This window comes from Kangiella sp. (genome assembly GCF_048265365.1).
Classification (GTDB): domain Bacteria; phylum Pseudomonadota; class Gammaproteobacteria; order Enterobacterales; family Kangiellaceae; genus Kangiella.
The window spans coordinates 346,030-403,700 of sequence record NZ_JBLXBT010000002.1 but is presented as its reverse complement, the minus strand read 5'-3'; the positions used below and the strand labels follow the sequence as shown (position 1 = coordinate 403,700).

The 57,671-nt window shown below is 43.3% G+C and carries 41 protein-coding genes and 1 pseudogene (2 of these 42 only partly in view); 25 read left to right on the top strand and 17 right to left on the bottom strand.

The window, feature by feature from the left end; all coding sequences use genetic code 11:
• Both astD and astA read right to left on the bottom strand, forming a co-directional pair.
• Nucleotides 1-1,195: the 5' portion of a succinylglutamate-semialdehyde dehydrogenase gene (astD, locus tag ACN0VI_RS11020; protein ID WP_417446834.1), read on the bottom strand. Its footprint begins 281 nt before the window's first position; 1,195 of the gene's 1,476 nt are visible here — the first part of the coding sequence; it begins with the start codon at nucleotides 1,193-1,195; the stop codon falls past the left edge of the window.
• 23 nt (nucleotides 1,196-1,218) lie between these two features.
• Nucleotides 1,219-2,241: an arginine N-succinyltransferase gene (gene astA / locus ACN0VI_RS11015; protein ID WP_331891762.1), complete on the bottom strand. Its 1,023-nt coding sequence runs from the start codon at nucleotides 2,239-2,241 to the stop codon at nucleotides 1,219-1,221.
• A 293-nt stretch (nucleotides 2,242-2,534) separates the two neighbouring features.
• Between astA and ACN0VI_RS11010 the strand changes: the two genes are divergently transcribed.
• Entirely contained in the window at nucleotides 2,535-3,755 is a 1,221-nt protein-coding gene (locus ACN0VI_RS11010) for an aspartate aminotransferase family protein (protein ID WP_417446833.1), read from the top strand.
• 100 nt (nucleotides 3,756-3,855) lie between these two features.
• Here ACN0VI_RS11010 and ACN0VI_RS11005 read toward each other — a convergent pair whose 3' ends face one another.
• On the bottom strand, nucleotides 3,856-4,383 hold the full coding sequence (locus ACN0VI_RS11005) for a hypothetical protein (protein WP_417446832.1): 528 nt from the start codon (nucleotides 4,381-4,383) through the stop codon (nucleotides 3,856-3,858).
• A gap of 252 nt (nucleotides 4,384-4,635) precedes the next feature.
• Here ACN0VI_RS11005 and ACN0VI_RS11000 point away from each other — a divergent pair, with 252 nt between their 5' ends.
• Complete coding sequence (locus ACN0VI_RS11000; protein ID WP_417446831.1) at nucleotides 4,636-5,310, top strand: OmpW/AlkL family protein; 675 nt, start codon at nucleotides 4,636-4,638, stop codon at nucleotides 5,308-5,310.
• Between the two features lie 56 nt (nucleotides 5,311-5,366).
• Here the strand turns inward: ACN0VI_RS11000 and ACN0VI_RS10995 are convergent, their stop codons facing one another.
• A complete protein-coding gene (locus ACN0VI_RS10995) occupies nucleotides 5,367-5,732 on the bottom strand; it encodes a hypothetical protein (protein WP_417446830.1) in 366 nt (121 codons plus the stop codon).
• Between the two features lie 84 nt (nucleotides 5,733-5,816).
• Complete coding sequence (locus ACN0VI_RS10990) at nucleotides 5,817-5,960, bottom strand: hypothetical protein (RefSeq protein WP_331891767.1); 144 nt, start codon at nucleotides 5,958-5,960, stop codon at nucleotides 5,817-5,819.
• A 480-nt stretch (nucleotides 5,961-6,440) separates the two neighbouring features.
• On the opposite strand from ACN0VI_RS10990, the gene ACN0VI_RS10985 reads away from it, so the two are divergent.
• Nucleotides 6,441-6,872: a hypothetical protein gene (locus ACN0VI_RS10985; RefSeq protein ID WP_417446829.1), complete on the top strand. Its 432-nt coding sequence runs from the start codon at nucleotides 6,441-6,443 to the stop codon at nucleotides 6,870-6,872.
• 57 nt (nucleotides 6,873-6,929) lie between these two features.
• Here ACN0VI_RS10985 and ACN0VI_RS10980 read toward each other — a convergent pair whose 3' ends face one another.
• Entirely contained in the window at nucleotides 6,930-10,898 is a 3,969-nt protein-coding gene (locus ACN0VI_RS10980) for an ATP-binding protein (RefSeq protein ID WP_417446828.1), read from the bottom strand.
• Nucleotides 10,899-10,934: 36 nt separating this feature from the next.
• A complete protein-coding gene (locus ACN0VI_RS10975; RefSeq protein ID WP_417446827.1) occupies nucleotides 10,935-11,558 on the bottom strand; it encodes an arylesterase in 624 nt (207 codons plus the stop codon).
• A 60-nt stretch (nucleotides 11,559-11,618) separates the two neighbouring features.
• Between ACN0VI_RS10975 and ACN0VI_RS10970 the strand changes: the two genes are divergently transcribed.
• The 5 genes from ACN0VI_RS10970 (at nucleotide 11,619) to rlmKL (ending at nucleotide 21,003) form a co-directional block, all read left to right on the top strand.
• Nucleotides 11,619-12,353, top strand: coding sequence for an ABC transporter ATP-binding protein (locus ACN0VI_RS10970; RefSeq protein WP_417446826.1), 735 nt, complete (start codon nucleotides 11,619-11,621; stop codon nucleotides 12,351-12,353).
• Nucleotides 12,353-14,851 carry an ABC transporter permease gene (locus tag ACN0VI_RS10965; protein ID WP_417446825.1) on the top strand — a complete coding sequence of 833 codons (2,499 nt, stop codon included), beginning with the start codon at nucleotides 12,353-12,355 and terminating at the stop codon, nucleotides 14,849-14,851. Before ACN0VI_RS10970 ends, ACN0VI_RS10965 begins: the two co-directional genes overlap by 1 nt.
• 164 nt (nucleotides 14,852-15,015) lie before the next feature.
• Nucleotides 15,016-17,646 carry a type I DNA topoisomerase gene (topA, locus tag ACN0VI_RS10960; RefSeq protein WP_417446824.1) on the top strand — a complete coding sequence of 877 codons (2,631 nt, stop codon included), beginning with the start codon at nucleotides 15,016-15,018 and terminating at the stop codon, nucleotides 17,644-17,646.
• A 101-nt stretch (nucleotides 17,647-17,747) separates the two neighbouring features.
• The gene (locus ACN0VI_RS10955) at nucleotides 17,748-18,773 is read left to right on the top strand and encodes a quinone-dependent dihydroorotate dehydrogenase (RefSeq protein ID WP_417446823.1); all 1,026 of its coding nucleotides are present in this window, start codon (nucleotides 17,748-17,750) and stop codon (nucleotides 18,771-18,773) included.
• A 73-nt stretch (nucleotides 18,774-18,846) separates the two neighbouring features.
• Nucleotides 18,847-21,003, top strand: a complete 2,157-nt coding sequence (gene rlmKL, locus ACN0VI_RS10950) for a bifunctional 23S rRNA (guanine(2069)-N(7))-methyltransferase RlmK/23S rRNA (guanine(2445)-N(2))-methyltransferase RlmL (RefSeq protein ID WP_417446822.1) — start codon at nucleotides 18,847-18,849, stop codon at nucleotides 21,001-21,003.
• Between the two features lie 78 nt (nucleotides 21,004-21,081).
• Here rlmKL and ACN0VI_RS10945 read toward each other — a convergent pair whose 3' ends face one another.
• Nucleotides 21,082-21,783, bottom strand: coding sequence for a hypothetical protein (locus tag ACN0VI_RS10945; RefSeq protein ID WP_331891780.1), 702 nt, complete (start codon nucleotides 21,781-21,783; stop codon nucleotides 21,082-21,084).
• 133 nt (nucleotides 21,784-21,916) lie between these two features.
• Between ACN0VI_RS10945 and ACN0VI_RS10940 the strand changes: the two genes are divergently transcribed.
• The 6 genes and pseudogenes from ACN0VI_RS10940 (at nucleotide 21,917) to rimI (ending at nucleotide 28,002) form a co-directional block, all read left to right on the top strand.
• Complete coding sequence (locus tag ACN0VI_RS10940) at nucleotides 21,917-22,183, top strand: glutaredoxin family protein (protein WP_331891781.1); 267 nt, start codon at nucleotides 21,917-21,919, stop codon at nucleotides 22,181-22,183.
• A 295-nt stretch (nucleotides 22,184-22,478) separates the two neighbouring features.
• The gene (locus ACN0VI_RS10935; protein ID WP_417446821.1) at nucleotides 22,479-23,108 is read left to right on the top strand and encodes a TetR/AcrR family transcriptional regulator; all 630 of its coding nucleotides are present in this window, start codon (nucleotides 22,479-22,481) and stop codon (nucleotides 23,106-23,108) included.
• A 32-nt stretch (nucleotides 23,109-23,140) separates the two neighbouring features.
• Nucleotides 23,141-25,609 carry an acyl-CoA dehydrogenase gene (locus tag ACN0VI_RS10930; protein ID WP_417447049.1) on the top strand — a complete coding sequence of 823 codons (2,469 nt, stop codon included), beginning with the start codon at nucleotides 23,141-23,143 and terminating at the stop codon, nucleotides 25,607-25,609.
• A 210-nt stretch (nucleotides 25,610-25,819) separates the two neighbouring features.
• Nucleotides 25,820-26,965, top strand: a pseudogene (locus tag ACN0VI_RS10925) (2-isopropylmalate synthase); the annotation flags it as partial.
• Nucleotides 26,966-26,989: 24 nt separating this feature from the next.
• Entirely contained in the window at nucleotides 26,990-27,490 is a 501-nt protein-coding gene (locus ACN0VI_RS10920; RefSeq protein WP_417446820.1) for a hypothetical protein, read from the top strand.
• 53 nt (nucleotides 27,491-27,543) lie between these two features.
• Nucleotides 27,544-28,002 (top strand): ribosomal protein S18-alanine N-acetyltransferase, encoded by a 459-nt coding sequence (gene rimI, locus ACN0VI_RS10915; RefSeq protein WP_417446819.1) that lies wholly within the window; start codon nucleotides 27,544-27,546, stop codon nucleotides 28,000-28,002.
• Between the two features lie 5 nt (nucleotides 28,003-28,007).
• Here the strand turns inward: rimI and ACN0VI_RS10910 are convergent, their stop codons facing one another.
• On the bottom strand, nucleotides 28,008-31,394 hold the full coding sequence (locus ACN0VI_RS10910; protein WP_417446818.1) for an EAL domain-containing protein: 3,387 nt from the start codon (nucleotides 31,392-31,394) through the stop codon (nucleotides 28,008-28,010).
• A 285-nt stretch (nucleotides 31,395-31,679) separates the two neighbouring features.
• Here ACN0VI_RS10910 and ACN0VI_RS10905 point away from each other — a divergent pair, with 285 nt between their 5' ends.
• The 5 genes from ACN0VI_RS10905 (at nucleotide 31,680) to ACN0VI_RS10885 (ending at nucleotide 40,457) form a co-directional block, all read left to right on the top strand.
• A complete protein-coding gene (locus ACN0VI_RS10905; RefSeq protein ID WP_417446817.1) occupies nucleotides 31,680-32,984 on the top strand; it encodes a mechanosensitive ion channel family protein in 1,305 nt (434 codons plus the stop codon).
• A 90-nt stretch (nucleotides 32,985-33,074) separates the two neighbouring features.
• The gene (gene prfC, locus ACN0VI_RS10900) at nucleotides 33,075-34,664 is read left to right on the top strand and encodes a peptide chain release factor 3 (RefSeq protein ID WP_331891791.1); all 1,590 of its coding nucleotides are present in this window, start codon (nucleotides 33,075-33,077) and stop codon (nucleotides 34,662-34,664) included.
• A gap of 52 nt (nucleotides 34,665-34,716) precedes the next feature.
• Nucleotides 34,717-35,511 carry a TatD family hydrolase gene (locus tag ACN0VI_RS10895; protein WP_417446816.1) on the top strand — a complete coding sequence of 265 codons (795 nt, stop codon included), beginning with the start codon at nucleotides 34,717-34,719 and terminating at the stop codon, nucleotides 35,509-35,511.
• Between the two features lie 155 nt (nucleotides 35,512-35,666).
• A complete protein-coding gene (locus tag ACN0VI_RS10890; RefSeq protein ID WP_331891793.1) occupies nucleotides 35,667-38,564 on the top strand; it encodes a TonB-dependent receptor domain-containing protein in 2,898 nt (965 codons plus the stop codon).
• A gap of 129 nt (nucleotides 38,565-38,693) precedes the next feature.
• Entirely contained in the window at nucleotides 38,694-40,457 is a 1,764-nt protein-coding gene (locus tag ACN0VI_RS10885; protein ID WP_417446815.1) for a GspE/PulE family protein, read from the top strand.
• Between the two features lie 95 nt (nucleotides 40,458-40,552).
• Here ACN0VI_RS10885 and mltF read toward each other — a convergent pair whose 3' ends face one another.
• On the bottom strand, nucleotides 40,553-42,043 hold the full coding sequence (gene mltF / locus ACN0VI_RS10880) for a membrane-bound lytic murein transglycosylase MltF (protein WP_417446814.1): 1,491 nt from the start codon (nucleotides 42,041-42,043) through the stop codon (nucleotides 40,553-40,555).
• Between the two features lie 165 nt (nucleotides 42,044-42,208).
• Between mltF and purL the strand changes: the two genes are divergently transcribed.
• Nucleotides 42,209-46,117 (top strand): phosphoribosylformylglycinamidine synthase, encoded by a 3,909-nt coding sequence (gene purL / locus ACN0VI_RS10875; RefSeq protein WP_417446813.1) that lies wholly within the window; start codon nucleotides 42,209-42,211, stop codon nucleotides 46,115-46,117.
• 168 nt (nucleotides 46,118-46,285) lie between these two features.
• On the opposite strand, the gene ACN0VI_RS10870 is transcribed toward purL, so the two are convergent.
• From ACN0VI_RS10870 to ACN0VI_RS10855, 4 genes are all read right to left on the bottom strand, one after another.
• Nucleotides 46,286-46,471: a hypothetical protein gene (locus tag ACN0VI_RS10870; protein WP_417446812.1), complete on the bottom strand. Its 186-nt coding sequence runs from the start codon at nucleotides 46,469-46,471 to the stop codon at nucleotides 46,286-46,288.
• Nucleotides 46,472-46,602: 131 nt separating this feature from the next.
• On the bottom strand, nucleotides 46,603-47,136 hold the full coding sequence (locus ACN0VI_RS10865; RefSeq protein ID WP_417446811.1) for a hypothetical protein: 534 nt from the start codon (nucleotides 47,134-47,136) through the stop codon (nucleotides 46,603-46,605).
• 100 nt (nucleotides 47,137-47,236) lie between these two features.
• On the bottom strand, nucleotides 47,237-47,599 hold the full coding sequence (locus tag ACN0VI_RS10860; protein WP_417446810.1) for a hypothetical protein: 363 nt from the start codon (nucleotides 47,597-47,599) through the stop codon (nucleotides 47,237-47,239).
• A gap of 58 nt (nucleotides 47,600-47,657) precedes the next feature.
• A complete protein-coding gene (locus tag ACN0VI_RS10855; RefSeq protein ID WP_417446809.1) occupies nucleotides 47,658-47,987 on the bottom strand; it encodes a hypothetical protein in 330 nt (109 codons plus the stop codon).
• 173 nt (nucleotides 47,988-48,160) lie between these two features.
• On the opposite strand from ACN0VI_RS10855, the gene gshA reads away from it, so the two are divergent.
• From gshA to purT, 4 genes are all read left to right on the top strand, one after another.
• Nucleotides 48,161-49,729, top strand: coding sequence for a glutamate--cysteine ligase (gene gshA, locus ACN0VI_RS10850; RefSeq protein ID WP_417446808.1), 1,569 nt, complete (start codon nucleotides 48,161-48,163; stop codon nucleotides 49,727-49,729).
• 28 nt (nucleotides 49,730-49,757) lie between these two features.
• Complete coding sequence (gene putP, locus ACN0VI_RS10845; RefSeq protein WP_331890258.1) at nucleotides 49,758-51,347, top strand: sodium/proline symporter PutP; 1,590 nt, start codon at nucleotides 49,758-49,760, stop codon at nucleotides 51,345-51,347.
• Nucleotides 51,347-51,826, top strand: a complete 480-nt coding sequence (locus ACN0VI_RS10840; RefSeq protein ID WP_417446807.1) for a GNAT family N-acetyltransferase — start codon at nucleotides 51,347-51,349, stop codon at nucleotides 51,824-51,826. Before putP ends, ACN0VI_RS10840 begins: the two co-directional genes overlap by 1 nt.
• A 132-nt stretch (nucleotides 51,827-51,958) precedes the next feature.
• Nucleotides 51,959-53,140 (top strand): formate-dependent phosphoribosylglycinamide formyltransferase, encoded by a 1,182-nt coding sequence (gene purT / locus ACN0VI_RS10835; RefSeq protein ID WP_417446806.1) that lies wholly within the window; start codon nucleotides 51,959-51,961, stop codon nucleotides 53,138-53,140.
• Between the two features lie 103 nt (nucleotides 53,141-53,243).
• Here purT and ACN0VI_RS10830 read toward each other — a convergent pair whose 3' ends face one another.
• Nucleotides 53,244-53,666: an Hsp20/alpha crystallin family protein gene (locus ACN0VI_RS10830; RefSeq protein WP_331890252.1), complete on the bottom strand. Its 423-nt coding sequence runs from the start codon at nucleotides 53,664-53,666 to the stop codon at nucleotides 53,244-53,246.
• 158 nt (nucleotides 53,667-53,824) lie between these two features.
• Here ACN0VI_RS10830 and ACN0VI_RS10825 point away from each other — a divergent pair, with 158 nt between their 5' ends.
• Nucleotides 53,825-54,280 (top strand): universal stress protein, encoded by a 456-nt coding sequence (locus tag ACN0VI_RS10825; RefSeq protein ID WP_331890250.1) that lies wholly within the window; start codon nucleotides 53,825-53,827, stop codon nucleotides 54,278-54,280.
• A 69-nt stretch (nucleotides 54,281-54,349) separates the two neighbouring features.
• Here ACN0VI_RS10825 and ACN0VI_RS10820 read toward each other — a convergent pair whose 3' ends face one another.
• Together ACN0VI_RS10820 and ACN0VI_RS10815 are read right to left on the bottom strand one after the other, a co-directional pair.
• A complete protein-coding gene (locus tag ACN0VI_RS10820; protein WP_417446805.1) occupies nucleotides 54,350-56,842 on the bottom strand; it encodes an efflux RND transporter permease subunit in 2,493 nt (830 codons plus the stop codon).
• A 15-nt stretch (nucleotides 56,843-56,857) separates the two neighbouring features.
• Nucleotides 56,858-57,671 carry the 3' portion of an HlyC/CorC family transporter gene (locus tag ACN0VI_RS10815; RefSeq protein ID WP_331890246.1) on the bottom strand. The gene runs 467 nt beyond the window's last position, so the window shows 814 of its 1,281 coding nt (coding positions 468-1,281); its start codon lies beyond the right edge, outside the window; it ends in the stop codon at nucleotides 56,858-56,860.

The following is a 57,671-nucleotide window of genomic DNA, read 5'->3' as shown; positions in this document are numbered from 1 at the left end:
CAATGGCGCTTTCAAAATTATCATAGCGATAGACTTGTAAGATAGGCCCAAAGAACTCTTCGTCTTCTTGCGGTACGTCAGTGACTTCCAACAGAGCTGGGCTGACAAAACCTGTACCTTCTTTCATGTGCTCCATTTTGACTAATGCTTTGGCACCTTTATCGAGCAGGTTTTGTTGTGCTCGAATTAAATCTTTAGCGGCTTTTTCCGAAACTACTGGGCCCATAAACGGTTTATTTTCATCGTTGTAGTGGCTGACGCGAATATTTTTAACTGCTTCGGTAAGCATTTCGATGAACTGATCGCCTTGCGAAGTTTTCGGAACAAACAGACGACGTGCACATGTACAGCGCTGGCCGGCGGAAATATAAGCCGATTGAATGGTGTGATAAACGGCAGCTTTCAAATCTTTAACATCGCCCAGAATGAGCGGGTTATTGCCGCCCATTTCCAAGGCTAAAACCTTACCTGGCTGGCCACCAGTTTGTTTATGCAGTAGTTCGCCGACTGTTTCGCTACCTGTAAACAAGAGGCCATCAACTTGTGGGTGACTTGCTAGCGCAATACCGGTATTGACCTCGCCTTGCACTAAGTTAATAACGCCTTCAGGTAAGCCAGCTTTTTGCCATAACTTAACGGTTAACTCAGCAACTGCTGGCGTTAACTCGCTTGGCTTAAAGACAATGGTGTTGCCAGCAATCAGCGCTGGAACAATGTGACCATTAGGTAAATGGCCAGGGAAATTATAGGGGCCAAACACCGCTAAAACGCCGTGTGGTTTATGACGAGTTGCGGCAATACCAGCACCCATCTCAGCTTCTTTTACCCCAGTACGCTCATGATAAGCACGAATCGAAATATCAATTTTACCGGCCATGGCACCAGCTTCGGTTAGCGTTTCCCAATAAGGTTTACCAGTTTCTTTAGCAATCAGTTCAGCAAGTTCTTCTTTATGATCTTTAAGTTGCTGCTCAAAATTTTTCATGATGGCGATGCGCTCATCCAATGATTTCTGGCTCCAGTCCCAACCTGCTTTGTGTGCGGCTTCAATCGCTTGGCTCACTTGTTCTTCAGTGGCAGCGTTACCTTGCCAGATGGCCTCGCCACTGGCTGGGTTAATCGAACTAAAGCGGTCGCCTTGACCTGCGAGCCATTGATTATTGATCATTAAATTTGCGTGCGAGACATCTGACATATAAAAACCTGCTAAAAATGTGTTTATCGTTTATTGCGTAAGCTTGCTGCGCGAACGGTGTCGCCTTCTTTGACCTGTAATCGGTCGAGAACCTCTTGACTGACAATGAGTTCATCCGTATCGATTCGAGTTTCAAATACCGTAGTGCGGAATTCTTGCAGACGACGGTTGCTGATCATGATGGCTTCAGTTTCGCCTTCAGGCTTGCCAACGCGGATCGGAACCAGGCGACTGGCGCGATAAGTCTTAATTTGATCTTTGGGTACTTCAATCGTGGGGCCAGCATCGAAAATATCCACATAATTCTGATAGCGGAAGCCTTCACGCTTGAGCATGGCAAGCGCCGGGCTGGTATCAGGATGAACCTTGCCAATCGCTTGTCTGGCATCATCGGACAACATGTCCACATAAATCGGATGTTGTGGCATTAGCTCGGCGATGAACTGATTACTGCCTAAACCACTGATGGCATCTGCTTTGGCAAAATCCATGCTAAAGAAGCGACGACCTAATGATTCCCAGAAAGGTGAGCGGCCCTGATCATCGCTGAAGCCGCGCATCTCGGCAATGACTTTATCGGAAAATCGCTGCGGAAAATCTGCCATGAACAAAAAACGTGATTTCGCCAGCAGACGGCCATTGATACCACCGCGATAGTCAGGAGAAAGGTAGAGGGTGGCAATTTCAGTCGCACCCGTGTAGTCGTTACAGAGCACTAAAATTTTGTGCTTGTTATAAATACCTAGATCATGACTGGTGTTTACTACGGTGCTTAACTTGTAGGTATAAAAGGCTTCGTCCATACCGACCGCTGCTACCAGCGCACAGGTACCAACGACCTTGCCAGTAACCTCATCTTCCAACACAAAGAAATAATACTCTGGCCCAGGCTCAACAATATCGCGGCTAATGGCATCCACTGAGTTCTTAATCTTGTCCTCAATGCGAACCGGGTCATTGGGCAAGGTTGTCAGGCCGGTTCCGGCGCTGGCAGCCAATGCCAAAATATCTTTTAAATCAGTATGTTGAGCTGGTCTGATAACCATGATAGAGAGTCCTGAATTCCTGAAAATGTATCTTTTACTAGCGACACTGAAGCCTAAGCGGTTGATGATAATAGGAAATCTCACCACAGAAAGGAAGTGCCAGTTTGTAATATAAGAGACTTGTACGACCTGTCAGCCCTTTAAAATCAAGCGAAAGTTAAGCTAAACACTAGTACAGGGGTGGAATTTTAGCAGAAAAAAGGACATGATACCGACCTATTTCATTTGACTCATATTCACAGGGAACCAGATTGGCCAACAGACTCTGGCCCTGTCACAAGCTAAGGTGATTTATGTCTGACAATTCTGCACATTCAAATTATACTCGCGCGACCTTTGATGAGGTGATGGTGCCTAACTACAACCCAGCGACTATCATTCCGGAGCGTGGCGATGGTTCGCGTGTCTGGGATCAAGAAGGTAATGATTATGTGGATTTTGCTGGTGGTATTGCGGTAACCGCCTTGGGTCATAATCATCCGGCTTTGGTTAAAGCACTAAAAGATCAGGCCGATAAGATCTGGCATTTGAGTAATGTCTTTACCAACAAACCGGCGTTAGAGCTAGCAGACAAACTGACCAAAGCAACCTTTGCCGATAAAGTCTTTTTTGCCAACTCTGGCGGTGAAGCCAACGAAGCGGCTTTCAAGTTGGTGCGTAAATATGCCAATGACAATTTTGGTCCAGAGAAAAATGAAATCATTTCGTTCAAGCAATCCTTCCATGGCCGTACCCTGTTTACCGTTTGTGTCGGTGGCCAACCGAAATACACTGAAGGTTTTGAGCCATTGCCGGGCGGTATTTCACATGCTGAATACAACAACCTGCAATCGTTAGAAGCGATTATTTCAGACAAAACCTGTGCGGTTGTGATGGAGCCAGTGCAAGGTGAGGGCGGCATCGTTCCGGCCACTGAAGAATTTGTTAAAGGCGTGCGTGCGTTATGCGATAAACACGATGCATTGCTAGTGTTTGATGAAGTGCAAACCGGCGTAGGCCGTACCGGTCATTTATATGCCTACATGGGCATGGGTGTGACTCCAGACATTCTTACTACCGCTAAAGCGATGGGTGGCGGATTCCCAATTGGCGCCATGCTAACGACTAGCAAAATTGCAGCTAGCTTCATGCCTGGAACACACGGCAGCACTTACGGTGGTAACCCATTAGGTTGTGCTGTATCCAATGCGGTATTCGACACCATCAACACACCTGAAATGTTGCAATCAGTACTCGATAAATCAGCAAAAATCGTCGCCCGCCTGGAAGAAATTGGTAAGAAATATGATGTCTTCGCCAGCGTGCGTGGTCGCGGTCTATTACTAGGTGCAGTGCTTAACGAAAAATGGCAAGGTAAAGCTCGTCAATTTATTGAAGCCGGTTGGCAACATGGCGTGATGGTTCTTGTCGCCGGTATGAACGTTGTTCGTTTAGCGCCAGCACTAAACATTACCGACGAAGAAATTGAAGACGGCCTGAATCGCTTTGAAAAAGCCGTTGCCTCAATCGCTTAATTAAATAGCTCCAAAGAAAAGCCCCGCACAGTCGGGGTTTTTTTTGTGAGGTGGGTTTGCAATTCTTTTTTATTTGAGCCTTGCTTCTGGTATGTGTTTTTTAGAGTAATCGAACTCCAGTCTTATCGGCCAGCAAATAAGTATTTTGGATTGTAATCCCTTCATCCTCTTCACTTTTAATAAAGCCTACTAGTCCATGCTTCTGCGAATACAATAACAATATAAAGTTTCCATCAGGCTCATTGTAAGCATCTCTTATAAGAATTTGCTTGCATGCAATTCTCTTCCCTAGGACGCTCACAGCTATTTCATCCAGAACAGTGAAATTTGTGTTTTCATATGTCCACTTATCATTTAAACCTGATGAGCCTTTCGGTTTTGCAAAAAGGAATAGCCCATAAGAGGTACACTCCCATATTTCATCGCTGCAATCGATAAAATTAAATTCTACATGACCCAAGGCAACCTTTTTCGAATCAATATCAAAAACAATATGATCTGACTGAGAATAAAAACGTCCTTCGAAGTATCCTGCATCTACTATATTGGTGTAGGTATGACGCTGCTCATGAGGGTAGGTGCAAGCATTTAATAGAATAGCCGTGATTAGAATTGTTAGCTTTTTCATTTTATAACCCCTGAATCAACTCATGAGTTAGTAATACTATGTTCTTCTTTTAGAATGCTATCAGTAACAGACTGAGTAGTCAGCCTCTATTTAGTTTTCTGCCTATTCAAGTACTGGGCCTACAGTAACTTGATCCCGATCAATAAATAGTAAACTCATGAGTTGCGGGGTTGCAACCATTGATCCAGGTCAAGTTTTTGAATCCTGGGTGGATTATCTTTGTTGCGTCTTAAACAAAGAAGGAAATTCACCATGAAACAACTTATCAAATCAGCAACTGCTGTAGCGGTTGGCGCGGTATTGTCTTTAACAGCTGTTGATGCTTTGGCGCACAAAGAAGGCGATTTTATTTTGCGCGTCGGTGCGGCTCAGGTTAGCCCTAATGATGACAGCTCTAACGTGTTGGGCGCTAATGATGGGGTTACCGTCGATTCAGCTACGGGTTTAGGTTTTAGCGGTACCTGGATGCTGAGCGATAACTGGGGTTTGGAAGTATTAGCAGCATTGCCGTTTACGCACGATATTAATGGATCTGGAGATTTAGCGGGATTGCCAATTGGTGAGACCAAACAGTTACCACCGACTGTTTCGTTCCAGTATTACCCAGAGCTTGGCTCTGACGACTTCAGCCCTTACTTTGGTCTAGGCGTAAACTACACTAAATTCTTCGATGAAAAAGCTTCAGGCGAGTTAAAAACTGCATTGGGTACAGACGACGTTCAGCTTGAGCTTGATGATTCGTTTGGCTTGGCTGGTCAAGTAGGTGCGGATTGGAAAATCAGCGATGACTTCTACTTCAACACAGCGGTTTGGTATGTTGATATTGATACAGAAGCGGCTGTTAAAGTTGATGGCGTAACTGCTACCACTGTAGATGTACAAATTGACCCATGGGTTGTGATGGTGGGCTTCGCCTGGAGATTTTAGGTTCGATAAATGGTGTCACCATAGATTCAATTAGCTATGGTGACACCTTGTTAAACTTATAGGTTAGGCTCCATAGGATCGTATGTATCTATTACACAATTTGGATCATCAGGTCTATCTTTTAAATGCTCTTGAAATTCTGAATGGTATGCTTCTTGACCCGTATTTGACATGACCATACCATCTTGATGCTCCTGCATTACCTGGGTGTAGTATAGCTGAGCACAGCTATAGAAGGCATTTTTTGGCCCAAGGTAAGAGTCTAAGACTTTAAATCCCCACTTATTTACATGGTAGTGATAACACTCACCATAATTAGGTGATGTAAAGTGTCCAGCTTTTGTTGGAACATTAATTGAAAGACCTAGAACGGATACTAGAATGAAGGTAACTTTAGGCAGTTTTAGTTTGTTGCTTATCATTTGTCACTCCTTTGGTTATACAATTAGTTCGTTTATGTGAATCAAACTTTAAGACTAACCTTTAGCTTAGTTTGGTAACGCATCCTAAAGGTCGGGCTCAGTGTGTGTATTGGTATCAATGACACAGTTTGGATCATCTACACGATGGATCAATTCAGAAATGTATGATTGGCTACCGTCCTTGTAACTCACTATGCCAGTGGAATGCTGTTCGTTAAGTTTATTCATGATCTTTTCACTGCTCTCGCAGGTCTCCCATAAATTGATGAACCCTAACCTTGCTGATAAACCTGTAGCACTGTCAATGTGATAACAGGTTTTCCAGCCTATATTGCCTGCTGAGGCTGGGGGGGAGGAAAACAGCAAAGAGAAAAAGGATGTGCATAAAATGATGGCTAAAGCTAAGTATGGTGATTTCAAAATGGAAAGTTCCTTTATTATTTAAAGTTTCAAGAAGATATATTGTAGATAGCAAGTGAGTCAACGACTATATAGTGATTTGTCCTTAATTTAATAGAAGCAGTCCTTATTTCTAAAATCAACAATTTTTACATATAAAACAGTCAGTTAAGATTGTCCTGAAATTGACTGTTTTGGTCCTTTATTCCACACCAAGGACTTTGATAATCCTCTATTGTATTTGGTGTCGCAATACGAAATTACCGTTTGTGACGTAACAACAAAATACTTAATTATGAGGATCTAAAAATGAAATTAAATGTATTGACCCGTATAGCATCAGCTTCAGCACTAACATTAGGCCTGTCTGTTTCAGCAATGGCAAACACATACTCAGTTCAGTCATCATCAAATCTAGGCGATGCTGCTGCTGCGTGTTACATCGACACAACAGGATGGGACGAGGCAAGAGCAGATCGTTGCTTTGGCTCTACTTTCACAATTAACGGTGATTCAACTGCAGTCTTTTCAGTAATTGGTGTCAACCAATCTTCTAGTCAATTCAATGTTGAATATTTAGACAATACTTGTGATTCAATTATGAACACCACTCAAGAAGGAAAAGTATGTCTAAGAGCTATTAGCCCAGGTCAGAAGTTAACACAACGCGTGAGAGTGACTGACAACTATACTGGTCAAAGTGTCGTTTTAGATGCTGTTGCGAATTACAGAGTATTCTAAGTCTTAGAATAAGTAAAAAGGCAGCTTATGTAAGCTGCCTTTTTTAAATCAGAATTATTACTTTTGAAACTCTTTGGGGGTAATACCAAATTTAGCCTTAAAACACTGGCTAAAATAAGACGCAGAGCTAAAACCACATAAGTCAGATATTAAGTTGATCTGCTTACCAGTCAAAAGTAAGTCTTTCGCTTTCTCGAGCCGATAATCTCTGAACAAGTCCATGGGGTTCTTATTCACCAGTCCTTTGACCTTGCGCTGTAACTGTCTTTCACTAACAGCCATTAAGCTAGCAATTTTTTCTCTGGTCGTGGATTCCTCTTTGTAGCAGCTTTCAAAAGTGTCATATAATTTTTTGATAAATTCTTGCTCTCGTTCGTTAAGGCCAGAGTTCATTCTTAACGAGTCCGTACCAACAATCTCTGATGCTTTTTCTTTTAATATATTCCTGATGGATAAAATATTTTTTATTCTCAATAAGAGTTCGTGCTCATTGAATGGTTTGGTCATGTAATCATCAATATCATTATCCCAGCCCTTTATCCGACTGAGCCTGTCTCCTTTGGCTGTGAGCAAAATAATGGGGATGTGAGATGTTCTGCTATCTGAGCGTAATCGGTCTGCAACTTCATAGCCATCAATGCCTGGCATCATAATATCGCACAGCACTAAATCGGGGATAATATCTAATGCTAATTCGACCCCTTGCTGCCCTCTGGGTGACGTATAGCACTTATAGTGTGGTGCAAGTAATGATTGTAGGTAATCGCTGATATCTGGATTATCATCAATAATAAGCAGAGTCTCTCTGTCGTCTGACGGATCGAAAACATTATCTACATCTTGCTGCTTATATATAGCAAGCTCATCGTTTAACAAATAAGAAATTGTCCTTGATTTTAGCTGAGTGTGGTTTTCAGCAGGAAGTTCGGTTACGGGAATCTTGATGTAAAATTTAGAACCAACTCCGGGTTTGCTTTCAACCTGGATGTTGCCTCCATGAGACAAGACTAGTTCTTTCACGATCGATAAACCTATGCCTGTTCCCGAAATATCTGAGGTTTGCTCGAGTCTTACAAATCTATCAAAGATAAGCTCCTGTTGTTCCTGCCCAATCCCAACTCCATCATCAGATACGGCTATAACAGCGTTGCCATCATCTTGGTTCAAAGTTATTTCGATAGCGCCTCCAGGTGGAGTGTACTTTATAGCATTGGAAAGCAAGTTTCCCACTATAACCTCGAGTGAGTCATCTGCTATGAGAGACCGACAAGATGCAAACTCATGGTAATTGATCGTAATGTCTTTCCTTAGAGCAAGTGGTTTAAACATTTCGGCAATGTCATGCAAATGCTTGTTGATATCGATTACCGTTTTATTCGTTGGGCTTTCTTTTTTAAGCTCTGCCAATTTTAGTATCTGTTCAACCATTATGAGCAATCGATTAGCATTGCGTTGAATCATTTGAAGGTTTTTATGGTTCTTTGGTTGTTCAAGTGTGTCTAATTCTTTTTGGATCGGTCCCAGTATCAAAGTGAGAGGTGTTCTAAATTCATGGGAAATGTTAGCAAACAGTTCGTTTTTCTTTTCTAGTAAATTCTCGATTAACGATTTTTGTGCAGCAATTTGACGTGTTCTTTGATTCACTTCTACCTGAAGTTGTTTAGATTGTTTTACCGCTCTTCTGGTGCGCAGGTTTATATAGAATAAGATGATTATAATAAAGCATAGGACATATAAAGTTTTTGCCCACCAAGTTAACCATATTGGAGGGAGAATAGTTATGGGCAAATATAGAATGTTGTCACCAGAGCTCCAGTCGGTATTGTCAGATTTCGCCTTTACTTTAAATTCATAGTTTCCGGGGGAAAGGTCGCTGAAGGTGGTCTGTCTATTATTTGATTCAGTTGTTATCCAGTTTGAATGGGTTCCTTCTAGTTTGTAAGAATATTGTATGTTTTCGGGTGTAACATAGTGAATGCCTGCAAATTCTATACTGAAGTCATTGGCTGAATGGGGCAAGGTAAGGCTCTCAGGTACAACCATTGAAAGAGGACCATATGAATTCGATTCTCCAGTTTGCGTTTCCTTGTCTGCGAATATATTGACCTTAGTAGCAACTACAGAAGGTTCCTTATACTTAATATTAATATCTCTTGGCTTGAAAAAGGTTATGCCTTTGCTACCTCCAAAATAAATATTTCCCATTCCATCTTTAGTTGATGCCCTTATATTAAATGTGTCACCTTGAAGGCCACTTTCTTGAGTATATCGGTTAACCTCTCCAGTACTCAGGTTTAGTCTGTATAGACCATCAAGAGTTGAAGCCCAAAGTATATTCTTATCTGAAAACTCCAATGCCTGGATACTCTTGGTATGATTTGGAGCATCTATATAATGTTCATTTATCAGAGTTTCTTTCTCATATGAAATTTCGTAGATAACCCCACGAGTTGATGCTACAAATATTGAGCTGCCTGATAATTGAATGTCGGTGACTCTTCCTATAGGAATCTGAGAATTTATTTGAATCTTATTGATCTTGCTTCCGTTGTATTTATACAGGCCATCCTGTGCGCCAATATAGGCATTTCCATCTTTAGTTTTAATGCTATTTACAGCCATATTTGAAATAGGGTGGCTGGGGTCAAGTGGGGTAATATTAAGTGTGACTTTATCAACAAGAAATACACCTTCAGTTGTTCCTGCGAGCAACTGATTTTCACCATAAAAATCTAGTGTGTATACGCGAGGATTTGCCTTACCCAGTGTGGATGATCGTTTAACCTCGCCTAGTTGATTAATGTTTACCAAACCGTAAGAAGAAGCTAGCCATATATTGTCATGGCTGTCCTCAAGCGATTCATAAACAGTATACTGGTATAGGCTATCAGCGCTCTCTTTAGGTGGTTTAATCTGATAGCAGGAATTTTTCCTTGGACTGTAGAGGATTACTTGCTCTGTAGATGAGATAAGCATTGCCTCATTTGCAAGGCTATTAACAGACATTATGTTATTAGTTTTTAGGCAGCTTGGTTGTTCTGAATGGTTGCTAATCAACTTAAATTTATTCAAGGTAGGACTTATTTTAGATAACCCATCAAACGTTCCCAGCCATATAACGCCTTCCCTGGATTGAAACATGGTGATTATAACGTCATGCGGTAAGGAGTTAGTGTTTTGCTCGGAGTTTAAGTAATAATCATGCTTATTTGAAAAGAGGTGTAAGCCTTTTTTAAAGATAGATACAAGTATCTTATCTTGAGTGACTATCGCATGAAGAATAACAGAGCCTTTTATCTCATCCGAGATTGTTTCTAGGAGGTTTTCTTTTATATCAAAACGATAGAGGTTTTCATTGGTAGCTATCAGAAATGATTGTTCAGACTCTTTAATTAACTTTCTGATTCTTAATTTTGTATCAGGGAATCTAATTTTTAGTTCTTTTTTGAAAGTGCTATTTAAATCAAAAACCAGAATTCTGGAATCGAATGCCACATAGACTTCTACTCCATTATTAATAATAGAGTTGACCTTGCTTGGCTCTGATTTTTGATATGTAGATAGTGGTTGAGTAGTGGGCTGTGTAACGCTACCTGTTAGCAGGTTGATTGTGTAAAGTCCTTTGTCTGTCCCTAGCCAAATAAGATTATTCGTTCCATCTATAGTTAAAATGTCTTTCGGAGGGGCTTCAGATGGTAATTTGTAGGTTTTAAACTGCCCTTTACTGTAATGAATGAGTCCCGTATCCATTGTGCCTATCCATAGGTCATTAGAGCGATCTACGTACAGGGATTTGATATGGTTGGTAGGTAAAGACAGGATGTTTGTATCGGTTAAGTTATAGCTGGTGAATTTGTACCCGTCAAACTTTGCAAGTCCATTTCCTGTACCCACCCATATAAATCCATTGTTGTCTTGAGTTATAGCCCAAACTTTATTGTCAGGGAGCCCCTCTTCTTGAGTAAAATTGTTAAAGTGGATGTTGGCAATAGCATGGGTGGTCACTGTGCATAAGAACAGTAGCACTAGGATTCTTTTCAGCATGGTGGTGAATATTCATATTTATAGTATATTTTTCAGGCTAGTATACACATTTTCCAAGAGGAACGGTTGTGCTTTGGCATTAGGGTGAATACCGTCTTCCTGCATCAATTGATCATTGCCACCAACCTTTTCCAAGAAGAATGGCACCAGTTTCACCTTTTTTTCATTCGCTAGCTGGGCATAATTGTCAAAGAATGCTTGTGCATATCGTTGGCCATAGTTGGGTGGAATCTGGATTCCTAACAAAAGTACTTCCGCACCTGAGCGTTTGCTGGTGTCGATGAGTTTACCGAGGTTGCGTTTGATGGCGGTAGGTGATGTACCACGCAGTGCATCGTTGCCACCAAGCTCGATGATGACAACCTCTGGAGCATGTTGCTTGAGTAGTGTCGGTAAGCGCAGTAAGCCTTGTGTGGTGGTGTCGCCACTGATGCTGCCGTTGATGACGGTATGGGGATAACCTTCCTGCTTGAGCTTTTGATTCAATAGCTCAACCCAGCCTTGTTCAACGTCAATGTTGTAGCCAGCGCTCAAGCTATCGCCAAGAACTAATATGGTAGGGTTTTCTTGTGCATTGCTGGTGGTTGTGAAGCTAAATGCTGCAACAACTAGAAACAAAATCCACGCCAATTTTTTCTTCATAATGATATGCTTAGTTTAATTTTCTAATGAGTATATTTGACTCAATGGTATCAATTTAAGATGAATATGATGTTAACAACACGCAATTTAACGAAAACAGTCAAACTGCCCGAACAATCTCTGACCATTTTATCGGAGGTAAGTTTAACCGTAAATGAACACGATAGTGTAGCGATTGTTGGAGCTTCCGGTTCTGGTAAGTCAACGTTACTGTCTTTACTGGCTGGCCTTGATACTCCTTCCGAAGGTGAAGTGGAGCTCGCAGGGCATCCGATCCATAAGTTATCCGAAGATGAGCGAGCAGCTGTTCGTGCCCAGTATGTGGGTTTTGTGTTTCAGTCATTTCATTTGCTTCCTGGTTTGACGGCATTGGAAAATGTGATGTTGCCGATTGAGTTGAAGGAAGAAAAAAATCCACAAAATAAAGCGAAAGAACTATTGGTCAAAGTCGGTTTGGCTGAGCGTCTTAACCATTATCCTCATCAATTGTCTGGTGGTGAGCAGCAACGAGTAGCCATTGCGCGTGCTTTTGCTTCCGAGCCGAAAATTCTGTTTGCCGATGAGCCGACGGGAAATCTTGATACTGGCAATGGTGAAAAGATTATTGACTTGATTTTTAATTTAAATCAACAGCTTGGAACCACTTTGGTATTGGTAACTCATGATGATCGTTTGGCTGAACGTTGCCAGCGCCTGGTACGTCTTGAAGCAGGTAAAGTTGTCGAAGATTCAGTTAATCCTGCTCAGGTTATCAAGACCGATACAACGCAAGAAGATAAAGTGGAGACAGCCTGATGCGCGGTATGGCATGGCGTTTATTCCGACGCGACTGGCAGTCGGGTGAGGTTAAGGTTTTATTTTTTGCGCTGATGATTGCAGTGATGGCAATGGTGGCGATTGGTACTATTACCGATCGAACCCATCGCGCCATGGGCGAGCAAAGTAGTGAATTTTTAGGTGCTGATTATACTTTAAGATCGCCGCGTGCTATCGAGCAAAGTTGGCTTGATAAAGGGCGTGAGGGTGGTTTGCAGCTAACAGAGTCTACTGGCTTCTCAACCGTATTGGCCAAGGGTGATGAATTTCAGTTGGTCAGCGTAACCGCGTTAGGTGGCAAATTTCCGCTTAAAGGGGAGTTTGAAATTGCTGACAAGCCTTTTACCCGGGGACAAAATGTGCAGGCTCAACCGGAAGAAGGTTCGGTTTGGGTAGAGCCGCGGGTGCTGGCAGCATTAGGAGCTAAAAAAGGGGATGAGGTCGATTTCGGATCGATTCAACTTACCATCGCAGGCGTCATTGTGGGCGGCCCAGGGCAAGCTAGTGAAATGTTCAATGTCGCACCGAAAGTTTATATTAACGAGGCTGATGTCGAGCGCGCCAATATTATTCAACCGGGCAGCCGAGTTTCTTATACCTTATTTATTGCTGGCGATATTCAGCCGCGCGAAAACTTTATCGATTGGCTCAAGCCGCAGATGAACAAAACTCAGCGCTTGACGGGCGGCAAAGAAGGTACACCTGCGCTACAGGCTTCAATTGAGCGTGCGGAAACTTTCTTGCGTTTGGCTAGCCTGATTTCGGTAGTCTTGGCTGGTGTTGCCATTGCAGTTGCTGCTGGACGTTTTAGCCGTCGACATTATGATTATGCGGCAATTTATCGTTGCTTAGGCATGCAGATAGAACAGGTACATAGACTTTATATTTCGCAATTGCTGATCATGGGTTTGATTGGTTCTGCCATTGGTGTTGCTCTCGGTTTGCTGATCCAGCAAGCCATTATTGTGCAGTTTGCTGACTTCCTGCCGAAGCCGATGGTTCCAATCAATTGGGCACCAGTTATCGCGGGTGGCTTAAGTGGTTTGGTGGTGTTGATAGGTTTTGCTTTACCGGCATTTTTCCAGATTGCGCGAGTATCACCATTACGCGTTTTGCGCAAAGAAATGGTACCGCAACCTGTTTCGAGCTGGCTGATTTATCTGTTAGCTATATTTACCATGGCGCTACTGATGTGGTGGCAAAGTGGTTCCTTAAAATTGGTCGGCATTTTGTTGGGCGTGGCACTGGTTGCCTTTATCGTTATTCGCCTGATGGCCTGGCTTATCTTTAAAGTGGGCATCTGGATCGGCAAGCGAGGCTCGACAGCCGTTCGTTATGGGCTTGGCCAATTAAAACGTTACCCGGCATTTACCATCAGCCAGATAACTGCATTTGGATTAGCTTTTATCATCATGCTGTCGACAGTATTGATTCGCAGTGAGCTGTTAAGTGAATGGCAAAGCCAATTGCCAGATGATGCACCGAATCATTTCCTGATCAATGTGCAGCCGAGTGAAGTACCCAATCTTAAAAATATTCTTGCCGAACAAAATGTTGAAACTGCGGGTATATACCCTATGGTTCGAGGTCGTGTTACAGGCTTGAATGGCAAGCCAATTGAAGAAGCTGTGTCAGAAGAAGCGCAGAATGATGGCTCTCTGCGACGTGAGTTGAATTTGACCTGGGTCGAAGATGTGCCAAAAGCTAATGAGGTGGTCAAAGGTGAATGGTGGGACAACGCAGCACATCAGCCGGATGAGAATGGCGTTTATCAACTATCCATTGATCAAAACCTTGCTGGTCGGCTTGGCGTAGATATCGGTGACGTGTTCGAGTTTTCGATTGGCGGTGTCGATGTTAAAGGCAAAATCACCAGTTTCCGTGAAATCCAGTGGGACTCTTTCCAGCCAAATTTCTTTATGATTTTTGAACCTGGTGCGCTGGATGAAAACATGGCGACCTATATCACCAGTTTTCATTTACCGCTGGACAAGAAGCCTGCTTTAAATACGATTTTGCGTGAAATGCCGACGGTAACCATTATTGAACTGGACGTGATCATGGAACAGGTTCAGACCATTCTTGATCAGGTAACCACAGCCGTTGAGTTTATTATGCTGTTTGTACTGTTGGCTGGCGTCGCGGTTTTATACGCAGTATTGCAGGCAAGCAAAGAAGAACGCGTGTTATCAGCCACCTTATTGAAGACTTTGGGTGCGCAGAAAAAGTTTATTCGCATGACCTTGCTCTCCGAGTTAGCTTTATTGGGAATATTCTCAGGAATTCTTGGTGTGATTGGTGGCGAAGTGTTAGTCTCCGTTCTTTATCAGGAAGCGATGAATATTGAACCGGTATTGCATCCATGGTTCTGGTTATGGGTGCCATTAATTGCTGTGGCATTTATCTGCATTGCAGGCTGGTGGGGCTTGAAGAGTCTGTTAAATCAACCCGCGCATCAGGTGTTAAGGCAATTGTAAAAAAACGAGAGAAAGTCATCTTTTTCGAGTCGTTGTATAAAAAAGTCTAGACAGCGACCATTAAAGATTGTTAATAATAAAAAAGGAAAGGGCAGGGATTATCTCTGCCTTTTGACCAATAAACGCAAACAACTCATTGATTAAAAAAGAGTTTTGGAACTTTTATGGGAAAATCTTTGGTTATAGTGGAGTCGCCAGCAAAGGCGAAAACCATTAACAAATACCTTGGAAAAGACTTTATCGTCAAATCAAGTATCGGTCACATTCGTGATTTGCCCACTGGGTCGCAAAATAAAAAACCAGTGGATGCCAAAGAAAGAGCCCGCAAGGCCGCCGCGACGCGCAAGCTCTCCCCAGAACAAAAAGCTAAACAAAAAGCGCTTAAAGAGAAAACAGCGCTTTTTGCACGTATGGGGATTAATCCTGAACAGGATTGGGAAGCTCGCTATGAAGTATTGCCAGGCAAAGAAAAAGTATTAAATGAATTACTGAAAATCGCCAAAGATGCCGACACTATCTATCTCGCAACGGATTTGGATAGAGAAGGAGAGGCGATTGCCTGGCATTTGCGTGAGTTGTTAGACGGTGACGAAAGCCGCTATAAACGAGTGGTGTTTAACGAGATCACTAAGAAAGCGATTCAGCAAGCATTCTCAAAGCCTGGCGATTTGGACATGAACTATGTCAACGCTCAACAAGCACGTCGTTTCCTCGATCGTGTGGTTGGCTTTATGGTATCTCCACTGTTGTGGCGTAAAATCTCGCGTGGATTATCTGCCGGACGTGTGCAATCAGTTGCGGTTAGACTGTTAGTAGAGCGCGAGCGTGAAATTCGTGCGTTCATTCCCGAGGAATATTGGGATATACATGCCAATACCTTGACCCAATCCAAAAATGATTTGCGATTGCAGGTTAGTAAGTATCAGGGCAAGAGCTTTCGTCCAAACAGCGAGCAGGAAACGAACAAAGCACTCGAAGTACTAAAATCTTCAAGCTACAAAGTGGTTACTCGTGAAGACAAGCCACAAAAAAGCAAAGCGCCAAAACCTTTCATCACCTCAACGCTTCAACAAGCGGCCAGTACAAGGCTCGGCTATGGTGTGAAGAAAACCATGATGATGGCGCAGCGTTTATATGAAGCGGGTTATATTACTTACATGCGTACTGACTCGACTAACTTGAGTGCCGATGCGGTAGAAGCCTGTCGTGATTATATTAAGACCAATATTGGTGCTGAGTATTTACCGAAAGAAGCCAACAGTTACAGCAGTAAGGAAGGCGCGCAAGAAGCGCACGAAGCGATTCGCCCTTCTGATGTGAGTAAAAAGGTGGGTCATCTCAACGGCATGGAAAAAGATGCCGAGCGTTTGTATGACCTGATCTGGCGTCAGTTTGTTGCCTGCCAGATGTTGCCTGCAGAGTTTGATGTGACCAGTTTGAAAGTGCAGGCAGGTGACTATGAGCTAAAAGCTCGCGGTCGTGTGATGCGCTTTGATGGTTGGACTCAAGTGCTGCCGATGCAAAAGAAAAACGCCGAAGATGAAGAATTGCCGAATGTGAAAGAAGGTGAAATGCTTGAGCTGAAGAAGCTTGATCCCAAGCAACATTTCACAAAACCACCAGCGCGATTTTCAGAAGCTGCCCTGGTTAAAGAATTAGAAAAGCGTGGTATCGGTCGTCCTTCTACCTACGCCTCAATTATTTCCACCATTCAAGACCGAGGTTATGTGCGATTAGAGAATCGTCGCTTCTATGCGCAGAAGATTGGCGAGATCGTGACTGACCGTTTGGTTGAAAGCTTTAACGATTTATTAGATTTCTCTTTTACCGCGACCATGGAAAAGCATCTGGATGATATTGCATCCGGTCGCCAGAATTGGAAAGTAACCTTAGATGAATTCTATGAAGACTTTTCTAAACGTCTGAAAAAAGCTGATGAAGAAGAGTCTGATGGCGGCATGCGTCGCAATGAAGCGGTAGAGACCGATATTCAGTGCGAAAAATGTAAAAAGCACCATATGGCTATTCGTAATGCCAGTACCGGTGTCTTCTTAGGCTGTATGGGGTATTCATTACCGCCGAAAGAGCGCTGTAAGAACACAGTCAACCTTATCCCAGGCGAAGAATTTATTGCGGCGGATGAGGAAGAAGAAGCACGTTACTTGCATGACAAGAAGCGTTGTAAAAAATGTAATTCAACCATGGATGACTATCTGGTTGATGAAAGCACCAAGTTGTATATTTGTGGTAACAACCCAGATTGCGATGGTTACGAAATTGAAAAAGGCGAGTTCAAGATTAAGGGTTATGATGGCCCGATTCTTGAGTGCGACAAGTGTGGCAGCGAGATGCAGTTAAAAACGGGGCGCTTCGGAAAATATTTCGATTGTACCAATGACGATTGTAAAAATACTCGTAAACTGCTTAAGAGTGGACAACCTGCACCGCCAAAAGCTGATCCAATACCGATGCCTGATTTGCAGTGTGAAAAAGTGGAAGATCACTATGTGTTACGTGATGGCGCTGCCGGTATTTTCTTGGCAGCAAGCAAGTTCCCACGTAATCGTGAAACCCGTGCACCGGCGGTGGATGAGCTAATTACGGTAAAAGACCAGCTAGATCCCAAGTATAAGTTTTTGGCTGAAGCACCGTTAAAAGATCCTGATGGTAATCGCACTTTTGTTAAATTCAGTCGCAAAACAGGTCAGCAGTATGTGGCTGGTGTCAAAGAAGACGGTAAAGCCAGTGGCTGGACTGCTTTTTATGAAAATGGAAAGTGGGTGCCGCAAAAATAAGGCGTACTAGCCTGGCGCTTTGTTTGTTAAGATACAGCCTGCCATCAATTTGATGGCAGGCTTTTTTGTACCAAACCTTTTAAACCAGTTGGGGCAACTGTATGTACTCATTGCTACGATCAATTTTGTTTATGCTGGATGGCGAGCGTTCACATCACTTGTCATTAAACAGTCTAAAAATGCTCAACAAGTTAAAGCTATCAGGTTTAATGTCTCAACCCCTGATCGATGATCCAGTGGAAGTGATGGGCATTAAGTTCCCAAACCGTGTTGGTCTGGCTGCTGGTCTGGATAAAAATGGTGAATATGTTGATGCCTTAAGTCATTTCGGTTTTGGTTTTATTGAAGTGGGCACCGTGACTCCGCGCCCACAGCCTGGTAATCCTAAGCCTCGATTGTTCCGAATTAAAGACGCAGAAGCCATTATTAACCGCATGGGTTTCAACAATGATGGTGTTGATGCTTTGCTTAACAACATTGCCAAGACTCATTTTAATGGCGTACTGGGTATTAACATTGGTAAGAACTTTGATACGCCTGTCGAAAAAGCGGTAGATGATTATTTGATTGGTATGGAAAAAATTTATCGCCGAGCTGATTATATGGTGGTCAATATCTCTTCTCCGAACACACCAGGTCTTCGTGATTTGCAATTTGGTGACACACTGAAAAGTCTGCTGGATAACCTGAAAAAGAAACAGCAAGCATTACATCAGGAGCATAAGGTATATAAGCCTTTGGCCATTAAAATTGCACCTGACTTATCTTCCAGCGATATTGAGGAGTTGGCGGATACCTTCAAGCAATATGAGCTTGACGGCATTATCGCAACCAACACTACCTTCGACCGCAGCAAGGTTGAGGGTATGAAGCACGCGGAAGAGCAGGGCGGTTTAAGTGGTAAGCCACTGTCGAGCCAATCGACAAAAGTGATTAAACGACTGGTGGAAGCGCTGGATGATTCAATCCCAGTGATTGGCGTGGGTGGTATAACGGATGAGCAAAGTGCGATTGATAAGATTGAAGCCGGCGCTAAGCTGGTGCAGATCTATTCAGGTTTTATCTATCATGGCCCTCAACTGGTTTATGAAGTGGCGAAAGCTTTAAAAGAGCATCAACAGTCCTGATAGCGCAAACTTTCAAAGCAAAGCAAACTAATAGCCGTTATAATGACGGCTATTTCATTTATCGTTCGTGATCATGCAATTTTATGCCAGCTGCCCAAAAGGCGTTGAAGCTCTCCTAATGGATGAGTTGACCTCGCTTGGCGCTACTAATCTTAAAGAACATCCTTCCCATATCGTTTTTGAAGGCGATTTAGAGCTCGCCTATAAAGCCTGCCTCCATTCCCGTTTAGCTAATCGTATTTATCTGTGTCTTCTCGACGAGGAATTTACTTCTGTTGATGATATGTACCAGAAGGTCAACAGCATTGAGTGGAGCTGGCACTTTGACATGCAGCAAACCTTCGTGGTGGATGCTATCGCTCGCAAAAACGACGACATTCGCCATTCAGGCTTTGCCGCGCAAAAAGTGAAAGATGCGGTGGTGGATTATTATCAGGAGCGATTTGAACAACGCCCTTCGGTGGATAAAGACAATCCCGACTATCGCATTCATGCCATTATTAATGGTCGGCAACTGAAAATTGGCATCGACTTAGCTGGGCGCAGTTTGCATCAGCGTGGTTATCGACCTATCTCCGGTCGCGCTCCTATCAAAGAGAACCTTGCCGCTGCATTGTTAATTCGTGCTGGCTGGCCTGAGCTGTCCAAACAGGGCTACAGTTTCCACGATCCAATGTGCGGTACTGGTACTTTATTGGTTGAAGCGGTCATGATTGCCTGCGATATGGCTCCGGGCCTGTTTAACCCAACTTACTCTTTTGAAAACTGGAAACAGCATGATGCAGAATTGTGGCAAACCATCATTGCATCGGCGCGTCGTCAGTTTAATAAGAACAAATTGGCTTTAACCAATCGCTTTGTTGGCTCTGATAGCCACCGTAAGAGCCTTGAGCTTGCGAAAGAGGTGATAACGAACGCTGACTTCGATGAGTTGATTGAACTCAGTGAGCAGGATATTAGACGCCCTAAGCTCGAAGCATTTAAAGAGCCTGGATTATTGCTATCCAATCCTCCATACGCCGAGCGCCTTGGTGAAGAGGAAGATGTTATTCAATTATACCGTGACTTTGGTGACTACATTAAAAGTCATTGTGTTGGTTGGCAGGCTGCTATCATCACCAACGAAGTATCTTTTGCCAAAGCAATGGGCATGCGCTCCCATAAGCAATATAAATTCAAAAATGGTGCCATTGACTGTCAGTTGTACCTGTTTGATGTGCGTGATGAGAATTTTTATAAGCCTTTCGATCCAACGGTTGTAAATCCTGACTGGGATAAAAATCTGTCGGAAGGGGCGGTAATGTTGAAAAACCGCATTATTAAGAATCAGCAACGCCTCAAATCATACCTAAAACAGAATGATGTGACCTGCTATCGACTGTATGACGCTGACATGCCCGAGTATTCGGCTGCCATCGATGTTTATGATGAGATGGTCCATATTCAGGAGTATGCCCCGCCAAAAGATATTCCGCCAAAAGTCGCGCAACGTCGATTGAACGAAATTGTGCGGGTTACATCCGGCCTTTTGCAAATCCCTGAATCGGAAATCGCCTTAAAGCAAAGACAGCGTCAAAAAGGTGATTGGCAATATCAAAAGCAAAGCGACGAAGAGCAGTTTCAGGTAGTTCATGAGCAAGGTTTGCAGTTTTATGTAAACTTAAATCGTTATTTAGATACTGGCCTGTTCCTCGATCACCGCAAAACTCGAAAAATGATCATGGCTGAAGCAAACGGCAAGCGACTCTTGAATTTGTTTGCTTATACTGGCTCTGTCAGCGTTTATGCGGCAAAAGGTGGGGCAAAAACTACCACGGTAGATATGTCCAGAACCTATTTAAACTGGGCGATTAAGAACTTTGGTTTAAATAGTATTCCTATTTATGGTCATGAGTTCGTACAGTCGGATTGTTTGCAGTGGCTTGATGAAGCTCAGGGGCAGAAAACCTATGATTTGATATTTCTTGACCCTCCAACCTTTTCCAACTCCAAAAGGATGGATGCTACTTTTGATGTGCAACGTGATCAGGTTGAGTTAATCAATCAAACGATGAATCTGTTGGATAAAAAGGGCAAGTTGTACTTTTCCAACAACTTTAAGAAGTTTGAGATGGAAAAAGAACTGATGGACAGTTTTGAGATTCAGGAGATCACAGCAAGAACCTTGCCAAGCGATTTTCAAAAGAGCCGAAACCATCACAGATGTTGGTTAATTCAGCATAAAGGTTGATAATAAGCGAATTTTACCAGTATCGAGCAATAAAAAACCCAGCCTAAGCTGGGTTTTTTATTGAATAAGTCCTAAGACTTACTTTTTCTTTTTAGCTACACGCTTTTTAGCAGGAGCCTTTTTCTTGGCTGGTGCTTTCTTCTTAGCAGGAGCTTTCTTCTTAGCAGGGGCCTTTTTCTTGGCGGCGGCTTTCTTCTTGGCTGGTGCTTTTTTCTTAGCAGGAGCCTTCTTCTTAGCTTTGGCTTTAGCTTTAGCAGCGGCAGCTTTAGCTTTAGCAGCAGCTTTCTTCTTAGCGGCGGCAGCTTGCTTTCTAGCTTTAGCAGCAGCGGCTTTAGCTTTAGCAGCAGCTTTCTTCTTGTCAGCAGCGGCTTTCTTCTTAGCTTTAGCAGCGGCTTTCTTGTCAGCAGCGGCTTTCTTCTTAGCTTCTTTAGCAGCCCAGTCTTTCTCAAACTTGGCAACTGCTTTTGCTAAAGCGGCTTCTTTAGCAGCAGTAGCTTTTGCATCAGATAGTTTAGATTTAGCAGTATCGTGAGATTTAACAGCTTGGTTAACAGCTGTTTTGGCTTTACGAACAGCTTCTTTAGCTTTCTTGGCAGTAGCTTTAGCAGCTTTTGAAGATTTGCCTTTAGCTTTTTCAGCAGCAGCCTTAGCTTTATCACCTGCTTTTTTTGCAGCGTCACGAGCTTTCTTTACTGCGGCTGCGGCTTTCTTTTCCGCTGCTTCGAGTTGCTTCAAAGTTGTACCTTTAGAAGCAGTTTTCTTTACTGGTTTTTTAGCCATGGTCATTTCCCCTGTGTTGCGAGATGTTTTGATTAAATTTCAATCAAAGTATACGTAAATAATTTTAGAAAGTTAATAATTAATTATGCTAAAGTTGCAAATAACGAACCTTTTTTAATGTTTTTTAACAAAAATGAATGATAAAGAGCAAAAAATATTTTTTTACACAACTTTTGGTTGTCATTTGTGCGAAAAAGTTGAGGCCATGTTAATTGAAATTTCGAATCAATTTAAGGATAAATTTCATTATCAAATTGTTGCTTTTGACATCATTGATGATGACAAAATATTTGATCAATATCGTTACTCGATTCCTGTTTTGAAGAAAGAAAAAGATGATGTTGAATTAGGTTGGCCATTCGACTATCAACAATTATGCGATTGGCTCGATCTTGATTAACATTTCTATTGATACTTTATAACGCAAAGCCTGTTTTATTTTTTTTTGCCTGAATGAGTCGCTTTTCTTACTCGATAATGATTTAGAACCCGTTTGAATGTTCTTTTGTTATCTTTATTCCTTTTTCTAAGCGCATAGTTACCCATTTCTGATTTGTTTTACAATTCACTTCTTATTGGTTTGGTATTTATCACTGTTACTTTGTCCTCAATTGCTTTGTGTGCTTGACAAATTTTGCTTTTGAACGTATGTTTCAAACAGTTGTTTGGAATTGATTGGGCAGGATAGTGTAAGCATGACTAAAACCGAATCGACCAAGAGTCGAATACTAGATGCCGCAGAGCAGCTCTTTGCAGAAAGGGGCTTTGCCGAGACCAGCCTTAGAACCATTACCACGCGGGCTAGAGTGAATTTAGCCAGCGTGAATTATCATTTTGGCTCTAAGAAGTCTCTGATTCAGGCCGTATTTGACCGATTCTTACAGGACTTCACCAAAGAGTTAAGCCTTGAACTGATGACCTTAGAGCAATTATCGGCAGATCAGCTTGAAGCTGAAAAGTTGTTGAATGCTTTGATAAGACCATTATTGAGTCTTAATGGTCGCCGTAATAATGCGATTTCCATTTTTATGCGTCTGTTAGGTCGCGCCTATGCCGAAACTCAAGGGCATTTACGTCGTTATGTCACGGACAAGTATGGTCATGTTTTAGTACGCTTTACTCATCTGTTCCAAAAGGGCTACCCAAACCTGACGATCGATCAAATTTTCTGGCGTTTGCATTATATGCTGGGAAGTATGATCTTCACCTTGGGTGGTAGCGATGCATTGCGTCAGATTTCGCAAGCTGACTTTAATCGAGATTTGGGTGTTGAGGATGTCATCAAAGAAATGTTGCCATTCCTTGCAGCCGGTATGAAAGCGTAAATAGTGAATAATTGTTGAGGTAATTTGAAATGATGGGTTTATTACAGATTGTTGTGATGTTGCTGGTGGTGGGCTTTTGTGCCTATCAACGTATGGCAATGAAGAAAGCAATGATCATTAATGCAGTTGCTTTGGTTGTTTTATGGATTCATGGTGGTTTTACTTGGGGATTATTCATTTCGTTGCTGATTTACGCAGCCGTAGCAACTTTCTATCTACTTCCTGATTTGCGCATTGATTGGATTTCTCGTAAAGCCTACCTCTTTATGCAAAAAGTCCTGCCGCCAATGAATGAGACTGAAAAAACCGCTTTAGAAGCTGGTGACGTCTGGTGGGAAGGTGACTTGTTCCGCGGTAATCCAGACTGGAATAAGATGCTTAATATCACCAAGCCGGTGTTAACCGAGGAAGAGCAGTCATTCGTTGATAATGAAACGGAAGAATTATGTGCGATGTTGGATGATTGGGACATTGTGCATAAACGTAAAGATTTACCGCCTGAAGTATGGCAGTTCATTAAAGACAAAGGCTTCTTAGGAATGATTATTCCGAAAGAATACGGCGGTAAAGGTTTTTCGGCGCTGGCCCATTCGACGGTTGTGACTAAGATTGCAACGCGTAGCGGCAGCGCTGCGGTAACAGTGATGGTGCCTAACTCATTAGGCCCTGGCGAACTGTTGTTACATTACGGCACGCAAGAACAAAAAGATCATTACCTTCCTCGTTTAGCTAAAGGTGAAGAAATTCCCTGTTTTGCTTTGACCTCTCCAGTAGCTGGTTCTGATGCGGGAGCGATTCCAGATAAAGGTATCGTCTGTAAAGGCAACTATAAAGGCAAAGAAGTACTTGGTATCAAGATCACCTGGAATAAGCGCTACATTACCTTAGCGCCTGTGGCAACCATTGTTGGACTGGCATTTAAAATGTACGACCCAGACAACCTGATCGGTGATCAAGAAGATTACGGCATTACCTGTGCTTTAATCCCGGCTGATCATCCGGGTGTTGAGATAGGTCAGCGTCATTTGCCAATGAATCAAGCCTTCATGAATGGCACGACCACAGGTAAAGACGTTTTTATTCCAATGGATATGCTTATTGGCGGTCAAGAGTTCGCTGGCCAAGGCTGGAGAATGTTGATGGAAAGTCTGGCAGCTGGTCGCTCTATTTCATTGCCAGCAATGGGCACGGCGGTAGCAAAACTATCTTATCGTATGACCGGGGCTTATTCGCTAGTGCGTGAACAGTTCAAAACGCCGATTGGCCGTTTCGAAGGTGTTGAAGAAGCCATGGCTCGTATTGCAGGTCTTGCTTATCGTACTGAAGCGAGTCGCGTCATGACTGCGGGTGCGGTTGATTTAGGTATCAAACCTTCGGTAGTGTCGGCCATTGCAAAATATCACATGACTGAAATGGGCCGTGAGATCATGAATCACTCAATGGATATTCATGGTGGCCGTGCCATTATTATGGGTGAACGCAATTATCTGGCTAATGGCTATATGAGCCAGCCGATTGGGATTACCGTTGAAGGTGCCAACATTCTGACTCGAAACCTGATGATCTTTGGTCAGGGTGCGATTCGTTGCCATCCTTATGTGTTACGCGAAATGATGGCGGCGCAGTTGGAAGACACTGAAGAAGGCGTTAAGCGTTTCGATAGTTTGCTGTTTCGTCACATTGGTTATGGCGTCAGTAACTTTGCGCGTACTTTTGCCTTAGGCTTAAGTGGTGCGAAATTTGCTTCAAAGCCAGTCGGTGGTCAAACCGGGAAATATTATCAGCACTTAACTCGTATGAGTTCTGCTTTGGCACTAACCTCAGATATCGCCATGGGTATTCTGGGCGGTGACTTGAAGCGTAAAGAACGTTTGTCAGCGCGTCTGGCGGATGTGTTAAGTCACCTTTATATGTGTTCAGCGGTATTAAAGTATTATCAGGACAATGATCGTCCATTAGCCGATTTGCCTTATGTGAAGTGGAACATGGAGTATGGCTTGTATAAAACTCAGGAAGCCTTCTACGAATTCTATGAAAACTTCCCGATTAAAGCGGTGGGCAAGGTATTGCGTTTTATCGCTTTCCCATACGGTAAAAGCTATCGTATGCCTTCAGATAAACTGGAGCAGGAAATCGTTAAGCCGATGTTGCAGGATTGCGAAATTCGCGACCGTATCACCCAATATGCTTATGTGGGTAAAACCGCCGATGATGTGACTGGTCGTGTTGAGCTGGCATTCTTGAAAGTGTTAGCTGCTGATGAAGTCCGTCGTAAGCTGCGCAAAGCCATGAAGGCCGGTGACTTGGATAAAAATGCTACTAATATGGAGCGTATTGAGCAAGCCATCGATAAAGGCATCATTGATAAGGAAGAGCAGCAAATCCTGGTCGATGCCGAAGAAGCGCGCATGGATGTGATTCAGGTTGATGACTATTCGCATGAAGAAATCTCAGGTGTGGTCGAAGACAAGCCTAAGAAGAAAAAGAGCAAATCAGCTTAGTTTTAGTTGTGTGTTAAAGAAGCAGGGCATTGTCCCTGCTTTTTTTTGCTTGATGTTTATCAACAATCTATGAAGTGATAGAGAAAATGTTGGTCTAACCTGTCATCAAACCTTATCTTAGCCCCGTAATATTTGGTATCCTAAGCGGATGAATAAAGTTGGCCTGTGAGTGCTTGAAGCTGATTGAGGCCTTATTGGAGTAGATATTATATGAGTCAGAAAGATAAATTAGTGATTTTCGATACCACCTTGCGTGATGGCGAGCAAAGCCCTGGCGCGTCAATGGACAAAGAAGAAAAACTGGAAATCGCTAAACAATTAGAGTTAATGAAAGTTGACGTGATTGAAGCCGGTTTTGCGATTGCAAGCCCTGGTGACTTCGATGCGGTTAAGTTGGTTGCTGATAATATCAAAGACAGCACCATCTGTTCGCTGTCGCGCGCTATGGAAAAAGATATTCAAGCTGCGGGCGACGCACTTAAAGGCGCTAACTCAGCACGTATTCATACCTTTATTGCTACTTCGCCATTGCACATGAAGCATAAGTTGCAGATGGAGCCTGAGCAGGTGATTGAGCATGCCGTGAGATCGGTGAAATTTGCGCGTAGTTTATGTGATGACGTTGAGTTCTCATGCGAAGATGCCGGCCGTTCTGATTTGGACTTTATGTGCAAAATCATTGAACAGGTGATTAATGCTGGTGCTCGCACTATCAATATCCCAGACACTGTAGGTTATAACCTTCCTGATCAATACGCTAATACCATTCAGCAATTAATCGAGCGCATTCCTAATTCAGACAAAGCCATTTTCTCAGTGCATTGCCACAATGACCTTGGTCTGGCAGTTGCTAACTCTCTGGCGGCGGTGCAAAAAGGCGCGCGTCAGGTTGAGTGTACTATTAATGGTTTAGGCGAGCGTGCCGGTAATGCTTCTCTGGAAGAAGTAGTTATGGCTATTAAGACTCGTCCTGATTACTTTGATGTGGAAGTGGACATTGATACGCGCCACATAGTGCCTACATCACAACTGGTATCTAAAATCACCGGCTTTGCGGTACAACCGAACAAAGCGATTGTTGGCGATAATGCCTTTGCACACGAATCTGGCATTCACCAGGATGGCGTACTGAAGCATCGTGAAACTTATGAAATTATGCGCGCCGAAGATGTGGGCTGGGCTAACAACCGTATGGTGTTGGGTAAGCACTCGGGTCGTAATGCTTTTAAGAGTCATTTAGCGCAATTGGGCGTGCAGTTTGACAATAGCGATGACTTGCATGATGCCTTTGTTGCTTTCAAAAAGCTGGCCGACCAGAAGCATGACATTCTTGATGAAGATTTGTTGTCGCTGATTAAGCGTTAATCCGGCTATTTACTAATGATGACTGTTTGGAATCGTTCCTATCTTGAAGCAATGAGTGTTCCTGTCTGGGTTTCCAGGCAGGAGACTGTTGCTACCGAGCAAGAGGAATCCGCAGTAACAGCAAAACCAGAGTCTCAAGTAGCCGAAACTCCAATAGAGCAAGCGACAACTTTCGGTTTTGTTTCAGTGGCCGGTGATGTGCAGGCTAAAACCTGCATTCTTGTCACTGCGGAACAAGATTTACAGCAAGCAAAAAACAATTTCCAATTACTGGTGCAAGCCTGGAAGCAGTGGCAAGAGACAGACTTGCCATTAGCTTTACTGCAATTAGTTGAAGACGATCATTCGACGGCAAAAGCTGAGCCAATTAATGACCTTAAAGATAAGCAATTACTGCTTTCTTCAACTCAAACAGTAGAGTTACCTCACCTTAATGTTAGGCAGGTTCCGACTCTGAACTGGCAGTCTGCCAGTGATAAGAAAGCCTGGTGGCAACTGATACAGAAGCTTGTTTAGTTTTTGTTGATACACTTCTATTGATTACCTTACCTTACCTAAAGCCCTATTAGATGTTCTATCCTGATAATGAATACCATGTTCGCCAGCTAACTGAAGCTGATTTGGCACAAGTATGCTCAATTGAGAAAAGAGCCTATACCATCGCCTGGACCGATAATGTTCATGCTGAGTGTGTTGAATCCGGCTACCCCAGCCTGATATTAGAGCAGGGAGGGGCGATAGTTGGTTATGCCATTTTTAATTACTTGTATGACGAATGCCACTTGATGAATATTGTCACAGATCCTAACTTTCAGGGACTGGGTGTGGCTACAAGGCTGATTAAAGAGATGTATAACACAGCTAAAAAGTCAGGCATGGTTAAAGTGATTCTGGAAGTTCGGGCATCAAACAAGATTGCCATTGAGTTCTATCATAAGCAGGGTTTTGCTGAAATTGGCCTACGAAAAAATTACTATAAAACTGCTGATGGTCAGGAAGACGCTTTAGTGATGGAACTGATTCTTTAAGCCCGTTAGGCTTCTTGTGTGTTTTGTGGGTCACTACCTATCAAAAACTGCTCAAACTGTTCAGTGACAAGCGGACGACTGTACCAATAGCCTTGCATTTCTTCACAACCTTTTTCACGTAAAAAATCCAGTTGCTCCTGAGTTTCGACCCCTTCAGCAATCGTCGTCTTGTGCAGGCTATGAGCCATTTGAATGATGGCTGTAACAATTGCCTGGTCATCGATATCGGTCACAATATCCTTAATAAATGACTGATCGATTTTGAGTTTATGCACAGCGAATTTTTTAAGGTAGCTCATTGAGGAATAACCTGTTCCAAAGTCGTCGATTGAAACTTTAAAGCCGGCGTTACTTAATGCGTCAATGGTAGTCCCTGCAACTTGAGGATCCTTGAGAGCTACTGCTTCAGTTAACTCTACTTCGATATTTTCAGGGACGACTCCAGCTTTCTGTACTAAGCTGGTGATTCGTTGAACCAGATCAGGCTGGTGAAATTGTAGTGCTGAAATATTAACGGCAATGATCACCTCCGGTAATCCTTTCTCTAACCAGATTTTTTGTTGTTGCGCTACTTGCTGTATGACCCACTCGCCAATCTGCACTATGAGACCATTTTGTTCAGCTAAAGGAATAAACTCGGCTGGCGAGATTGAACCCCATTCAGGATGTTCCCAGCGTAACAATGCTTCTGCGCCAACCATTGAGTTATCACTTAAATTCATTTGTGGTTGGTAGACCAAATGGAACTGGTTATTAATTAAGGCCTCTTTTAGCGCTACCGATAATTGCAATGAACGAAGTGAGTGCTCCTGCATTTCCTGGGCAAAGAATCTGAATGTATTGCGGCCATCATGTTTAGCACGATACATAGCAGTTTCAGCACACATGATGAGTTTGTCTGCGCTTTGGCCGTCATTGGGTGAGACCGCTAGCCCAATGGATGGACTGATAGAGAGTATATGTGAGTTGAACTTGATTTTTCGTTGAACGACCTCAAGAATGTTTTTGGCAATTAATGCTGCGGAGTGCTCATTGGTTAAGGGAAGAATGGCAGCGAAAGTATCACCTGCAATACGTGAAATGATCGATTGTTTGCCCAGTTCAAAGCGAAGGCGATTAGCAATCTCAATTAAAATTAAATCCCCGACCTGATGGCCAAGGGAGTCATTGATGTTTTTGAAGTTGTCCAGGTCAAGCCACATGACTGTCATAGTTTGTTTTTGCTTAAAGCTGTCGTCCAGCAATTGCTGTAGTCTTTCTTCAAGCATCTCACGCTTCAACAAGCCAGTCAGTTGGTCGTAATTTGAAAGCTGGTGGATTTTTTCTTCGGTAATTTTCTTGAACGTAATATCTTCCTTGTGCGCGACATAGTTAATGATTTTCCCTTTATTATTGCGAACTGGGTAGATCATGGCGAATTCGGTGTAATGGGAGCCATCTTTACGACGACTAACTAATTCACCACGCCAAGCGTCGCCGCGCGCGAGTTGACGCCAAATTAACTTGAATGTTTTATTTGGGTCTTGTTCGGCACTAAAATCTACGGGGGTTTTGCCGATTGCTTCTTTTTCAGAGAAACCAGTGGTTTGGGTAAAAGCTTTGTTGACGTATTGAATGTTGCCATCAGTGTCAGTAATAAGAACTGGATAGGGATTCTGATCGATGCCAGTTGATAAGCGACGGATGGTTGCATCTTGCCAGCTTTGTTTCGTAAGGTTCCAGATAGTATTTGCCAGAATTTGCAAGGTCTCTACATCTTGTGCTGTGTAGTCAGATTCTTTGTCACCCACACCGACCATCATGGTGACTTTGTCGTTATCAATAACCGGTAAGCTAATCAGCCTTTTAAGGTAAGCATGGTCTCCAGGAAGTCCTTTCTTTTCGCTGGCAGTTTCATAATCATTGATGACAACCGGACGTTTATCGCGTATAGCATCGGCCCAAATTCCCGCTTGATCAATTGGGTATTGATTTTCAAAGTTTTCTGTAGAGTTATGAGCTAGCGTATTGGTTGACCATGTGACGATCTTACTAAGTTTTTGTGTATCATCAATAAATTGAATGAAGGCAATAGAGCTGTTTGTGAGGTTCTCTGCTATGTCCACACTATGCTGCATGAAGTAGCGCTCTCCACCAATATGCAGATGGTTTTGCAGTTCGAGTAAGTGTTTATTAAGTTTTGCTTCATGGGCAATCTGTTGTTCGATTTTTATGGTGTTTGTGATATCTCGAGACAAAATCAAGAATGTTGACGGCTCGTCAAGTTGACCTTTCTTACGAGAAATTGATAGTTCAAATGTGCGGAGTCCACTGGGGACTTTGAGATCTATTCGGGTGCCTTGAGAGCGACCAATTTGGTTGGCTGTATCTATGGCTTGCATACATCGTTTAGCATTGTCTTTGTCCATGGTTTCTTTGATGTTGCTTCCAATTAATTCTTCTTCTCTCCGGAGAAGTAACTCGGGATTTGCCGAATGAATATCGAGATAGTTACCTTTAGCGTCAACTTCAATTAATAAATCCGGTAGCGCATTTAAGGTTGCCGATAGCTTGGACTGCAGCTGGCTCATGCGCACAAAAGGACTCTGGATGGCTTCGACAAATAATGCGCGATATAAAAAGCTAAAGGAAAAGATTTTATAAATATGTCCAATCAGGTTGTACAGGTCTGCAATGTTGGCATAGAGCGTAAAAAAGAATTCACTCATTGCCATGGTAATGGCTGCTGCAACTAGCCAGTTAGCACCAAACTCTCGAATATTGTTGAGTTGATTAATAAAAAAAAATGCTGCTATCAGGTAAAGAGCAATCAGTAGATACTCAGATATAATTTTAAATTGAGTTAAGCCTTCTTCAATCGAAAATGTATCTGGGACAGACTCCGGGAAGTATAAAAACCAGTAATGAAACAAACCCACAGTCAGAAGAGTTAGTGCCAACCAAAAGTATCTCGACAGTTTTGCAAGCTTACGCTCGAATTTTGGGGTGATAGCGGCAACTAATAACACAGCAATAGCAATCATAAACCGGGCAGCCAGCCAAAAATTAATCGCTTTTTCTGGTCCGCTTGGTGTGATTAAGTCAGGCATCCCCTGATAAGAGATGGTGTGGGTTAAATCCAGTAGTGCTACGCCAAGCGCTCCACAGCCTAGAATGATAACTTTGGTGGTTGGCTGAAATTTCTGGGTGACCCAGGCTATACCAAACACCATCGATGCTACCGCAATCGATATTATTTCCAGAGCTGTATGAAGCGGTAGGTAAGAGGCAAGTCCTTGACTAACATCTGGGGCAGGCAAGATGATAACAACACCCAGTGAAATGACTAAAGCAATAACCCAAATTGAGACTGAATGGTCAGAGTTTTGAAACTTTCTGTGTCTTGAAAGCATAAACTTCGGGCTATCCCCTTACTCGAAAGGTAGTTATGAGCGCGACTTCCTGTAATATTTAGAACAGGAAATGACCCCACATAATGTCGTTTATAGCAGTAAATTAGCAAATGCTCAACTAAACTCATCGTTAAAATAATTGAAATTATGGACGGCTAGATTTGCCGGATAGCGATTGAAGGCGCTTAATGCGTGGTTTTCTGCTCGCTTATAGGAGATCTCAACTTGACAGATGCGTGTAAACCACTAGCCTAAGGGCTAATTTCCAGGCTTTATTGGCACAGTATGCAGCAGCAATTTACAGAATGGTTAAAAAATCACGGCGTTGAGTTTTCGGATGTCACGGGACTTATTTCGGTTTTAGGACTTATTGTCCTGATTTCGCTTGTTGTTCACCTGATCCTGCACCGGGTCGTTTTACGGTTTGTTGAAAACCGGGCGCGGAAATCGGAAAAGCTTTGGAAGCGTTCATTATTCGAAAATAAACTGTTCAATCGTTTTGCCTTAATGATTCAGGGCATCATCATCTATATTCAGGCGGGGCTTTGGTTAACGCCGGATTCTGTAGTGCTGAACTGGGTACAAACTCTGTCGATCTTGTGGATTCAACTGTTTGCACTATTGACCATTTTCTCCTTCCTTGACGCGCTCTATTTAATGGGGCAGAGGAAAACAGAAACGAGAGCCTTGCCGCTGAAGGGTATCTTCCAAAGCATCAAGATCGTTTCGGTACTCATTATTGGGATCTTTGTCATCTCCATTCTGGTGGGTAAATCTCCGTTATTGATTCTGAGTGGCTTGGGTGCCATGACCGCAGTAGTCATGTTGGTGTTTAAGGATCCTATCCTTGGTTTAGTTGCGGGCATTCAACTATCGGCTAACAACATGCTCGAAGTAGGTGATTGGCTGGAAATGCCAGAGTTTGGCGCTGATGGTGACGTGATTGAAATCGCCCTAACCACGGTTAAAGTTCGAAACTGGGATAAGACCATTACTACGGTTCCTACCTATGCGTTGATATCTAACTCATTTAAGAATTGGCGTGGCATGATAGAGGCAGGCGGCCGCCGTATTAAACGTTCGGTGTTGATTGACTCGACCAGTGTTGAGTTTATGTCGGATGAGGTCATTCAGCGACTGAATCATTCAAAACTGTTGGCTCCCTATCTGCAGCAAAAGCTGGAAGAGGTGAACCAATATAATAAAGAGAACGGTCTTGATATGTCCTTTCGGATTAATGGTCGACGCCTAACCAATCTCGGCACCTTCAGGGCCTATTTACTCAGTTATCTAAAAAGTCATCCGCAAATCCATCAAGAACTTACTCTGATGGTTCGGCAGCTTGAAGCTTCTGCTAATGGTATTCCTTTAGAGGTCTATGTGTTCACCAAGACTACTGAGTGGGCTGCTTATGAGGGTATACAGTCGGATATTTTTGATCATATTTTTGCTGTGTTGCCTGAATTTGGGTTAAGAGTTCATCAGACGCCGACCGGTCATGATGTCCGATCATTAGCTTTGCCTAAGCAAGAGTCGGGCGAAAAGAGGGGATTTATTGACTCAGAGTCCAGACAAAATAAATCCAGCTAGAACCTCTGGAAGCTATAACATCTGGCGGCAAAACAGCTTATAATTGCCGCCTTATTGCTTCCGACACACGTTTCAACTTAAGAGAGTCGCATGTCCAAAACTGATTCAAAAATGGTGTCTCAAATCGAGAACCGCCGTACATTTGCTATTATTTCGCACCCGGATGCGGGTAAAACCACCATTACCGAAAAGGTATTGTTATTCGGCAACCAGATCCAGGAAGCGGGTGTGGTTAAAGGTCGTGGCGGAAAACATGCGACTTCGGATTGGATGGAGCTGGAAAAGCAGCGCGGTATTTCGGTGACCACCTCGGTAATGCAGTTTCCTTATGGTGGCCGTACGGTAAATTTACTCGATACTCCCGGTCACGAAGATTTCTCTGAAGATACTTATCGCACATTGACTGCCGTGGATTCGGCATTGATGGTGATTGACTCGGCAAAGGGTGTCGAAGCAAGAACGATTAAGTTAATGGAAGTGTGCCGTTTGCGTGATACGCCGATTATCACTTTCATGAATAAGATGGATCGTGATATTCGAGAGCCAATTGAGCTGCTTGATGAAGTTGAGGATGTTTTAAAAATTAAATGCTCGCCAGTCACCTGGCCAATTGGAATGGGTAAGCAGTTCAAAGGTGTTTACCATATCTTGGAAGACAAAACCTATCTCTACCAATCTGGACTGGGTCATAAAATTCAGGATGTGCGTATTATCGAAGGCTTGGATAATCCCGCACTTGATGAAGCTGTCGGTTATTTGGCAAAGGATTTACGCGAAGAGTTGGAGCTAGTGCAAGGCGCGAGTCATGAATTCGATTTGCAGGAGTTTTTAGAGGGTAAGTTAACTCCAGTATTTTTTGGTACCGCATTGGGTAATTTCGGGGTTAACCATATGCTGGACGGCCTTGTGAAATGGGCTCCTTCACCTTTAGCACGTGAATCTGATGAGCGTAAGGTGGAAGCAACTGAGCCGACGTTTACCGCTTTTGTATTTAAAATCCAGGCCAATATGGACCCGCAACATCGTGACCGTATCGCTTTTGCTCGAATCTGTAGTGGTAAATACACCAAAGGCATGAAAATGCGCCATGTGCGACTTAATCGTGATATGACGATTAGTAATGCGTTAACCTTCCTTGCTGGCGATCGCGAGCATCTTGAAGAAGCTTATGCCGGTGACATCATTGGTTTGCATAATCATGGCACTATCCAGATTGGTGATACCTTCACAGAAGGCGAAGCGATTAAGTTCAAAGGCATTCCTAACTTCGCGCCAGAACTGTTTCGTCGCGTGCGTTTACGCGATCCATTGAAGAATAAGGCACTATTAAAAGGACTGGTTCAATTATCAGAAGAAGGCGCCACTCAGGTGTTCCGTCCGCAAACTTCTAATGATTTAGTGCTCGGTGCGGTTGGTGTGCTACAGTTTGATGTGGTTGCACATCGCCTGAAAAACGAATATAAAGTGGAATGCATCTATGATCAGGTTAATGTTGCAACAGCCCGCTGGGTTGAGTGTGACGATGAAAAGAAGTTTGAGGAATTCAAGCGTAAGAATGCCGATAACCTGGCATTAGATGGAGGGGACAACTGGACTTATTTAGCACCAACCATGGTTAATCTGAATTTAGCCATTGAGCGTTGGCCAGATGTTCGATTCTTTGAAACACGTGAGCACTAAATCAGTCAAGTTCTATATCAGGTGCTCCAACGGAAAGGGTAGAGAATAGAGGATGTTCAAACCGAAGCACAAAGAACCAGAAATTAAACTTTTCGATAGCCACTGTCATTTAGATTTCCCGGTTTTTGATAGAGATCGGGAAGTCATCCTCAGTAATATGCATAAAGTTGGGATTGAGGGTGTCTTGATTCCAGGTGTTACTCAAGAAAAGTGGCGAAACTTGCGCAAATTAGCAGCACTAAGACCGGATGTTCACGTGGCTCTTGGCCTGCACCCTATGTTTCTCAAAGAACACAAGAAACAGCATCTTCATGATCTTGAGTTAGCAGTTACTGTCAATAACCTTTCTGCCATTGGTGAGATTGGTCTTGATTTCTATGAAAAAGGGGCAGATCGTAAAACCCAGATTGCGTTATTCAAAGCGCAAGTTGAAATTGCCAAGTCAGCCAAACTGCCAGTTATTCTCCACGTCAGAAAATCCCACGAAGATATTCTGCTATACCTGAAAACATTGCACTTTGAACATGGTGGGATTGTGCATGCGTTTAATGGCAGCCTTGAGCAGGCCAAACGGTATCGAGATTTCGGTTTTAAGTTTGGATTTGGTGGTGCTATTACCTACCCACGAGCGGTGAAATTACGCTCTTTAGCTGCAGAATTACCTTTATCTGATATAGTTCTGGAAACTGATGCGCCAGATATGAAGCCATATAATTATAATAAAGATCATAATACTCCCCTCAATATATTCCATAATTTCAATAGCTTAGTCGAGCTAAGAGAAGAGCCTGCCTATGAGATTGCTGAGGCCACGACTCGCAATAGCAAGCAAATACTGGGTATATAGCGGTCAATATCTCATTATTTCACATTTATCTAAAGACCCTGTTGTTATTGGTTAAGTTTTAAGCTATAACAATTCGCGGTTTGGCTTCTAGAAGGCTAAATCGTCCTATAGCTGAGTTATAAATAAACATAAACTAACAATAATGGGGTTTCAAAATGGATAAAAAATCTATTTTCCCGCCTGCCAAAAAGCTGATGATAGCCACTGCGATTCTTTCTGCTGTGAGCTTCAATAATGCTGTTTTGGCGGCAGAAGAGGAAGAAGCGGAGAGCATTGTCGTCACAGGTTCTCGTATTCGTCAGGCACAAGCAGAAGGTGCCAATCCAGTTAAAGTCTTAGACCGTGCTGCACTTGACCAAACCGGCTTAAAAACAATTGGTGATATTCTTGCCCAATTGCCAGGTTCTGGTTCTGCACTTAATACTCGATTTAATAGTAGCGGTAACTTCGGTTTTCCGCCTGATGGTGGTGGTGTTGGTGCCGGTGCTGCGCAGGTTGCATTACGTCATCTTGATGCTAAAAGAACCTTGGTTCTGGTTGATGGGCAGCGCTGGGTCAATGGCTCGTCTGCATCGGGTGTTGCTAACTCGGTAGATTTGAACACGATTCCAATCAGTATTATTGAGCGTGTTGAAATCCTAGAAGATGGCGCTTCGTCTATTTATGGTTCTGACGCAATTGCTGGTGTTGTAAATATCATCACTCGTAAAGACTTTGAAGGAATGGAAATCAATGCCTACGGTGGTATGTTTGATGAAGGTGATGGTGAAACTGGTCAGTTCGATATTTCATTTGGTGCAAACTCAGATCGCCTGAATGTCTTTTTCAATGTAAGCCATTATGATCAACAGGCAGTAAAAGCAATAGATCGCGAGTTGTCAAAAGTGCCGGTACCTTATACTGGCGTTACTCGAGGTAGTTCTGGTACTCCTCAAGGCCGTTTCTTATTTGTTGACCCTAACGATCAAGTCAACGACTTAACAATCAATAATGGTGTTACTGGAATCCCTACTTACGACTTAAGTAATCCAGGTGGTCCAAACGACGATTTCCATGCGTTTACAAACAATGATCGTTTTAACTTCTCAACATACAATTTGTATGTCACACCAAGCCAGCGTACATCTATCTTCGGCCAAGTTAATTATCAGATTTCTGATAATGTCAGCTTTTATACCAAAGCCATGTACAACAACCGTAAATCAACTAACCAGGCTGCTCCGGAACCAATTTTCATCGGTCCAGATGCCGGTACAGGCGGTTTGGCAGATACGGTTGGTATTCACGAAACCAATCCCTATAACCCATTTGGTTTTACGCTAGATGAGAATAACCTCATCTTTATCGGACGACGTCCGCTTGAAGGTGGGCCTCGTGTATTCAAACAAAACGTTGATACCACGTTTATTGGAATGGGTTTTAACGGTAGCTTCATGGCGGGTGATAACGATTACTATTGGGATATTAACTACAGTCACGGAAAGAATGATGCGCAACAAACAACTTACGGTAGTTATAATATCCAGCGTATTAAAAACGCACTTGGTCCACTGGCTGACTGCCAAGTATTAGAAGGTTGTGTCCCGCTTAACTTGACAGGAGGTCAGGGTGACGGTTCTGGAACTATTACTCGTGACATGCTGGATTATATTCAGCCTGTCATGACAGACATCAGTGATAACGTCATCGATACTTTCTCGGCTAATATTTCTGCGGACTTATTTGAAATGCCTGCTGGGTATTTCTCATTTGCTGCAGGTATCGAGTCACGCGAATATCGTGGTTCCTACCAGCCGGATTCTATAGTCGTTGCTGGTGAGAGTAATGGTGTTCCATCAACACCAACTCGTGGTGAGTATGACGTTGATGAATACTATGCCGAGTTCAAAATTCCATTGTTAAAAGATCTAGCGGCTGCTGAAGAGCTAACGCTGACTTTGGCTGCTCGTAACTCTGACTACAGTACTTTTGGTTCTGAAACAACAACCAAATTTGGTGCCCTATGGCGTGTAACTGACGAGTTCATGTTGCGTGGTGCTGTTTCCGAGGGCTTCCGTGCACCAAGTATTGGTGAGCTTTATGCCGGTGCCTCACGTTACGATGCAACCCTAACTGACCGCTGCTCAAACTATGTTGGTACTCAATTCCAAGAAGATTGCGAAGCGTTAGGCATTCCAGACACTTATCAGCAAACTAATCCACAGATTTCTATCACAACTGGTGGTAACCCTGATCTTGATGCAGAACGTTCTGATAGCACCACTTTTGGCTTTGTATATAGTCCAGGTTGGGCTGCAGATGCTGACTGGATTAATTCTTTGGATTTCAAAGCTACTTACTACGACCATGAAATTGAAGGTGCAGTCCAGGCAATTGATGCACAGACTCAATTAGATCTTTGTATTGAAACTCAAAACCCTGAGTACTGTAATGGAATCAGTCGCACTGCAGGTGGCGCTATTAATGGTTTCAATAATCGTCTGGTTAATATAGGTGTAATTGAAACATCAGGTTATGATTTTAATATAAGCTATGTCAGCCCACAGTATGACTGGGGTACATTGAATGTTGATTGGACGAATACTATCGTCAATGAATACATTGAGGAGTCATTAGGTATTCGTGAAGACATTGCAGGTATTGAGCGTAATGATTCTGGTATTCCAGAGTGGAAATCTATGATTAATACTACCTGGAAGCGTAATGATTGGAGTCTAGGCTGGACTATGCGTTATATCGATAGTTTAACTGAGTCCTGTTCAGATAGTTTGGACAATAGTCCAAATAGTCTAACTGCCTTAGGTTTGTGTTCGAATCCAGGAGCTACCGACGCTGAATCAACCAACGAGTTGGACTCTCGTTTATATCATGACCTTCAGTTTACATATTATCCTGAAGTTGACGGTATGGAATTAGAGTTGACAGTGGGTATTAACAATGCACTGAACGAAGATCCACCTGCATGTTATAGCTGTTCTCTAAATGGTTATGATCCATCGGTTTATGACCCTGAAGGTAGCTTTAGTTACGTTTCAATAAAAATGAAGTTCTAACTCAGGTTAGACTGACTTCAATAAATGGGGCTTCGGCCCCATTTTTTATGTTGGGATGGTTAGAATGTTTGGAAAATCAAACAGTTTGGTTTAACCTGAGTAAATCGCTTAGCAACAATCATTGGCATCATGTCAGGACCTTTATCCTCTTTTCAATTATTGGACTTATTAAAAAAAGCAAACTGGATCTCTGAAGAGCAATTCCAGGCTTCGCGAATTCATTTGCGTCAGGTTAATCCTAAGTTACATCCGATTGAGCAAGTTGCGGACCTTTCTTTAATGCGTGACGATGATCATACCTCTATGATTGATGAGGAGCTACTAACGCAATTTGTAGCGAAGTTGTATAAATTGCCATATGAAAAAATTGACCCTTTAAAAATTGATGTGGGTGGTGTGACTCGCGTTATGTCCATGGCTTACGCGCAGCGTCATAACATTTTAGTGATTCATGTTGATAAACAAGCTGAAGTGGTTAAGGTCGCGGTAATGAACCCAGAAGATCTGGCGTGGCGTGAAAGTCTTGAGCAGGTTATACGCATGAAGATTGTGCCAGTTATGGGTAATCCTGCGCTTATCAAACGCTACCAAAAAGAATTCTATTTATTGTCAGCTTCGATCAAAGGTGCCAATGAGGTTAAGTTACAAAAAGAAAATTCGGTCACCAACCTTGAGCAATTGATTGAGCTCAAAGGCGCAGAAGAGGCTGATGCTAATGATCAGCACATTGTACAAATTGTCGATTGGTTATTGCAGTATGCTTTCAAAGAGCGCGCCAGTGATATTCATATTGAGCCTCGCCGTGAAGTTGGGCGAATACGCTTCCGAATTGATGGGGTGTTGCATCCGGTTTATGAACTTCCCATCTCGATTACTCATGCGGTCATTTCACGTCTGAAAATTTTAGGGCGCATGGACCTGGCTGAACGAAGAAAGCCTTTGGATGGTCGTGTGAAAACAAAAAGTCCAGACGGTTCAGAAATTGAATTGCGATTATCCACTTTGCCAACCGCATTTGGAGAAAAATTCGTTGGTCGTATTTTTGATCCAACCGTTCTAACGCGTAATTTTGATGAACTGGGCTTGGAGTACGAAACAGAAACAACCTGGCGCGATTTAATTAGCCAGCCAAATGGTATTGTCTTACTAACTGGGCCAACGGGTTCTGGTAAAACAACTACCTTATATACCTCGTTAAAATTATTAGCCACTCCCGATGTTAATATATGCACCATTGAAGACCCTATCGAGATGGTGGACCCGAACCTTAATCAAATGCAGGTGCATCACGATATCGGTCTCGATTTTGCAGCAGGTGTGCGAGCTTTGTTGCGTCAGGATCCGGACATCATCATGATTGGTGAGATTCGAGATAAAGAAACAGCGCAAATGGCAGTGCAAGCGGCGCTTACGGGACATTTAGTGATTTCAACACTGCATACTAATGATGCCCCCTCAGCGATGACGCGACTGATTGAAATTGGTATCGAGCCGTATTTATTAAATGCCACCATGCTGGGAGTTATGGCTCAACGTTTGGTTAGAACTTTGTGTAAATTCTGTAAGGAAGAAAAGCCAACTGAACCAAAGGCTTGGGAAGCGTTAGTCGGTGACAATCAAATGGTATCCATGCCGGAAAAGGTTTTTCATCCAGTAGGGTGCGATCGCTGCCGCCATACCGGTTATCAAGGACGCCAAGGTATTTATGAATTACTTAAGGTTACAGATGGTTTGAAATCTCTGGTATACGAGAATGGAGAAATTCGCGAGTTAAGACGACAAGGGATAAAAGATGGCATGAACTTGTTACGAATCAGTGGTGCTTATAAAGTTGTTGCTGGAGTGACAACTATTGATGAAGTGTTGCGAGTAGCACCACGCGATACTAAATAATCATTCAAAGGTCTCAGAAAATAAGATCTCAGACAATAAAAAAAGCCTGATGAAAAGAGCATCAGGCTTTTTTTTATGTATACATCAGAACCGGTTTAGTTTTCGATAGGCTCTGCTATTTCTTCACTGGTTCCCAGTACATTGTCTTCTTCGGTGCTAGTCTGTTCGATATCGACATCAGGAAGCGATTCCGTTTCTGTATCCAGTAGTTCCGAGCCTCCAGCTTTAGCTTCTGCTACCTGCTTTAGGACCTGATAATAGCGGCGAATATTATTCACATATTTAACCGGCTCATCACCTCTGGCATAACCATAGCGAGTTCTTGAGTACCACTTCTTCTGGCGCAAGAGTGGCAGGTATTCTTTAACTGACAACCATTTGTCAGGATTAGCGCCATCCGCTTCAGCCAAACGACGAGCATCTTCGAGGTGACCAAAACCAACATTGTAAGCTGCCATTGCAAACCAGGTTCGGTCAGGCTCACCGATACGCTCAGGAATTTTCTTTTTCACCAGGCGTAAATAATCGGCACCACCTAAAATACTTTGCTCCGCATCGAGTCGGTTTTTAACGCCAAGCTGTTTGGCGGTATTCAAAGTCAACATCATTAAACCGCGAACACCTGTTGGCGAGCGCGCATGAGGCTCCCAGTGAGATTCCTGATAACCCATTGCCGCCAACAAGCGCCAGTCCAGATCATCCCCAGCAGCTTCATAGAAATAGGGGCGATACTTATCCAGTTTATTATCAATGGCGCGTAAAAACTCACGGCTTCCGACATAGTCGAATTTAGAAAGGTGACCATAATAACGTTCAGTCAGATAGCCTAATGTGCCGTCCTCGCGGATCTTTGAGAAAAACTCAATCGCTTTAACATACAGGCTATTGTCATTTTCTTTGGGAAAAGCCCAAGCCAGCTGCTCAGGGTCAGATACGCTAAACGCGACTGCAAGTTCGGGTTGAACCTGACGAGCCAGTAATAATTCATTGGAGTCGACGATGGTGTAATCAAATGTGCCATCCAATACACCATCTAGTAAATCTTGCGGAGTTAAGTCGGAGCGCTCGGTCCAGGTTAGCTCTGGGTAATCTTGCTGTGCTTCCAGCAGTGTCTCTGAATGCGAGCTGTTGGCAACAACTGTCAGGTTTTTATCAACCTGGCTAAAGTCGCGAGGACGGTCATGCCCCTGCTTGTAGACCAGCTTACTGGTGATATCTTGATAGGGTGGACCAAATCGCAGATATTCTTCACGTTGTGGAGTCACTGTTAATCCGGCGGCTGCAAAATCTGCACGCCCGCTGGCGACTTCACGTAGAATTTTGGCAATATCGTTTTCAGTAACGATCTGCACTCGAACGCCTAGCTCGTCGGCAAATAGCTTGACCAGATCGTACTCAAATCCACTAAAACCTTCCTCTCCCACATACATGGTGGTTGGTGAAATTCGAGTATATACTTTGATGTACCCTTGTTCCTGTACCTGTTCCAGCTGGTTTTTGGGCTCTTGACCGCAGCTTGTCAGCAACAATAGTGTCGTTATCAGTAGCGCAAAACCAATTAAGCTTTTTCTAAGGCCTTGATTCATTTAAGAAATTATAATCTTAGCGGTGGTTTGCCAACATTATGACTGCAACCAGCTAAAAAGTGCAAATTAAAGCATTCAATTTTCCCATTAGGACTTATCAATAACAGCCAATTAGAGTAAAATTTGCGCTTTCGCAATTCCTCCAGATTTACAGTCGAGATCGGTATGCTCATATTACGCGGTAACCCTGCCTTTTCTAACTTTCAAAAGAAACATTTACTCAATGAAGCGTCAGCAGTTAGCTCTCAAGTGGTTGATATTTATGGTGAATATGTTCATTACGTTGATACCAACAGTGAGTTGAGCGACGAAGAACTGAAAATTCTCGAAAGATTATTGGAATATGGGCCAAGCCGACCTGCCAGCGAGCATTCGGGCCAGCGTCTTATCGTCGTACCGCGTCCAGGCACTATTTCGCCGTGGTCTTCGAAAGCGACCAATATCGCGCAAAACTGTAGTCTGGATAAAATCGAACGAATTGAACGTGCTGTCGCGGTTTATTTTAAGACCAGCGATGGTGCTGAATTGAGTGCCGATGTAGTTGCTCAATTAAAGCCATTACTTCATGACCGCATGACGCAGTCAGTCTTCACTGAGCACAGTGAGGCGGAAGTTCTTTTTGAGCAACATCAGCCCAAGCCATTGGCGCATGTTGATATTCTTGGCGGCGGCCGCGAAGCCTTGGTTAAAGCCAACACCGACATTGGTTTAGCTTTAGCTGAAGATGAAATCGATTATTTGGTTGAGAGTTTCATCAAGCTCGGCCGTAATCCGTCGGATGTTGAGCTGATGATGTTTGCGCAGGCTAATTCAGAACATTGCCGCCACAAAATTTTCAACGCATCCTGGACCATTGATGGCATCGAGAAAGAGATGTCATTGTTCAAGATGATCAAAAACACCTACCAGGTCAATTCCGAAGGTGTTTTATCGGCTTATAAAGATAATGCAGCAGTTTTCGAGGGTTTCACGGCGCATCGTTTCTTCGCTAACGCAGAAACTAATGAATACCAATACCATTTAGAGCCTGTACACGTTCTGTGTAAGGTCGAAACTCATAACCACCCAACCTGTATTTCGCCTTATCCAGGTGCTTCGACTGGCTCCGGTGGTGAAATTCGAGATGAAGGCGCAACTGGCCTTGGTGGTAAACCGAAAGTGGGTTTGACTGGTTTTACGGTTTCAAACTTGAAAGTACCGGGTTATATCCAGCCTTGGGAAACTGATTATGGCAAGCCTGAGCGCATCGTAACTGCGTTGGACATTATGCTCGAAGGCCCAATTGGTGGCGCCAGCTTCAACAACGAATTTGGTCGTCCGGCGGTAACCGGTTATTTCCGTACCTTCGAAGAAGAGTTTGATTTTGAGTACGGTAAAGAAGTGCGTGGCTATCACAAGCCAATCATGATCGCTGGCGGCATGGGTAACATTCGCGAACAGCATGTAGAGAAAAAAGAAATTAAGCCGGGTTACAAAGTAATTGTCCTTGGTGGCCCAGCGATGCTGATTGGTTTGGGCGGTGGTGCTGCTTCATCCATGGCATCTGGTTCAAGCCAGGAAGATTTGGATTTCGCTTCAGTACAGCGCGATAACCCAGAAATGGAACGTCGTTGTCAGGAAGTGATCGACCGTTGCTGGTCAATGGGTGAGAAAAACCCAATCGAATTTATTCATGATGTTGGTGCGGGCGGTTTATCCAATGCCATCCCTGAGCTGGTGCATGATGGTGAGCGCGGCGGTAAGTTTGAATTGCGCCGTGTGCCGAATGCTGAAAAAGGCATGGCTCCGGTTGAAATTTGGTGTAACGAAGCGCAGGAGCGTTATGTGTTAGCGGTTTCTCCTGAAAGCCTGACCAAGTTCGAAGAAATCTGTGGTCGTGAGCGCTGCCCATTTGCGGTAGTCGGCGAAGCTACAGAAGAACTACACCTTGAATTAAACGATGAGCATTTTGATAACAAGCCGGTAGATTTGCCAATGGATATTCTATTCGGCAAGCCACCAAAAATGCATCGTGAAGCTGCTACCTTGGCAGCTCCATCAACAGCCCTTCCGCAAGTTGATGATATCAATGAAGCGGTTGACCGTATTCTGGCGTTGCCAGCAGTAGCCGATAAAACCTTCCTGATTACCATTGGTGACCGTACCGTTGGCGGTATGGTGTCGCGCGATCAAATGGTCGGCCCGTGGCAGGTTCCAGTAGCCGACTGTGCGGTAACGACTTCGACTCATAACAGCTACACTGGCGAAGCGATGGCGATGGGTGAGCGTACTCCTGCTGCATTACTGGATAGCGCAGCTTCTGCGCGTATGGCGGTGGGCGAAGCGGTGACCAACATTGCTGCAGCGAAAATTGATGACATCAAAAAAATTCGCTTATCAGCAAACTGGATGGCACCAGCGGGTGCACCAGGTGAAGATGTGAATCTTTATAAGGCAGTTGAAGCCGTTGGCATGCAGCTATGCCCTGAATTAGGTATCACCATTCCTGTCGGTAAAGACTCGATGTCGATGAAGACCGTCTGGGAAGACAATGGCGAAAAGAAAAGCGTTACTGCACCTTTATCATTAGTTATTACCGCCTTTGCGCCAGTGACCGATGTGCGCAAAAGTTTGACGCCACAATTGAGAACAGACAAAGGTGGCTCTTCATTAGAGACTGAATTATTACTGCTAGATCTTGGCCGCGGCAAAAACCGCCTCGGAGCAACAGCCTTTACTCAAGTCTATAAATTGCTCGGAACAGAACCAGCCAACGTTGATTCAAGCGATGATTTACGTAACTTCTTCAATGCCGTTCAGGCGCTTAATCATAATAATTTGGTTCATGCTTACCATGACCGTTCAGACGGTGGCTTATTAGCAACCTTGGTTGAAATGGGCTTTGCCGGAAACTGCGGTGTCAGCGTTGATTTGTCAGAACTCAATGGTACAGCCGAAGAGATTCTGTTCAACGAAGAGTTAGGTGCAGTATTACAAGTTCCTGCTGATAAACGTGATCAGGTTGAAGCCATTTTGGTTGAACACAAGGTCAACGAATTTGCTCACTTCATTGGCGAACCAGCAGAAACTAAAACCTTCAGTGTCACCAAAGATGGTAACGATGTCATCTCACGTGACATGAAAGACTTGCGCGCCATTTGGTCAGAACTAACCTTCCGTATGCAAGCCATGCGCGACAATCCAGAGTGCGCACAACAGGAGTTTGACAGTAAGCTTGATCTGGATAATCCAGGCATCAAGCCATTCGCCACATATAATGTCGATGAAAATATAATTAAGCCATTGATCGCAACTGGCGCTCGACCAAGAGTAGCTGTGCTAAGAGAGCAGGGCGTTAACAGCCATCTCGAAATGGCAGCCGCGCTGACTAAAGCCGGTTTTGAATGCATCGACGTTCATATGAGCGACATCCTATCCGGTCGCGTCAGCTTGCAAGACTTTATCGGGGCTGTCGCTTGCGGAGGCTTCTCCTATGGTGACGTACTTGGTGCCGGCGAAGGTTGGGCAAAATCGATTCTCTTCAACTCACGCGCACGTGATGAATTTGAAGCCTTCTTCAACCGTCCAGACACTTTCAGCTTAGGTATATGTAACGGTTGCCAGATGATGTCAAACCTCAAAGAATTAATCCCAGGTGCCGACCACTGGCCACACTTCGTGCGCAACCAATCAGCGCAATTTGAAGCACGTTTCGCCATGGTCGAAGTCGCCAAATCACCATCGCTATTCATGACCGGCATGGAAGGCTCGCGCCTGCCAATCGCCGTCTCACATGGCGAAGGCCGCGCAGAATTTAAATCTGAAGTACTGGCAAAACAAGTCAACGAATCGGGTTTAATCACAGCGCGCTACATCAACAATTATGGCGACATCGCAGATACCTATCCAGCCAATCCAAACGGATCACCATTCGGCATCACCGGCCTAACCACAACCGACGGCCGTGTCACCATCATGATGCCACACCCAGAGCGAGTAGCGCGTACGGTGCAGAACTCCTGGAGACCGGATGAGTGGAGAGAGGATGGGGCTTGGCAGCGGATGTTTTATAACGCCCGCAAGCACATTGGGTAAAATTGCCTTTTTCTCCCTATACTTTGTTGTATCAAGATTTTAATCAGGTCATTCACAAACGCGTGAACTCCCCTCTTAAAATCTTGATACGCCGCGTCTAGGAAGAAAAATTCTAATTTTACGATCTGAAATGATAGTTATGGATGGTGATTTGCCTTACTGTACGGTTTACCAAAATACATTGATAAGCTTATCATTGCTAAACTCAAACTTAACAGTAGTACCCCAAAACAGATAGTTTCCTTCTTCTGAAGCAATATCGGGATTATTAATTGCCTTTGGGTGATTTTTAAGAAATTGTAAGAGCTCTTCTTTTGATTTGCCCTTAAAGCTATATAAAAGTATTTCTGCCATTTCTTCGATTGCAACATCTCTCTGTCTGACTTCTAATTATTGCTGTGTACCTTCAGTAAATGTTGAGAACGCAGAAAAAGCACAAATAATTAGGACTAAATATTGCTTCATTAATTTTCCATGCATTTAATTTACCTTGAATTTCCAATTTTCTTAACGTAGAAATTAACTTGATCAAATGGTATGACTATTTGTTGATAATCGCCACCATGAGCATCTTTTTCAGTTAATAGGATATGGTCAAAGGGTGGGGATATATCGAACCATCCTCCGTCAATAGAAACGAAGGAATAAAAATCGAATTGCGCTAAATCAACTTCTGCTTCAGAGAGTAAATCTATAACCTCTGACTTAGCAGCACATATTACCTTGTGAGTCGGTTCTGCCTTATGAAAAAAAACTCTACTATGTCCAGCTGCTTCATAATCACTACCTGAACCATAAACTACAAATGATTCATTAGGTGAGCACACGACTCTTTCAACTAATAGTTCCCAATTCGCCTGCGCCCAATCATAGAAATACTCTTCAAATGAGACTAAGAAAAAATTTTCCTTCTCGGCTTTTAATTTATAAATTTCAAAGGATTCGGTAATCAATTGATAGTTGGCGTTTAGAAAAACAATAAAGTTATTAATCACTGTATTTAAAGGCATAAGGTTCATATTGGTAAATCCATAACTAAAATTGAGACTACAAGCCCTTCAGAACGAAGGGTGCGTCGTGACGCACCGAGTAAATACTGCATGCAATAACTTTGATGCATTACTTCTCCAGCCATTCAACCGACTTAACAAACCATGTTGTTGGAATAAACCGAGCCCTGAATTTTTTGCGCATTTTCTTGTTATCTTGATGGTAGATAAGGGCGAAGTGGTTTTTATGCATCTCTACTGTTTTGAACTCCAGGCTATGTTTTTCACACCAATCTCGGCCTACTTGGTTTAGAGCTCGTTGTGTTAGTTTGAAGTCGATAATGGAGTATATGAGGATTGGCACAACAAGTGCGCCAATACCGCCAACGATGTTTATTATTAATCTGACTTCGTTACTAAATTCAAAAGATGTCACAAGTTTTATTAGTAAGAACATCAACCAATATAAGGCAGCAATTATAAGAGGAGCCATTTCTATCCTTAGTTATGAATCAAGTAGAGTATAAGAACCATGCATGGGTAATGGTACTCTATATCCCCGCCAATAACCCAGCCACTAACGCTGTCAGTAATACCATCAGTATCACTTGCACGATTGCTATCAGTACGGCTTTTAAAAAGGTTGTACCTAACACTAGCATGTAGGCGAGGGCGGCTACTGGAACGGTAACAATCCAGCCGTAGGTGTCGTCTAATCCGGGGAAGTAGTGGTCAACACCAAACTGGAATAATGCGGATACGATTAAGGCGAACAGGCAGGAGAAGAAGCCTGTGTTTTTGGCGCCTATAAATTTAGCGGCGAATTTTAGTGGTAGGACAAGTAATAATACGACTATGAGTAAGCTGATTAGTGGTTCCATGGTGTCTCCAACCTGCTGTTATGGTTATTTATCCGATTTGGATTATGGCATCTAGCAATTGTTATTTCCAATTCATTGATAGTTGATATGCATTGAGGAACAAAGACTTAACTTCAAAATAGGTTTTCCCTGTGGCATAGTATTGGCTGCTCAATTCTTACTGAATCTATTTTATGCGTGACCCGAAACTGGATCGTGACGCTTTGGCGTTTGTGGAAGGCGAGTTGGCGGATTGTTTGACTCGTTTAAACCGTGGCATTGAAAAAGAGAGTTTGCGTGTCACGGAGGATGGTTACCTTTCAACTAAACCTCATCCTAAGCAATGGGGTTCTGCCCTGACCAATGAGTACATTACGACGGATTATTCTGAGGCTTTACCTGAGCTGATCACGCCGGTGTCGAATGATCGCTTGAAGCCACGCCAGTGGTTGCACGACATTCATCAATTTATCTATCAGCACATGGATGATGAAATTCTATGGATTGGTAGTATGCCCTGTATTCTGACAAAAGAAGACGATGTCCCTTTGGCCAATTATGGCACCTCGAATGTGGGTATGATGAAGCATATCTATCGTCGCGGTCTGGGTTATCGTTATGGTCGATACATGCAGGTGATTGCCGGAGTTCATTATAATTTCTCCCTTCCTGAGGACTTCTGGCCTAAATACCAACAGTTCAAGAAAGATAGCGGCTCGTTAAAAGATTTTATCTCCAATCAGTATTTAGGTCTGATTCGCAATTATCTACGTTATTGCTGGTTACTGCCTTATTTGTTTGGCGCTTCGCCTGCGATTTGTCGTTCCTTCACTAAAGGCAAGGGCGGTTCGCTGCTAGAAGACCATGGTGACGGTAGTTTATACGGTCAATATGCCACTTCTCTGCGCATGAGTGATCTGGGTTATCAGAACAATGCGCAATCTAAATTCTCTATTCGTCACAATGACTTAGACGAGTATGTGGGAGAGCTGGAGCGGGCCATTCGAACCAAGGATGAGTTTTATGAGGAGCTGGGCGTTAAGGTTGATGGCGAATACCGTCAGTTGAACGCTAATTTGCTACAAATTGAGAACGAATACTACGCGAAAATACGTCCCAAACGAGTCATTCATTCGGGTGAAAGACCGACTCAGGCTTTGAAAAGAGGCGGGGTTCAATACGTTGAAGTTCGCTCACTTGACTTGAATCCTTTCGATCCACTTGGTATAAGTCAGTCACAAATTGACTTTTTAGACGTCTTTTTGCTCTTTTGCCTGTTGCAGGAGAGCTGCAATCAATCGGATCGTGAGAATGCTGAAAACGACGAAAATTTCCGTCGTACGGTGTATTACGGTCGAAAACCTGACCTCGGGCTCTTGAGATTTAATCGAGCAATCCCACTAAAAGAGGCGGCATTGGCTATTTTCGAGGAAATGCGCCCGGTTGCAGTGTTGCTTGATAAGAGCAACCAAACCAAGGCTTATACGCAAGCGCTTGGTGAGGCCATTGAAATGGCCAACGATACGGAAAAGACGTTATCGGGTCAGTTTCTCAATAATATGCTGGCGTACGGCAAAGGTTATTATGGTTACACCATGGATCTTTCCAAAAAGACGCGTCAGCACTTTCTATCTGAGCACATCAGCCCTGAGGTTGAGGCTCTGTTCGAGCGTGAAGCGGCTCAGTCTATTGAGAAGCAAAAGCAGATTGAGGAGAGTGACTCCTTATCTTTTGAAGAATATCTCAAGCAATATTTTGCTTAGACACATTTATTTAACCTAGTGAGGTGTTATGAACTATACCAAGTTCGATTTTTTGGGGATGACCGTAGGGCCGGTTGAGATCGCGTTTTTGATCTATCTGGTGTTTATGATTGGTATCGGTATCTGGGCTTACATGCGCACTAATGATTCCAGCGATTATATGCTGGGTGGTCGCGGCCTTGGTGGTGCGGTAACTGCATTAAGTGCTGGCGCATCAGATATGAGCGGCTGGATTTTGATGGGTTTGCCCGGAGCGATTTACTTTTCAGGTTTATCTGATTCGTGGTTGGCACTGTTCTTAATCATTGGCGCTTACCTGAACTGGAAATTTATTGCGGGTCGACTACGGTCTTATACTGAAATTGCTGACAATGCATTAACCCTTCCTGATTATTTTGCAGGACGTTTCCACGATGCCGGCAAATCGCTGCGTATCGTTGCTGTATTAGTCATGATCGTTTTCTTCGGCTATTACATCGGTTCTGGTCTGGTCGCGGGCAGTAAGTTGTTCGAGTCGAGCTTTGGCTATGATTACAACACGGCGTTATTGATCAGTTCCATCGTTATTATTTCTTATACTTTCCTGGGTGGTTTCCTGGCGGTTTCCTGGACTGATTTTTTCCAGGGGCTGATCATAATGACGGCTCTAATTGTGGCACCAATTGTGCTACTGGTTGAGTACAACGGGCTTAGCGGTATCGTTGAAGCTACGCGTGAAATCAAACCTGAGGCTGTGAGCTTTACTCAAGGCTTCTTTGATAATAACGACTCTTTTAAATGGATTGCCTTTTTATCACTAGCTGCCTGGGGTCTGGGTTATTTCGGTCAGCCACATATTTTGGCACGTTTTATGGCAATCAAAAGCGTCAATACCGTCCCACAAGCCCGCCGTATTGGTATGAGCTGGATGATTATCTGTGTGCTGGGTGCAGTGTTTATCGGTTTCGCTGGTATCGCTTTCTTTGGTGGTGACTTTAATGCAAAAGCGTATGTCCTACTAACTGCAGAAGAAGTTTCTGTATTGAATACTCAGCGTGGTAGTGAAAAAATATTCTTACTGTTGACTCAGGCATTGTTTAATCCATGGTTGGCAGGTTTCTTGTTGGCTGCGATTCTGGCAGCGGTAATGAGTACCATCGACTCGCAACTGTTGGCAGTATCCAGCTCAGTAACGGAAGACGTTTATAAACCTTATATGCGCCCAAATGCTTCTGAAAAAGAGCTTGTATGGGTTAACCGTTTTGTCGTAATTCTGGTTGCCGGGATTGGTATTTCAGTTGCGATGGGAGAGTCCAGAAATGTTCTTAATTTAGTAGGCCAAGCTTGGGCAGGTTTTGGAGCCGCTTTTGGTCCAGTGATTATTCTCTCGCTTCTATGGCAACGCATGACTCGTCATGGTGCATTAGCCGGTATTGTAACGGGTGCGGTGACTGTTCTAGTTTGGGACTGGTTAGGAACCAACACTGATATAGCTATATTTGACTTGTATGAAATGTTACCTGGCTTTGTATTCGCCAGCTTAGCAATCATTATTGTGAGTAAAATGACTCAAGTTGCTGAAACAACATACAACCAGTTCGACTGGTATCGCAGTGAATTTAAGAAGTATAAAAGCTAATGACTAACCTGGTTATACGAGAAGCGGTGCGTCAAGACGCACCGCAAATTCTTGGCTTCATCAGAGAGCTTGCAGAGTACGAAAAGCTTTCCCATGAAGTGGTGGCTACGGTTGCCGATATTGAACAGACTGTGTTTGCTGATGATGCCAGAGCTCATTGCCTGATTGCTGAGTATGAAGGGAAACCAGCCGGGTTCGCCCTATATTTTTTCAACTACTCAACCTTTTTAGGTAAATACGGTATTTACCTGGAGGATCTTTACGTTAAGCCAGAGTTTCGCAGTAAAAAAATAGGGTATAGCTTATTGCAGAAGTTGGCAAAAATCGCGGTTGAAAAAGATTGTGCTCGCGTGGACTGGTCAGTGTTAGACTGGAATCAGCCTGCAATCGACTTCTATAACAGCATAGGTGCCAAGCCTATGGATGAATGGACAGTGTTCCGTTTAACGGGTAATGCTCTTGACGATTTTGCAAAATAGTTCATCTATAACTTTCTGCTAAAGCCTCCTTGTGAGGCTTTTTTTATGGGTATTCTTTATTGCCTGAACCTACCCCAATTGCTACTCTATCGGCACTTAAATTTTTAAATCAGTCTTTTATTGGAATTACTTATGTCTAAGATCGGCACTCCTTTATCGAAAACGGCTAAAAAGGTCATGATGCTTGGCTCTGGTGAGTTGGGCAAAGAGGTTGTTATTGAATTGCAACGTTTTGGGGTTGAAGTGATTGCAGTTGATCGGTACGTCAATGCACCTGCAATGCAGGTAGCTCATCGTAGTCATGTGCTGAATATGCTTAATGGTGATGCACTGAAGCGTTTAATTGTAGAGGAAAAGCCGGATCTAATTGTGCCTGAAATCGAAGCGATTGCGACGGAAACCTTGTTAGAAGTCGAGAAAGAAGGCTATACGGTTATTCCAACTGCGCGCGCAACGCGTTTGACGATGGATCGTGAAGGCATTCGTCGTTTAGCCGCTGAAGATTTGGACCTAGAAACCTCTCCTTATTGTTTTGCCGATACCTATGAAGAATACAAGCAGGCGGTTAAAGAGATTGGTTTGCCTTTCGTGATTAAGCCGGTGATGAGCAGTTCTGGGAAAGGACAATCGACGGTTAAAACTGAGGAGCAAGTGGATGCGGCCTGGAAGTACTCTCAGGCAGGCGGTCGAACTGGTGAAGGGCGAGTTATCGTTGAAGGGTTTGTTGATTTCGATTATGAAATTACCTTATTAACGGTTCGTTCGGTTAAGGGAACTCAGTTCTGCGCTCCCATTGGGCATATTCAGGAGGACGGCGATTACCGTGAATCCTGGCAACCGCAGGCAATGTCCGAAAAAGCATTAGCGGAAGCACAACACATGGCCAAAGCTGTGACGGATGATTTGGGAGGTTATGGTCTTTTTGGGGTTGAGATATTCATTAAAGGTGATAAAGCCATTTTTAGTGAGGTATCACCAAGACCGCATGACACAGGGCTGGTTACATTAATTTCTCAGGATCTGTCTGAGTTTGCGTTACATGCCCGCGCTATTTTGGGGTTACCCATTCCAACTATTCGACAATTTGGTCCATCAGCTTCTGCAGTGATACTGGTCGAGGGCGAGTCACAACAGGTTGAGTTTGGCAATCTTGAGGCGGCTTTGTTTGAAGCGGATACTCAATTGCGTTTATTCGGTAAACCTGAGGTAAGTGGCAAGCGTCGTATGGGTGTGGCCCTGGCTAAGGCTGATTCAGTAGAGCAAGCTAGAGCTAAAGCACGTAATAGTGCTGCAAAAGTCACTATTCAGCTTTAAAATTTTAGCTGCAATAAAAAAGAACTCTCTTGGGCTTAAGTGTCATTACTCGTAAAGAGTGATACCCAAGAGAGTCCAGTAAGACCTACCTATTTACAAGCCACTAGTTAATTTCGATTGATTTTGTTGGCTTTTCACTACCAGCTTTTTTGGGTAGGTGGATGTTTAGCATGCCATCTTTGAACTCAGCTTTGCATTGATCCGTGTCAACGTTGTCAGGCAAGGTAAAGCTACGTGTGAAACTGCCGTAGAATCGCTCCAGCCTGTGTTGTTTTTCGTCCTTTTCTTCATAGCGACGTTCACCCTGAACACTAAGAATATTATTCTCGATATTAATTTTGACGTCTTCTTTTTTAACTTCTGGCAGCTCGGCTTTAATCAGGAACTCATCAGACTTTTCAATAAAGTCGACAGCTGGACGCCACTCGTTACCAATCCCATTCGACATTTCGTCAAATAAGCCTGACACAGGAAAGTTAAGATAGGACTCAATATTTGAGAAAGGTTTCCACTTAGATAGTTGCATAATACACCTCCAAATTATGTAGTTTGCTATGCTAGACTAAACCTACCTACCTCCCGTCATTTTGATCCAGATCAAAATGATGGTAGGTTGATAGGGTATAACGAACGTATCTATCACATATATCTATTAGAAACACCTGTTAGACAAAGGAGAGAGTTATGGGTTCATACAAACAGGTCTTAGTGGCATTAGATCTTCGTAAAGAAGGGGAAGCCATTATTCAAAAAGCAAAAAATGTTCTGGCAGACGGTGGTGACTTGCACCTACTCCATGTCGCAGAACCCATCGAAGCCGGACTCTGGGCGGGGGCCCCGTTTGGAGCTGTTATTGTCAATACTGATGATATTGAGCAGGAAGCAATTAAAGCTAAGACCAAGCGGATCAATGAGTTTGCCAAAAAATATGGCGTTGCTGATGACCATTGTCATATCAAAATCGGTAAGCCATCACGCGAAATCAAAAAATATGCTGAAGAACAACATTGCGATATGATCGTCATCGGAACTCATGGACAGCATGGTTGGGAACTACTGTTAGGTTCTACAGCTAATGGAGTGCTACATGGCGCACCTTGTGATGTACTCTGTGTTCAGATGCGCAAACCGAAAGAGTAATTTAGTTATTTGATAATAAGAAAAAAGGAGCTCATTGAGCTCCTTTTTTCTTGCTATAGATATGTACCGTTAATGGTTATTGGCCTTTAGCGGTTTGAACGTGATTAGCATGAGTGGTAGCAGGGTCAAGTTCAGGAACAGCGCTACCGCCATGGCAAAGCCAGTCAGTAAGCCAAAGTATATCGATGGAATAAACTCAGACAGCGCCAAGATAGCAAACCCAACAATAATCGTTACGCCGGTATAGTAAATCGCTTTACCAATACTGCCATGGCAGCGTTCCATGGTTGCCAGGTAATTATTATCCTTGGTGAATTCACGTTTAAAGCGATGGACATAGTGAATCGAGTTGTCCACTGCGATACCTATCACGATGGCGGCAATGGTGATGGTCATCATGTCCATTGGCACACCCATCCAGCCCATAATGCCCAGCACCAGCGCTGCTGAGAGTGCGTTGGGTATGGTAGCGAGAATGGCCAGGGTGAATGAACGGAACAGAACCAGGAACATCAGTAGGATAGCGAGATAGACCACGCCAATGGTCATGATCTGCGAGTCAAACAAGCTCTGGAGCATATTATTATAGAGAACCAGCATACCGGTAAAATGAACATGCTCAGGTTTGATACTGGTTTCATTAACAATAAAAGTATTAATGGTCTCAATCAACTCGGAGCGTTTTAAATCAGGGTTTGTTTCTTCGACTCGAATATTGATACGAACTTGCTCACCATCTTCTGAAAGGTAAGGGTTGAGCAAAGTTTTTCTGACATCCTCAGGCATTTCCTTATGAACCAGAGATAAGGTTAGTTCATCGGGATATTCGCCACCGTTCATTTGTTTGAGAACCTTAGCTGTGGTAGCTAGTGATTGAACTTTACCAGTAACTCCTAGACTGTCAATGTAGTCATGGATCTTTTCCAAGGTTTCCAGTTTACTTCGAGTAAACCAGTAGCCAGGATCATAAGTTGCGCTATCAAACTCATCACCGAATTCATCTTCGAATTCATCTTCTGCGAATAGAGACTCTTCATCAGGATCAGCATCAATAACTATGTCTAAAGGCGTTGTGCCGCCAAGTTGTTGGTCAATAACTGTCATGCCCTGATATATTTCAGTGGATGGCTTGAAGTAATCAATAAAGCGGTTTTCCACTTTCAGCTGAGAAATGCCATAAGCACTGAAAACTACTAACAACACTGCTAAAGTAAATATTGCCGGTTTAAACTTAACGCTGATGTTATAAATCCAGTGAGTGATTTTATAAGTGATGCTAGAGCCACTTTGATGCTTTTCAGTGCTAAGAATCTGTATAAAGCTAGGGAAGACAATAAATGTGATGATGAAACCAAGCGCCAAGCCAATGGTCATGATCCAGCCAAAATCAATAACTGGACGAATACCACTGATGAGCAATGAAATGAAGGCGACTATAGTAGTGAGAGCCGTATAGAGGCAAGGCCAATACATGGTCTTAATAGTGGCTTTGACACGCTCCATTTGAGTACTGCTGGGGTTGTCAGAAATAAAGTCACGGTAGAAGACCACTAAGTGGACGTTAAGCGCCAACACGGTTATTAACAATATCGATGGGAAGTTGGATGAAATCACGGTTATTCGCCAGTCAAGATAACTGAGCAAGCCCGCTAAAATAAGAACGGTAACCAAGCAGGAAAACAGAGGGACGACCACCCAGCGAATTTTGCCAAAGAAGACAAACAACGCAACCATGATAAATAATAAGATGCCGATACCGAACACTGTAATGTCGTGCTGAATAAAATCGAGCATGTCATTGGTGATCATCGAAATACCACCGAGATAGAGTTCTGCAACGTCTCTGTAGTCATCCATGATGACACGAACATCCTGAATGATTTGGCTAGTGCGTTCCGATGTTACTTTACTATGAGCATCAAACTCATCTTCCAGCTGTTCTAGTTGGGCTGATTCTTCTGCGGATAATTTTTGCTCGCTACGCTTCAAGCGTAATTTATCTCGTGCATCCAGTAGACTAAAATAACGCTCATCCCGCTCAAAGTTAACTTGAATAGCACTGGTTTCACCGTTGTCTCCAACCAACAGGTTGGTGTAAAGAGGGCTGCTAGTAAACTCTTCAAGCGCTTTTTGTTTATCAACGCCTTCATCCATAAGCGTTGGAATTTCAGCAGATAGGGCTTCTGCATCCAGTTTGATACCATCCAACAAAGGCACATTAAGAATGCTGTTGATATTGGCAACCGTTGGAATCTGCTCTAATCGACTGACCAGATCCTGTAACGACGCCAGCGCCTCTTCGTCCATCAAGCCAGCATTAGGCTTCCAGGTAATAATCAGGAAATCATCCGAACCATAGCGCTCATTTACCTGGCGATAAAAGTTTAATGACTCATCATTTTCAAGGGTCAATGACTCACCGGATGCATCCAGGCGAAACTTAGGCAGCTGAGTGGCAGCGATCACCGACAGTATAATCACCAAAGATAACGTGATGATCGGATGGTTCAAAATCAGTTTCTGATAAAGCCTGAAAAAGAAGTGGTCTTTATTATGTGTCATGGATGAGTTCCAAGTTTAAATATCAGTTTCTGGTGCGCGGTAGAGCTTCGGCATTATCCGCACAGTTTTAATAAGATTGTCTTTAACTTGCAGGATTTCCATCGGGTAGCCATGCAAGCGTAAGCCTGTTGATGCATCCGGAATGGTTTCCAAATATTCTGTAATCAAACCATTTAATGTTTTTGGACCATCAAGCGGCAAGTACCATTTCATGGCTCGATTCAATTCACGAATCGTAATAGTACCGTCCACTAAATATGTGCCATCGTGTTGTGGTTGAATTTCTTTATTGATGTTCGACATTTCTGTGGTGAAGTCGCCGACAATTTCTTCAAGAATATCGTCCAGTGTGACTAATCCTTCAATATCGCCATACTCATCAACCACCAAACCGATACGGTCACGTTTACGCTGAAACTTCATTAGCTGCGTATGCAGTGGCGTACCTTCCGGAACATAATAAATAGGATCCAGGAAATCGAGAATCGCTTCAGGTGTAGGTTCTTCAAGCTCTAAAATACGGCCAAAGTTGCGCGCGTGTAGAAAGCCCTGCACTTGATCAATTTCTTCTTTGAATACGAGTAGCCGAGTGTGAATACTGTTGCGGATTTGTTCAAAAATATAGTCCATGTCATCCGCTAAATCGATACCGGCAATTTCGTTGCGAGGCACCATAATATCGTCTACTGAGACGGTTTCCAGATCTAAAATACTGAGCAACATTTTTTGGTGACGACGTGGAATCATTGCACCAGCTTCATTAACCACTGTTCTCAACTCATCCTGACTGAGATGATCTTCGCCTGCTTTGCCAGCATTGACACCAAAT

Coding starts and splice junctions, on each gene's coding strand:
- ACN0VI_RS10935 (WP_417446821.1), top strand. CDS start 22,479: ATGACTAAAACCGAATCGACCAAGAGTCGAATACTAGATGCCGCAGAG.
- ACN0VI_RS11010 (WP_417446833.1), top strand. CDS start 2,535: ATGTCTGACAATTCTGCACATTCAAATTATACTCGCGCGACCTTTGAT.
- ACN0VI_RS10895 (WP_417446816.1), top strand. CDS start 34,717: ATGTTCAAACCGAAGCACAAAGAACCAGAAATTAAACTTTTCGATAGC.
- prfC (WP_331891791.1), top strand. CDS start 33,075: ATGTCCAAAACTGATTCAAAAATGGTGTCTCAAATCGAGAACCGCCGT.
- ACN0VI_RS10985 (WP_417446829.1), top strand. CDS start 6,441: ATGAAATTAAATGTATTGACCCGTATAGCATCAGCTTCAGCACTAACA.
- ACN0VI_RS10940 (WP_331891781.1), top strand. CDS start 21,917: ATGAATGATAAAGAGCAAAAAATATTTTTTTACACAACTTTTGGTTGT.
- ACN0VI_RS10885 (WP_417446815.1), top strand. CDS start 38,694: ATGTCAGGACCTTTATCCTCTTTTCAATTATTGGACTTATTAAAAAAA.
- ACN0VI_RS10995 (WP_417446830.1), bottom strand. CDS start 5,732: ATGATAAGCAACAAACTAAAACTGCCTAAAGTTACCTTCATTCTAGTA.
- astA (WP_331891762.1), bottom strand. CDS start 2,241: ATGGTTATCAGACCAGCTCAACATACTGATTTAAAAGATATTTTGGCA.
- ACN0VI_RS10860 (WP_417446810.1), bottom strand. CDS start 47,599: ATGGCTCCTCTTATAATTGCTGCCTTATATTGGTTGATGTTCTTACTA.
- ACN0VI_RS10970 (WP_417446826.1), top strand. CDS start 11,619: ATGAATATGATGTTAACAACACGCAATTTAACGAAAACAGTCAAACTG.
- ACN0VI_RS10905 (WP_417446817.1), top strand. CDS start 31,680: ATGCAGCAGCAATTTACAGAATGGTTAAAAAATCACGGCGTTGAGTTT.
- purL (WP_417446813.1), top strand. CDS start 42,209: ATGCTCATATTACGCGGTAACCCTGCCTTTTCTAACTTTCAAAAGAAA.
- ACN0VI_RS10910 (WP_417446818.1), bottom strand. CDS start 31,394: ATGCTTTCAAGACACAGAAAGTTTCAAAACTCTGACCATTCAGTCTCA.
- putP (WP_331890258.1), top strand. CDS start 49,758: ATGAACTATACCAAGTTCGATTTTTTGGGGATGACCGTAGGGCCGGTT.
- rimI (WP_417446819.1), top strand. CDS start 27,544: ATGTTCTATCCTGATAATGAATACCATGTTCGCCAGCTAACTGAAGCT.
- ACN0VI_RS10855 (WP_417446809.1), bottom strand. CDS start 47,987: ATGGAACCACTAATCAGCTTACTCATAGTCGTATTATTACTTGTCCTA.
- ACN0VI_RS10965 (WP_417446825.1), top strand. CDS start 12,353: ATGCGCGGTATGGCATGGCGTTTATTCCGACGCGACTGGCAGTCGGGT.
- ACN0VI_RS10945 (WP_331891780.1), bottom strand. CDS start 21,783: ATGGCTAAAAAACCAGTAAAGAAAACTGCTTCTAAAGGTACAACTTTG.
- ACN0VI_RS10890 (WP_331891793.1), top strand. CDS start 35,667: ATGGATAAAAAATCTATTTTCCCGCCTGCCAAAAAGCTGATGATAGCC.
- ACN0VI_RS10870 (WP_417446812.1), bottom strand. CDS start 46,471: ATGGCAGAAATACTTTTATATAGCTTTAAGGGCAAATCAAAAGAAGAG.
- ACN0VI_RS10955 (WP_417446823.1), top strand. CDS start 17,748: ATGTACTCATTGCTACGATCAATTTTGTTTATGCTGGATGGCGAGCGT.
- ACN0VI_RS10825 (WP_331890250.1), top strand. CDS start 53,825: ATGGGTTCATACAAACAGGTCTTAGTGGCATTAGATCTTCGTAAAGAA.
- ACN0VI_RS10865 (WP_417446811.1), bottom strand. CDS start 47,136: ATGAACCTTATGCCTTTAAATACAGTGATTAATAACTTTATTGTTTTT.
- ACN0VI_RS10975 (WP_417446827.1), bottom strand. CDS start 11,558: ATGAAGAAAAAATTGGCGTGGATTTTGTTTCTAGTTGTTGCAGCATTT.
- ACN0VI_RS10840 (WP_417446807.1), top strand. CDS start 51,347: ATGACTAACCTGGTTATACGAGAAGCGGTGCGTCAAGACGCACCGCAA.
- mltF (WP_417446814.1), bottom strand. CDS start 42,043: ATGAATCAAGGCCTTAGAAAAAGCTTAATTGGTTTTGCGCTACTGATA.
- ACN0VI_RS10820 (WP_417446805.1), bottom strand. CDS start 56,842: ATGACACATAATAAAGACCACTTCTTTTTCAGGCTTTATCAGAAACTG.
- ACN0VI_RS10930 (WP_417447049.1), top strand. CDS start 23,141: ATGGGTTTATTACAGATTGTTGTGATGTTGCTGGTGGTGGGCTTTTGT.
- ACN0VI_RS11000 (WP_417446831.1), top strand. CDS start 4,636: ATGAAACAACTTATCAAATCAGCAACTGCTGTAGCGGTTGGCGCGGTA.
- purT (WP_417446806.1), top strand. CDS start 51,959: ATGTCTAAGATCGGCACTCCTTTATCGAAAACGGCTAAAAAGGTCATG.
- ACN0VI_RS10830 (WP_331890252.1), bottom strand. CDS start 53,666: ATGCAACTATCTAAGTGGAAACCTTTCTCAAATATTGAGTCCTATCTT.
- ACN0VI_RS10990 (WP_331891767.1), bottom strand. CDS start 5,960: ATGAATAAACTTAACGAACAGCATTCCACTGGCATAGTGAGTTACAAG.
- ACN0VI_RS10920 (WP_417446820.1), top strand. CDS start 26,990: ATGATGACTGTTTGGAATCGTTCCTATCTTGAAGCAATGAGTGTTCCT.
- topA (WP_417446824.1), top strand. CDS start 15,016: ATGGGAAAATCTTTGGTTATAGTGGAGTCGCCAGCAAAGGCGAAAACC.
- ACN0VI_RS11005 (WP_417446832.1), bottom strand. CDS start 4,383: ATGAAAAAGCTAACAATTCTAATCACGGCTATTCTATTAAATGCTTGC.
- rlmKL (WP_417446822.1), top strand. CDS start 18,847: ATGCAATTTTATGCCAGCTGCCCAAAAGGCGTTGAAGCTCTCCTAATG.
- gshA (WP_417446808.1), top strand. CDS start 48,161: ATGCGTGACCCGAAACTGGATCGTGACGCTTTGGCGTTTGTGGAAGGC.